The following is a 57,671-nucleotide window of genomic DNA, read 5'->3' as shown; positions in this document are numbered from 1 at the left end:
TCGAGGTTGTTCGTGGGTTCGTCGAGCAGCAGCACGGCGGGACGGCGCAGGAGCAGGGCGGCCAGCCCGAGCAGCGTGAGTTCACCGCCGGACAGTTCGCCCGCCCGCTCGTCCAGGCGGACGGCGCCCAGACCGAGCCTGTCGAGGATCGCGCGAGTGCGTTCCTCGACGTCCCAGTTGTCACCGATGGTGGCGAAGTGCTCTTCGGTGGTGTCACCACTCTCGACGGCCTTGATCGCCGAGCGGATCGCGGTGACGCCGAGCACGTCGTCGACGCGGCGGCCGGTGTCGAGGACGAGGTTCTGCGGCAGGTAACCGATTTCCCCCGGTGCGGTGATCGAACCGGACTCGGGCCGCAGGCTGCCCGCGAGCAGCCTGAGCAGCGTGGACTTGCCGGAACCGTTCGTGCCGACGAGGCCGGTGCGGCCGACACCCATGGTGAGCGAGAGGCGTTCGAAGACCGGGCCGCCGTCGGGCCAGGTGAAGGTGACGTCGGAAAGCGTCAGTGAAGTAGACATGAGACTCCCTGCGAAGGAGGTGGATTAAGGGCGCAGGTTCGTCTCAGAAGATCATCGGTCCAGGGTAGCCCGCGTGCGGCTCCGGTGCGACCGATTTAGCGGGGGCTGCCAGTCGGTGCCGGTGTCCGACGCGGTGACGGTGGACTTCGACGCGTGAGGGTGACCTGAGCGAACTGGGAGGCCGGTTGCCGTTTCGCGGCAACGGAGCGGTCAGGAATGGTGGCTGGCCCGGCGCGGCTTCACCGCCGCCGCGCAGAATGTGAAGCTAGGCGTCGCCGTTTCGCGGCGACAGGGTCAGAACGGTGGTTCACCCAACGAACCTACAACTCCCCGCCGACAGTTCTGGATCATGCGACTGCCACCACCGTCGTCGATATTCGGTAATGCTGGTCGTGGCAAGGGAAATCTGGGATGTGCGCGCTTGGCGACGTTCGCCCGGTAGTGGTAAGCAGTGCGCAGACAGGATTTCTTGAGCGCTGTCCTTGGATTCAGGGCGTCTCGTATTGCCGAATTCCGGCAACGGAGGACCTGGCACAAGCCCCACCGCCCCTGGACACGGTCTGTCACCTCGGCGACCCGCGACTGGCCGGGGCATACTGGCGGACGTGATCGAACGCCCTCACGTCCTGCTGTCCGCCGCGGTTTCGCTGGACGGGTACCTCGACGACGCGACCGACACCCGGCTGATGCTGTCCAACGAGGACGACTGGGCCAGGGTGGACGGACTGCGCGCGGCTTCGGACGCGATCCTGGTCGGCGCGAACACCGTCCGGACCGACAATCCGCGGCTGCTGGTCCGCTCGCCGGACCTGGTCGCCGAACGTGTCGCGGCGGGCCGCCCGGAACAGCCGGCCAAGGTCACGCTCACGCGGAGCGGGTCACTCGATCCGGCGGCGCAGTTCTTCACCGTCGGCGACGCGGAGAAGGTGGTCTACGCCCCGCCCGGCGTCGTCACGGGGGTCAAAGCGACGGTTGTCGAGCTGATCGGCCTGCGGGAAATGCTGGCCGACCTCCACTCCCGCGGCGTACGGCGGCTGATGGTCGAGGGCGGCGGCGCGATCCACACCCAGTTCCTCACCGAGGGACTGGTCGACGAACTGCACCTGGCGATCGCGCCGTTCTTCGTCGGCGACCCGCGAGCGCCCCGGTTCACCGGACCCGGCGCGTTCCCACGTGGGCTGACACTGACCGGCACCACGAGGCTGGGCGACATCGCCGTGCTGGAGTACCACGCCACGCCCGAACCGTCCGAAGTGGACATTCTGCGGTTGCGTGAGGCCATCGCGCTGGCGGATCTTTGCCCGCCGCGTACTTTCCGCGTCGGCGCGGTCATCACCGCCGCCGACGGCGAGGTCATCTCCACCGGCTACTCGGGCGACGGCGATCCGAACAACCACGCCGAAGAAGCCGCGCTCGCCAAGCTCGAACCGGGAGACCCGAGACTGGCGGAGGCGACGATGTACACGTCGCTGGAGCCGTGCAGCTCCCGGACCTCACATCCGAGGAGCTGCACCCAGCTCATCCTCGACGCCGGCCTGCCCCGCGTGGTGTTCGCCTGGCGCGAGCCGTCGGTGTTCGTCGACTGTGTCGGCGCCGAAACACTGGAAGCGGCCGGACGCCGGGTGATCGAGGTAACTGCCCTCGCCGCCGACGTCCGCCGCGCGAACACCCATATCCCGGGTGTCCGCCCTTGACCTACTTGCAGGCGTCGCAGCAGCCGCAACCCTGACCGGTGCACGCCGAGCAGCAACCGTGGCGAAGCACGACCTTCAACAGACGCTTGATCATCGCTGTCCTCCCGATCGTTGTCGTCCCACCGCCCCTGTCACGCTAAGTTCTGCGCATACGACAGTGGTACCGCCGGGAGGGCCAAGAGGCTGCTCCAGCGGGTGACGTCAGGATTCGAGGTCGCCCTCCAGCGAGAGGTAGACCTCGCGCAGCTGAGCCAAAAGGTCGGCGTCCGGCTCCGCCCAGAGCCCCCGGTCGGCCGCCTCGTTCAGCCGCTCGATGATGCCGCGCAGCGCCCACGGGTTGGCCTGGCGCAAGAACTCCTGGTTGACCTCGTCGAGCACGTAGGACTCGGTGAGCTTCTCGTACATCCAGTCGCCGACCACCCCGGCGGTGGCGTCGAAACCGAAGAGGTAATCGACCGTCGCCGCCAGCTCGAAAGCGCCCTTGTAGCCGTGCTTGCGCATCGCGGCCAGCCAGCGCGGGTTGACCACGCGGGCACGGAAGACACGGGCGGTCTCCTCGCCGAGGGTGCGGGTGCGGACCGCGTCCGGGGTGGTGCTGTCGCCGACGTAGGACGCCGGAGCGGTCCCGGTCAGCGCGCGGACCGTCGCGATCATGCCGCCGTGGTACTGGAAGTAGTCGTCGGAGTCGGCGATGTCATGCTCGCGGGTGTCGGTGTTCTTGGCCGCGACCACGATCCGCTTGTACGAGTTCTCCATGTCCTCGCGCGCCGGCCTGCCGTCGAGGTCGCGGCCGTAGGCGAAGCCGCCCCAGACCGCGTAGACCTCGGCGAGATCCTTGTCGTCACGCCAGTTCCCGGAGTCCATCAGCGGCAGCAGGCCCGCGCCGTACGCGCCGGGCTTGGAACCGAAGATCCTCGTGGTGGCCCGGCGTTCGTCACCGTGCGCGGCCAGATCCGCGCGAGTGTGGGCACGCACGAAGTTCTGCTCATCCGGTTCGTCCAGGTTCGCCACCAGGCGGACGGCGTCGTCCATCAGCGCGATCACATGCGGGAAGGCGTCACGGAAGAAACCGCTGATCCGCACGGTGACGTCGACGCGCGGGCGGCCGAGTTCAGCGAGCGAGATCGCCTCGATCCCGGTGACCCGCCGCGAAGCCTCGTCCCAGACGGGCTGGACACCCAGCAGGGCAAGGACTTCCGCCGCGTCGTCACCCGAAGTGCGCATGGCCGACGTACCCCAGACCGAGAGGCCAACCGAACGTGGCCAGTCGCCGGTGTCCTCTTTGTAACGGCGGAGAAGCGAGTCCGCGAGCGCCTGCCCGGTCTCCCAAGCGAGACGGCTCGGGATGGCCTTCGGGTCGACGGTGTAGAAGTTGCGGCCGGTCGGCAGCACATTGATCAAGCCACGCAACGGAGAACCACTGGGACCCGCCGGGATGTAGCCGCCGTCGAGCGCGTGGAGCACGGCGTCGATCTCGGCGCCGGTGCCCGCCAGGCGCGGCACGATCTCGGTGGCGGCGAAGGTCAGCACGCGGGCGACGTCCTGGTGTTCGGGGACGTCGGCGACGACCTCGGCGACGGCGGCGGGGGACCAGTCACGGGCCTCCATCGCCTCGACGAGCGAGCGGGCCTTCTGCTCGATCGCGTCCACTTCGGACAGTGGTGCGTCGCTGTTCTCCTTCAACCCCAAGGCGGAGCGGAGTCCCGGAACAGCACCTTGTTTGCCGCCCCACATCTGCTGGGCACGCAGCATCGCGAGCACGAGGTTGATCCGCGCCTCACCTTCCGGCGCGGCACCGAGGATGTGCAGGCCGTCGCGGATCTGGGCGTCCTTGACCTCGCACAGCCATCCGTCGATGTGCAGCAGGAAGTCGTCGAACTCCGCGTCGTGCGGGCGTTCCTCGACACCGAGGTCGTGGTCGAGCTTCGCGGCCTGGATCAGCGTCCAGATCTGCGCGCGGACCGCGGGCAGCTTCGCCGGGTCCATCGCGGCGATGTTGGCGTGCTCGTCGAGAAGCTGCTCCAGGCGGGCCATGTCGCCGTAGCTCTCGGCGCGGGCCATCGGCGGGATCAGGTGGTCGACGATCGTGGCGTGCGCACGCCGTTTCGCCTGCGCGCCCTCGCCGGGGTCGTTGATCAGGAACGGGTAGATCAGCGGCAGGTTGCCGAGGACGGCGTCCGGCGCGCAGGAATCCGAGAGGCCCGCGGTCTTGCCGGGAAGCCATTCCAGCGAACCGTGTTTGCCGAGGTGGACGACGGCGTGCGCGCCGAACTCCTGCTCCAGCCAGCGGTAGGCGGCGAGATAGTGGTGGCTCGGCGGGAGGTCCGGGTTGTGGTAGATCGCCACCGGGTTCTCGCCGAACCCGCGGGGCGGCTGGATCATCAGGATGACGTTGCCGGACTGCAGGGACGCCAGGACGATGTCGCCGTTGTCGACGTAGAGCTCACCGGGGGCGGGACCCCAGTGCTCCTCCATCCCCTCGCGCAGCTCCGCGGGCAGCTCGGCGAACCACTCGCGATACTTGTCGGCCGGGACGCGGATCGGGTTGCCGGACAGCTGTTCCTCGGTCAGCCACTCCGGATCTTGGCCGCCCGCGGCGATGAGCGCGTGGATCAGGGCGTCGCCGTCCGGCTGGTCGGTGCCGGTCGGCTCGACGCCGGGGAACGGGTCCTCGCCGAGGTCGTAGCCCCGGTCACGCATGCGGCGCAGGAGTTCGATCGCGGACGCGGGCGTGTCGAGGCCGACGGCGTTGCCGACGCGAGAGTGCTTGGTGGGGTACGCAGACAGCATCAGCGCGATCTTGCGCTCCTGAGGCGGCGTGTGCCGCAGGCGGGCGTGCGCCAGCGCGATCTTGGCGACGCGGGACGCACGCTCGGCGTCCGGCACATACTTGGGGAGGCCGTCGTCGTCGATCTCCTTGAACGAGAACGGGACGGTGATGAGGCGCCCGTCGAACTCGGGCACGGCCATCTGGTTACCCGCGTCGAGCGGGGAGAGCCCGTCGTCGTTCGCCGACCAGGTCTCGCGATCGCTGGTGAGGCACAGTGCCTGGAGAATCGGGATGTCGAGCGCGGCCATCTCGGCGACGTCCCACGCCTCGTCGTCCCCGCCCGCCCCGACCTCGGACGGCTTGGTGCCGCCGGCGGCCAGCACGGTCACGAGGAGCGCGTCGGCCTTGGCCAGCTCGGCCATCATCTCCGGCTCGCGGGTGCGCAGGGACGCGCAGTGGATCGGGAGCGCGCGGCCCCCGGCGTCCTCGATGGCGTCGGAGAGGGCGTGGACGAACTCGGTGTTCCCGGACAGGTGATGCGCTCGGTAGTAGAGGATCGCGATGACCGGGCCCTCGGTGGTCTTGGTCGTGCGCTCGAGGACTCCCCAGAGCGGCTGCACCGCGGGTGGCTCGAAACCGTCGCCGGTGAGCAGGAGCGTGTCACTCAGGAAGCGGTGCAGCTGGGTGAGGTTCTCCGGCCCGCCCTGCGCCAGGTACGCGTGAGCCTCGGCCGCCGTACCGGCCGGGACCGTCGAGAGCTTCATGAGCTGCGCGTCTGGCGTCTGCTCGCCGCCGAGGACGACCACGTGCGCGCCACTCGCGCGGACCGCGTCGAGCCCGTCGGACCAGCTGCGCTCGGACCCCAGGATCCGGACGACGACGATCTGGGCGCCGTCGAGCAGTGCGGGCAACTCGGCCAGGTCGAGCCGGGCGGGGTTCGCCAGCCGGTAATCGGCCTCGCTGGAACGGGCGCTGAGCAGGTCGGTGTCCGAAGTGGACAGAAGCAGGATCACGGCAGTCCTCACTCGGGGTGTCCGCGCCCCGGGTCGTGCGGTCGCGACGGCCGGAGTTCCTGGCTTCCCCTCTTTGGCTGGAGGGGTGACAGTGGCGGGACCGCCCCGGAGTCTCACCGGGTTCCTCCGCTTGCCGACGCGTGGGTTCCCGCTCACTCTCCGGTGCGGTCCGGCGGGAGTCAAGGTGATGTGTCCGGCAGGGGCATCTCCGCTGGTGGAGGGGTGTGACTGAGTTTCCGGATGGTTGGGCGCGCGGGGCAGGGGTGGCTCTTGGGGTTCTGGTGCCGTGATGCTGGGGCTCGGGTCTCGTGTGGGCATGCCGAGGGGCCCGTCGCCGGTGTGGCTGGCGGGCTCCTCGGGGTCAGAGTCAGGCAGGGAGGGTGTTGCGCCGGGTTCTTCGCAACGGATCCAGATACTGGGGTGGTATGAACTCCGGCAGCCCGTCGGGGGCTATGCGGACTTGCCAATCGCCATGATGAATCAGCCGATGATGGAAAGAACAGACCAGCACTAGATTCCGCAGATCGGTCGGTCCGCCATCTGCCCAGTGATGAATGTGGTGGGCGTGGCAGTTCTTGGGTCTGCGGTTGCAGCCGGGGAAGGCGCAGCCCCGGTCCCGGATGTTCAAGGCTCGGCGTTGGCCTGGGGTGACGAACCGCCTGAGCCGTCCCACATCGAGAGGTTCCCCGGCGGCGTTGAGCACGACCGGCAGCATGAGGCAGTCGCAGGCGGCCATGCGTGCTTCGCGGGCGGTCATCGTGCCGACGAAGTCGAGGCAGGCGGTCCCTAGCCCGGTTTTGAGTTCCTCCAGGCCGATGGTGACATGCACCAAGGTCCGGTAGCCATTGGTGCCGGGCTGATCAGGGCAGGCCACCGCGAGATCGACAAGGTCGACCCAGGCGTCCCCCTGGCGTTCGGCTTTGCTGCGTAGGTCGGCCTGGCCGAACTCGTCCACCGGACGCGGCTTCGCGTAAGCCTCCAATGCCGCCGCGGTCCGAGCCCCGGACTCGTCATCGAGCAGGCCCTTCAGATTCCAGAACCCGTCCTTCCGGCGTTCCAACGTCAGTTCCCGGCGGGGCTGGGCAGGTTCGGGGTCCTTGGGTTCGTTGCCGTCCGGGTCGAGCCATCCCAGCAGTTGCTCTCCGAGTTCCGACACTTGCCGAGGACCCGCCTTCCGGGCCAGGTCGGCGAGTGTCTTCTCCGCGTGCTCCCGATCCTCTGCCGCCACCTCGCCGGGGATCTGCCGCAGGATCTCCAGGATCTGTTTGATCCGTTCCTCGCCGATCGCACCGTCCGCCGCCGCCGCGCCGGTCGCGGGCGCGAACGCCGGGATCTCGGTGCCGTCGAGAGCGCGGGTGGGGTTCAGGTCGATCGCGCGATTCACATATGGCCGCGCCTCACCCACAGACAACCCGGCGATATCGGCGAACCACGAAACCGTCGTCCCATAGCCGTACAAGTCTTTCACGCCACGGGACTCGACCTCCGCCAAATACCGGCCCAATCCGGCGGACGCGACCCGCATCACCTGCAGGAACTGCTGCACGCCGTGGGCAAGCTCCAGCTTGCCAGCGCGCCACAGTTCCTGCGGCAACTCGGGAAGGATCGTCTCGGACACACCCCCACAATACCGCATTCCTGTCGAACAGGTGTTCGTAATTTTACGTTACCGCGAACCGGTGCATTTACCACTGAAGGGTGATCCGGTCGGTTCGCGTGGTTACCGCATTTAGCCGACTAATTGCTAGTCGGCGAGTCGCTTCCGCAGGATCGCGACCTGTTCCCGCAGGGAAACGACCGCCTCGGCGAGATCCACCGGATCGACGGTCACCGCCCACTCCTGGATGAGCCTGGACCGCATGCGGAGGACCTCCTTCTCCGCGTCGCGCACGATCGCCGCCTGGGGGTACTCCTGGGCGTCGACGGCCGCTTCCTTGCGTCGCCGGTGCTCGGCGATCTCGATCGGCGGGCGGCAGGGCCGCGAACGGGGGCGCCGGGCCGGGTCCGCCCCAGACGGCATTCTCGTCGAGCAGTGGCGCCCAGATCACGCACCAGCTCTTCCGTCACACCAAGTTCGTCCAGTATGGGAGCCGACCCGCCGCCTGCCGACGGCAATCCGGCGATCATCTCGATGAAGCCGTTGTGCCGTAGCACTTCGCGGACTTCGGCGGTGACCGGGAACCCCGACTCGGTGCCCGTCGCGTCCCAGGCGGACAGCGTGTGCCCGCTCCAGCAGGCTCACGCTGTCCGCTCCGAAGAGGAGTCCCCGATCCGCGGGAAAGGAGCGGTGGAGAAGATGATCTCCACCGCCACCTCGAAGAACTCCGCGATCCGCAGTGCGAGGTAGAGGCTCGGGCTGTACTCGCCGCGTTCGAGGTAGCCGATGGTCTGGTAGTGCACGCCCAGCGCATCGGCGAGTTCGCGGCGGGAGATGCCCCGTTCCGCTCGCAGCATCGCGATCCGGTTGTATACGACCTCGCTCATGAACTAGCCAATTCGCTGCATCGCCTTTTCCCGTCGTGCCGCCACCGAGGACCCGGACTCGCGCCGCGCCATACGCCGCAGGACGACCGGGGCCAGTGCCAATCCGATCACGGTCCACGCGGTCAGCACGCCGAGGGTCTCCCACGGCCGCCAAGATTGCCCGATCTCGATCATCACCGTCGAGTCCGGCAGCAACGAGGACCGCATGCCGAGGCCGAGCCAGTACATCGGGAACACCTGCGCGATGTACTGCAGCCATTCCGGCAGCGCGGTGATCGGGTAGAAGATCCCCGAGATCGCGCCGAGGCCCAGTGTCGGCAGCATGATCAGGCCGATGCTGCGCGCGTTCGTGGTCAGCGAGCCGAAGATCGCGCCGATCGGCATGGTGGCGAGCAGGCCGAGCACCAGCACCCACAGAAGGCCCAGCCACGACGCCCACCCGCCCGGCGCGATGCCGTCGAACAGGATCAAGCTGGGAATCAGGACCAGCAGCATCCCGATGACCGTGCCGATGGAGATCGTGAAGACCTTGCCGACAAGGTAGCCGACCATGCCGTTCGGGGTGGCCTTGGCGCGCAGGAGCGTGCCGTCCTCGCGTTCGACGGCGAGGACGCCTGCCATCCCGAGCATGCCGCTGAACACGATCGACGCGCCCAGCACACTGGGCACGGTGGCGGCGCCGAGCGAGAACTCCGTTCCCGGAAGTTTCGCGTTACGCATGAAGAACATGGCGACCACGAAGAGCGCCGGGAAGAGGAAGGTGTTGAACAGGTCCTCGCTGTTGGTCAGGGTCTGGCGCGACTCGAGAAGGCCACGTCTGACGCCCAGCCGGACACTGTGCTGAATCGCGTTCATCACACACCCACCTCCGAGCGGGGAGCTTCGGCCTTGCGGACCAGGGTCATGTAGGTGTCTTCCAGCGACGCCCGCCGGACCTCGAGGTCGCCGATGGCGTCCCCGTGCTGCTTGAACAGTTCGTGCACGTACTTCGTCGATTCCGTGGTCGCGTGCACGAATCGCTGGCCGTCCAGCGTCCAGCGCACCTCGGCCTCGCCGGCGATCTGCCTGCTCAGCGAGTCGGCGGAACCGTCGGCGACGATCCGCCCGTGGTTCAGGATCAGGATCCGGTCGGCCAGTTTCTCGGCCTCGTCGAGGTCGTGCGTGGTCAGCAGGATCGTCGTGTCGTCGTCATCGGTCAGCCGGTGCACGAGTTCGTGGAACTCGCGCCGGGCCTCCGGGTCCAGTCCGGCGGTCGGTTCGTCGAGGAACAGCAGTTCCGGACGCCCGACGATGCCGATCGCGACATCCAGCCTGCGCCGCTGCCCGCCCGAGAGCATCCGGACCTTCTTGTCCGCGTGCTCGGTCAGCCCGACCGCGGCGACCAGTTCGTCCGGATCCCACGGCCGCTTGATGCGGTCGGTGGAGTACGGCGCGTAGTAGCCGCCGAGGTGCTCCAGCAGCTCCCGCACGCGCCATTTCGCGTGGTCGCGCCAGGCTTGGAGGACGACTCCCAGCCGCGCCCTCCAGTTCTCGTCCGCGTGCGCCGGGTCGATGCCCAGCACGCTGACCTCGCCTTCCGAGCGCATCCGGAAGCCTTCGAGGATCTCGATCGTCGTGGTCTTGCCCGCCCCGTTCGGCCCCAGCAGGCAGATCACCTCGCCGCGGTGCGCGGTGAAGTCCACGCCGTGGAGGACGTCGTTCGTCCCGTACCGCATCCGAAGATCTTTGACGGAGATCATCAGGTCTTGTGGATCTCTCATTGGTCACCCCCATCTCAGTGCTGCGACTGAATGTAGCACACCTACTACATATGATCTGAGAGATACTCTCCTCTGAAGTGGCCATCTACAGTGAGCGCATGTCCACGAGCGCGCGTGTCCGAGCCGACGCGTGCCCCGGCGTTTTCGCCACGCACGACGCGGCCGACGGTCCGCTCGCCCGGGTCCGGCTGCCCGGCGGCGCCATCACAGGAGCCCAGCTCAGGGCACTTGCGGACGCCGCCGACGACCTCGGAGACGGCGCTCTTCACCTGACTTCCCGCGGCAACGTCCAGCTGCGCGGCGTCACCCGTCCAGGGCTCGCGGGCAGGCTCTCCGCGGCCGGGCTCCTGCCCTCGCCGTCGCATGAACGCGTCCGCAACATCCTCGCCTCGCCCCTGAGTGGCGTCGCGCAAGAACTCGCCCCGGCACTCGACAAGGCCCTGTGCGCCGTCCCTGAGCTGGCCGAACTTCCCGGACGCTTCCTCTTCGCGTTCGACGGCGGTCGCGGCGACGTCTCAGGGGAGGGCGCCGACGTCTGCTGGCGCGACGGCGCGTTGCTGCTCGACGGCGCCGACACCGGCCTGCGCGTGACCGCGGAACACGCCGTCGAGGCGCTGATCTCGGTCGCGCGCGCCTTCGTCCGCATCAGGGAAACCGCCTGGCGGGTCAGCGAACTTCCCGACACGGAACCACTTCTTCGTGACATACCGGGCGAAAAAGAAGAACCGCGGGACTTCGACACGAACCCAGGCCTGCCTATCGGGCCCCTCGGTGACGCCATCGGGGTCGCCCCGGTCTTCGGCCGCCTGACCGCCGAACAGGTGCGCGCGATCGCGAGGGCCGGGAACGCCGTGGTCACGCCGTGGCGTTCGATCCTCGTCCTCGGCACGCTGGACGGCGACTCGGGCTTGATCGTCGATCCTCAGGCGCCGTCGCTCGGGATCAGTGCCTGCATCGGACGCCCGGGTTGTGTGAAGTCGCTCGCCGACGTCCGGGCCGATGCGGCGCGGGTCGGCGAGACCCCGAGGGTCCATTTCGCCGGTTGTGCGCGGCGGTGCGGAAAGCCCGCGCGCGAGCACGTCGACGTGGTCGCGACGGAGGACGGTTATCTGGTCGACGGGGTATGGGTCCCGGTCGGCGATCTGGCCAGGACGTTGGCGCGGAAGGGCAGTGCCGAAGTGAAGGGACAGCAGTGATCGACTACATCCGGGACGGGGCCGAGATCTACCGGCATTCGTTCGCCACCATCCGCGAGGAGGCGGATCTCGCGATCCTGCCCGACGACGTGGCGGTGCTGGCCGTGCGGATGATCCACGCGTGCGGGATGGTCGACCTCGTCGACGACCTCCGCTACAGCCTGGACGTGGTGGAGTCCGGCCGTGCGGCGCTCGAAGCGGGCGCGCCGATCCTCTGCGACGCGAACATGATCGCGTCCGGGGTGACCCGCAAACGTTTGCCTTCGGCCAACGAGGTGCTGTGCACGCTGTCCGACCCGAAGGTGCCGGGGCTGGCCGAGCGGATGGGCACCACCCGTTCCGCGGCCGCGCTGGAGCTGTGGCGCGACAAGCTGCCAGGGTCCGTGGTGGCGATCGGCAACGCGCCCACCGCGTTGTTCCGCCTGCTGGAATTACTGGATGAGGGCGTCGGTGCCCCGGCCGCGATCATCGGTGTCCCGGTGGGCTTCGTCGGCGCCGCCGAGTCCAAAGTGGAGCTTGCCGAGCAGGCCCCCGCTCCGTATCTGGTGGTGCACGGACGCCGCGGCGGCAGCGCGATGGCCGTCGCCGCGATCAACGCGATGGCGAGTGAGGTCGAATGAGCGGGCTCGGGAAACTCTGGGGGGTCGGACTCGGTCCCGGCGACCCGGAACTGATGACGGTCAAGGCCGCGCGGCTGATCGGCGAGGCCGACGTCATCGCCTATCACAGCGCCCGGCACGGTCGGAGCATCGCGCGTTCGGTCGCCGAGCCGTACCTGCGGGGCAGCCAGATCGAGGAGAAGCTGGTCTACCCGGTCACCACCGAGACCACCGACCACCCGGGCGGCTACGAAGGCGCCATCGCCGACTTCTACGAGCTGAGCGCGAAACGGCTCGCCGAACACCTCGACGCCGGACGTGACGTGGTCGTGCTCTGCGAAGGCGACCCGTTCTTCTACGGCTCCTACATGTACATGCACGAACGGCTCGCCGACCGCTACGAGGCGACCGTGGTGCCCGGCGTGACGTCGGTCAGCGCGGCGTCGTCGGTGCTCGGTCGTCCGCTGGTGCAGCGTGACGAGGTCCTCACCATCCTGCCCGGCACGCTGCCCGCGCCGGAACTCGCGCGACGCCTCGCCGACACGCAGGCCGCGGCGGTGCTCAAACTCGGCCGCACGTTCGGCAACGTCCGCGAGGCGCTGGCCGAGGCCGGGAAGCTGGACGACGCCGTCTACATCGAACGCGCGACCTGGCAGGCGCAGCGTGTCGAGCCGCTCGCCGACGTCGACCCGGAGTCGGTGCCGTACTTCTCGCTGGCGCTGCTGCCCAGCCCGGCTTACGCGTCGCGTCTCGCGGGGGAACGCCCGAAGCAAACGACTCCGGAAACCCGCGCCGGTGGCGAAGTCGTGGTCGTCGGGCTCGGCCCGGCGGGACCGGACTGGCTGACCCCCGAAGCGACCGAGGAACTGGCCGCGGCGGAACACATCGTCGGCTACGGCCCGTACGTCGCGCGCGTGCCGCAGCGCGCGGGCCAGCGGCGGCACGCGTCGGGTAACCGGGTCGAGGCGGAACGCGCCGTCGAGGCGCTGGAACTGGCCGCGAACGGTGCCAAGGTCGCGGTGGTGTCGTCGGGTGATCCCGGTGTGTTCGCGATGGCGTCGGCGGTGCTGGAGCAGGTCGCCGCCGGGCACGGCACGGGGACGCGGGTGCGGATCGTGCCGGGGGTGACCGCCGCGCAGGCGGCCGCGTCCAGGGTCGGCGCCCCGCTGGGGCACGACTACTGCGTGCTGTCGCTGTCCGACCGGCTCAAGCCGTGGGAGATCATCGAGAAACGGCTCGACGCGGCGGGTGCCGCGGACCTCGTGCTCGCGCTCTACAACCCGGCGTCGCGCACGCGGACCACGCAGCTCGCGCAGGCCCGCGACGTCCTGCTCCGGCATCGCGTGCCGGAGACGCCGGTGGTCGTCGCCCGCGACGTCGGCGGCCCGGAGGAGGACATCCGCGTGGTCACCCTCGGCACCCTGGATCCGGCGACGGTGGACATGCGCTGCCTGCTGATCGTGGGTTCGTCGAAGACCCGCGCCGAGAACGGAGTCGTCTGGACGCCACGCACTTACGAGTGACGGCCCAGCCCCGCGTTGCGCGCCTGCCCGAGCAGCACCGCGCGGTCGTCCGTGCCGACCTTGGCGTGTACCGACGAGACGACGTTGCGCACGGTCTTGGGCGCGAGCCCCAGCTGTCGCGCGATGGCCGGGACCCCCAGCCCGCCGGCCAGGAGGTCGAGCACCTCGTGTTCGCGTGAGGTCAGCCGCGGGAACGCCCGCAGCGGCTGCGCCGCGGCCAGCAGACCGTAAAGCCGGTCGGCCGCGCGCTCGCCGAAGACGACCGCGCCCGCCGCCACCCCGCGGATGAACCGGACCAGATCGGCGTGACCCGCGCTCCGGGACAGGACGCCACGGGCGCCCGCGTGCATCGCGGCGACCACGAGTTCGCCGTCGCCGGGCGGGGTCAGCACGAGTACGGCGGTCTCCGGCACGCGGGACGACACCTCACGCGTCACGGCGAGTCCGTCGAGCGCGGGCGGGTGAACGGGCAGGACGAGGACGTCCGGGCGCAGCACGGTGGCGTGCCAGATCGCTTCGCGTTCGTCGGGGGTGTGGGCGACCACCTGCAGCTCCGAGGACGCGGGCGGTTCGGGGACGCCCGCGAAGACCACTGTCACCACTGGGGTTCGAATCGGCACGCCATCGGTTGTAGCGCAGAACTTTTGTACAGTGTCCGGCCGTTTTCGGTGAACAATGTCCATTCGATAACGCTTCGACGATCAGGGGGGCCTGGTGCCGAGACGCGAGCGCCCGCTGGGGCCGGGCGACGACGTCGTCGTGAGGTTCGCGGCGGACCTTCGGCTGCTTCGTGAGAAGGCCGGAGGGCCGACGTACCGCGAGCTTTCGTCCCGCGCGGGCTACTCGGCCGCCGCGCTGTCCGAGGCGGCGGGCGGGCGGAAACTGCCGGGGCTCGCGGTGACGGTCGCGTACGTCACCGCGTGCGGCGGCGACGTCCCGGCGTGGGAGGACCGCTGGCGCGCCGTCGCCGCCGGACTCGCCGCGGCCACCGGCGAACGCGAGGAGACCGAGCTTCCGTATCTCGGGCTGTCCGCGTTCCAGACGGCCGACGCCGCCCGGTTCTTCGGCCGGGAGCGACTGGTCGCCGAGCTGACCGGCAAACTCGCGGAACGACGGCTCGTCGGCGTCTTCGGCGCTTCGGGCTCGGGGAAATCTTCCGTCCTGCGGGCCGGCTTGGCGGCGGCGAGTGAACGCCCGGTCGTCCTGCGCACACCTGGAGCGCATCCGCTCGAAGAGGACCTCGACGCCGAGGGGCGGCTGCTGATCGTCGACCAGTTCGAGGAGGTCTACACCCTCTGCGGTGATCAGGACGAACGTGATCGCTTCGTCGACGCGCTACTGGCGCTCGCCCGCGACGAACACGGGACCCGGGTCGTCCTCGGTGTCCGTGCGGACTTCTACGGTCACCTCTGCCGTCACGCCGGTCTGGTCGAGGCGCTCACCGACGCGCAGGTGATGGTCGGCCCGATGACCGCCGACGAACTCCGGACCGCGATCGTCGAACCCGCCGTCCGCGCGGGCTGCCGGGTCGAGGCGGCGCTGGTCACGACCCTCGTCGCCGACGCCACCGGCCAGCCCGCGATGCTCCCGCTGGTCTCGCACGCGCTGCTGGAGACCTGGCGGCGGCGCCAGGGGATCACGCTGACCAGCGCCGCGTACGAGGCGGCCGGCGGGATCTTCAACGCGATCGCGCAGACCGCGGAGGCCGTCTACACGGATCTGGAGCCGGACGCCCACGCCGTCGTCCGGCAGATCTTCCTGCGCCTGACCGCGCTCGGCGAAGGCACCGAAGACACGAAGCGCCGTCTCAACCGACGCGAACTCGACGACGATCCGGCGACGACGGAGATCCTCGAACGCCTCGCCGACGCGCGCCTGCTCGTTCTCGACCGTGACGGCGTCGAGATCGCGCACGAAGCCTTGATCCGCAGCTGGCCGCGGCTGCGCGACTGGCTCGCGGAGGACCGCGAAGGGCATCGACTGCACCGTCAGCTGGCCGAGGCGACCGATCTGTGGGAGTCGCTGGATCGCGACAAGGGCAGCCTTTACCGGGGCACGCGGCTCGGTCTCGCGGCCGAATGGGCGGCCAGGGAGCCGGACGCGCTGAGCGCTCGGGAGCAGGCGTTCCTGCGAGCCGGACTCGACGCCGAAGCCGAGGAGACCGCCGTCGGCCGCAAGCGGACCAGAAGGCTGCGAAGACTTGTCGCGCTCCTTCACGTGCTGCTGATCCTGGCGGTCGTCGCCGGTGTGTACGCCGTCGATGCGCGGAACACCGCGACCGACCAGCGGAACGTGGCGCTCGCGCGCAAGGCCGTCGTCGAGGCGAAGGCGTTGCGGGAATCGAACCCGGCGCTGTCGACCCAGCTCAGCCTCGCCGCGCACCGGCTCGCCCCGATCCAGGAGACTCACGACGGTCTGCTCGCGTCCATGGCGGCGCCGTTCGCCACCCGGATGACCTTCGATCCCGGTGACGTCGCGGTCGTGCTGAGCGGGCAGCTCATGATCACCTCCGACGCCTACCAGGCGACCAAGGTGTGGTCCATCGCCGATTCGCGGCGTCCGGTCCTTTTGTCGACGCTGCCAGGATCGACGGAAGTCCGTGGCCCGCTGGCGTTCAGCCGGGACGGACGGGCGCTGGCGACCGTCACCCGCGGGCACCTGGTCCGGCTCTGGGATCTGACCGATCCGCGGCATCCGGTGCGGAAGGCGGACGTCACCGGGCATCGCGCCGTCCTGCTGTCCCTCGATTTCAGCCCGGACGGCCGCCGCCTCGTCACGGGTTCCGCCGACCGCACCATCCAGCTCACCGACGTCGGCGATCTCGGCACGCCGAAACCACTCGGCCGGATTCCGGCCGCCGAACTCGAACGCGCCGTGTTCAGTCCTGACGGCACGAAGCTCGCGGTCACGAACACGAACTGGACGGCGGAACTCTGGGATGTCACCACTCCATCGGCCCCGCGAAGGCGCTCCGTCCTTTCCGGACACAAGGATCTGCAGCTCACCCCATCGTGGAGTCCCGACGGACAGCGGCTGATCACCACGAGCTGGGATCGCACGGCGAGACTCTGGGACGTCGCCGATCCCACCGCGCCTCGGCCGCTTTCGACGTTGACGACCCCCGCTGTGGTCTGGGCGGCCGGGTTCAGCCCGAGCGGAAGGCTGGTGGTGACCGCGGGGGACGACCAGTCCGTGCGCGTGTGGGACGTCACGGGGCAGGCGAAGGAACTGCCGCCGCTGACCGGGCACACGAACGCCATCTGGTGGGCGGGATTCTCCCCGGACGGCAAGACCATCGTGTCCACCAGCGACGACCGGACCGTCCGGCTGCAGGACGTCGGCGAACTCGCGCTGGCTTCGAGCGCGGGCTGGAGCGCCGGCGCGTTCATCGAGCAGGGGCGGATCCTCGTCACCGCCGGGGACGACGTGCGGCTCTGGGCGATGGACGACCCCCGCGCGCCGAGACAGCTCTCGAAACTCCCTGGTCCGGCCACCGTCACCGCCATCGCGCTGAGCCAGGACGGGCGCAGTCTCGCGCTGGCCGCACACGACGGCGCCGGGGTCTCCGGGACGTTCGTGCTCCAGCGCTGGGACATCAGCGATCCGATGGCACCGGTGCTCAGGGCGTCGACCACGGCCATGCCGACCTACTCGCTCGCGTTCAGCCCGGACGGGAAGACCTTCGCCTCCGGCCACGACGACGGGCCGATCCAGCTCTGGGACATCGGCGATCCGGCTCGGTTCGCCGAGCCACGGGTCCTCCCGGTCGGCGACGGGACCGTGTGGTCGCTCGCGTTCACGCCCGACGGGCGGACGCTGGTGGCGAGCCAGGGCCTGGACTCTTCCTCGGTGACGCTGTGGGACGTCGCCGACCCGAAGCGGCCGGGTCTGGTGTCGACCCTGCGGCCCGACGCCGGAGCCCTGTTCAAGATGGCGCTCAGCCCCGACGGCCGCACCGTCGTCGCGGGTGGTGACGACCGGCACCTCTATTTCTGGGACATCGCCGACCGTGCCCACGCCGTGCGGCTGGCGAAACTGGGCGGCAGTCCCGAAGGCATCGGGCATCTCGCGTTCGGGCCGACCGGCCGGGAGCTGGCGGCGTCGGCGTTCCGGACGGTGCGCGTGCTGGATCTGACCGATCCGCGGAATCCGGTCGAAAAAGCGCGGATCAGCGGTTTCGCCGCGACGGTCAACTCGCTGGCGTACCGGCAGGACGGGCGCACGCTCGCGATCGGCAGCAGCGGCGTGCACCTGTGGCAGACGGACGCGGAGCAGGTCGGCGAGGAGATCTGCCGTCTGGCGACGCCGAGGATCACGCGGGAAGAGTGGGAGAGGTACTTTCCGGGGCTCGAATACGCGCCACCATGCGGGGAGTAACGAGGGGTCTGGCTTTGTGTCGCGAAAGCCACTTTCGAGACATCAGATGTCCCCAAAGTGGCTTTCGCGACATGGTCGTTGAGGGCCTGGGGCTGGTCGCTCCAGGATCGGGAGCGGGTCAGGTTCCCAATGTCGCAATGGAGACGCTCAGTGTCCCTGATGCGACATTGGGGACACTGAGCCGCGGTGGCGCCGAGCCGACGCCGCAAGGAACGCCACGCAAATCGCCCAAATCAGACGCTTCCATCTCGTGAAACGTCCCTTATGGGCAGTCGAGAACGCGCGCCAAGTCATGTCCGAAGAGTGACCTGTGTGGACGTATGGCCCGACCGGCCGTGAAGGCACCGAAGGGTCTGCGCGGGAGACGTTCGCACGCGCCGTCATCCGGGGAGTAACTCTCTCCGTAATAAACATATAGCGCATAGGGGGACTTGCCACAAGACCCCGGTCATGCCTCAGACTCACTCGCCGTAGCCGAAACCTGGCGAAATGGGAGTCTGTGTCAACTCAGGGTCATGAAGAAGAGCTGCTGTCCGAGCGCGAGTACGTCGCCGGGCTCTACACGCGCCTGGACGCCGAGCGCGCGCGGGTGAAGGGCGAGTACCAGGCAGCGCTGGGGGGAACCGGCGGGACGGCCATGGAACGCGACGTCGAGGTGCGGGCGCTGGCCAGGGAGTCGCGGCGGCTGGACGTCGTGGACAACGGACTGTGCTTCGGCAGGCTGGACAGCGTCGCGGGGGAGACCTCCCACCTCGGCCGCATCGGGCTTTTCGACGAGAAGAACGACTACGAACCGGTGCTGCTCGACTGGCGGGCACCGGCGGCGCGCCCGTTCTACACCGCGACCGGCGCGACGCCGGAGAAGATGCGCCGTCGCCGTCAATTCCACACGCGCGGGCGCGAGGTGCTCGGGTTCACCGACGAGGTGTTCGGCCGTCCCGGCGGCGACGCGGAGGGTGACGCGGCGCTGCTCGCGGCCGTCAACGCGCCACGCGGCGACGGTATGCGCGACATCGTCGCGACGATCCAGTCCGAACAGGACGAGATCATCCGGCACGAGCACCCCGGTGTGCTGGTGATCGAAGGCGGGCCGGGTACCGGCAAGACCGTGGTGGCGCTGCACCGCGTCGCCTACCTGCTCTACACCCAGCGCGAGCGGATGGAACGTCACGGCGTGCTCGTGGTCGGGCCGAATCCGGCGTTCCTGCACCACATCGGCCGGGTGCTGCCGTCGCTGGGCGAGACCGACGTGGTGTTCATGACCACCGGTGATTTCGTTCCCGGCAAGCACGTCACCGCCGAGGACGGTGCGGAGGCGGCGCGGCTCAAGGGTTCGCTGAAGATGCTGGACGTCCTGGCCGCGGCCGTCGCCGATCGGCAGTCGCTGCCGTCGGAGCCGCTGCCGATCGACCTCTCCGACGTCACCGTCCGGATCGACGCCGAGACCGCGGAATGGGCGAGGGAGGAGGCCCGCAAGAGCGGGCTGCCGCACAACGAAGCGCGTGCGGTGTTCACCGACATCGTGACCTACGTCCTGACCGAGCGGGCGATCGCGCGGATCGGGCGCGGCTGGCTGAGCCGGGACGACCGCGACGAATGGGAGCGGCTGCGCAAGGACCTGCTCAAGGAACTGGCGGAGAGCGAGACGTTCACCTCCGCACTCGACGCGCTCTGGCCGATCCTGACGCCGGAAAGCCTGCTGGGGTCGCTTCTTGCGTCCTCGGAACGGCTTCGCGCGGCCGGGGCCGACCAGGCGCTGCTGCGTGCGAACGGCGAGGCCTGGACGGTGTCGGACATGCCGCTGCTCGACGAACTCGTCGACCTCCTCGGCCGGGACACGGTGGCGGAGAAGGCGGCGGAGGCAGCCGTCGCGCGGGAGAAGAAGGCGGAGGCCGAGTACGCCGAAGGTGTGCTGGACACGATGAAGCTGGACCGCGAGGAGATGGACGAGGACGTCCTGCTGTCCGCCGAAAACCTGCTCTTCGCCGATGAACTCGCCGATCGTTTCGTCGAGCACGACACACGCAGCCTGGTCGAACGCGCTTCCGCGGATCGGGACTGGACGTACCGGCACGTCGTGGTCGACGAGGCGCAGGAACTGTCCGAAATGGACTGGCGGGTGCTGATGCGCCGTTGTCCCAACCGATCCTTCACCGTCGTCGGAGACCTCGCGCAACGCCGGTCCGAGGCAGGGGCGCGGTCGTGGGGCTCGATGCTGGAGCCGTACGTGCCGGGCCGCTGGGTCTACCGGTCGCTGACGGTGAACTACCGCACCCCGGCGGAGATCATGGCCGTCGCCGCCGCGGTGCTCGCCGAATTCGCGCCCGAGGTCCGGGCACCGGATTCGGTCCGCTCCAGCGGTGTCCAGCCGTGGGCGCGTCAGGTGGATTCCTGGGCAGCCGCGATCGAGGAGTTCGTCAAGGACGAAGCCGGACGAGAGGGGACCAGCGTCGTGATCGGGCCGCCGGGAGTGCCGGGTGCCGTGCCCGCCTCGGAGACGAAGGGCCTCGAGTTCGACGCCGTCCTCGTCGTGGACCCGGTGCGGATCCTCGCCGACGGGCCGCGCGGCGCGGCCGAGCTCTACGTCGCGCTCACGCGCGCTACGCAGCGGCTCGGCGTCCTGCACGACGGTGAGCTACCGCTGGCGTTGCAGGGACTGGACAGCGCCTAGACGGTTGATTCCGTGAAAATCACGTGAAGCTCAGGGCGGCGCTGTGACTGTCCATAGAGGACGCCATTCGAGTCAAATTGTCCGATTAGATACCGCATGTCCGTATCGTCAAGGTCGTGAAGGCCTCCTTACCTACCCTCAAGGTAGGCAAGGAGGCCTTCACGACCTTTGGTTCGCGCCGAAGGGGCGTCCGCGACCGACGATGAGCTACCGCTGGCGTTGCAGGGACTGGACAGCGCCTAGCGCGTCGGGTCCTTGCCGTTCGGCTGCCGTGGCCCTGGACCGGGCGACCACCAGCCGGGCACGACCTTCTCTCCGTGGATGATCGTCGGAGCGATCCCCTCGGTGAACGGTTCGACCTGCAGCAGCTGTCCCCACGACTGGCTCGGCTGGCCGATCAGGTAACTGGGCACCTCGGGTTCGGCCGCGACCTCTTCGAGCCAGCCGATCGGGCCGCCGTTGGTGCTGGACGCCCAGTTCGCCTCGTCGGCGACGGCGCCCGCGGTGATCCGGTACTCGGGCATCTTCGAGATGCCGTCGTGCGAGGTCACCGGCTGCACGCACGGGTAGACGAACGACGCGGGCCAGTCGACGTACACCGGCTTGCCCGCGATCTTCTCGGTCAGCGTGGTGAACGTCGGTACGCGGGGCGCGGACGCGGCGATCCAGCCGTCCTCGGTGAGGTCGTTGTCGATGATGTTGATCCGCACGGACGTCGTCTCGGCCGGCAGGTCACGCAGGTTGATCCGGGTGTCGTTCCAGCCGTTGGTTCCCGCGCCCGGCGGGAGCACGAACTGGCTGCGAAGCACCTTCACGCCTTCGCCGGTGTTCACGCCGTAGTCGAGGCTGACCGACGTCGGCCGCCGCGACGCCCCGGCGGTGGCGACCACGATCTGGCCGTCCGCGGGCTTTTCGGCGAGGGCGTACCAGTCGCTTCGCAGTCGCCCTGCCCGCGTTTCGGGGTCGAGGAAACTGCTCCACATCGGCACTTCGTCGGGTTTGAAACCGTGCGGCGGTTCGGCCAGCGGATCCTTGTCGTCGATCGCGCGGGTGTGGAACCCGGTCTGCACGCGGCCGTTGTCCTGCTCCGGATCGGGCAGCGGCGGCGGGGTCTGTCCGGCGGGCGGCTCCTCCTTCTTCACCGGGACCGTCCGCTGTTCGGGCTGGGCCCGCAGGATGCTGGTCGCGGCGTCCCGTTCCACCATCACGTGGTCGGAGAGGTTGCAGCTCTTACCGGACAGATGCCCGAAGTTCGCGGCGCCGAGACTGTAGGAACCGGCCTGGTTGTGGATCGCCCACGCCATGCTGACGAACTCGCCCGTCGCCATCAGGCCACAGACCACCACCAGCGAGAGCGACCCGAGCCGCAGCGACCGGCCCCGGCCTTCCTGCGGTCCCGCGGGGAGTCCCGGCCGGTGCGCGCGGACGTTCTCCACGAACGCGTAGATACCGGAGATCGCGGCCGCGACCAGCAGGATCGTCGACAGCGGGATCCCGCCGATCGACGGCGCCACCCCGGTCCACTGCACGCCGAGTTTCGAGACGAACCAGAAGGAGTTGGGCCCGGTCGCGGCCAGCGCGCCGACCACGAGCAGCCCGGCGAGGAACGCCGCCCGGTTCCGTCTCGACCGCAGCACCGTCGAACTGGTCGCCAGCGCGGTCAGCGCCGCCATGGCCGCGCCGACCGCGGCGAACGCGCCGAAGTGGTGCGTCCACTTGGTCGGCGTCAGCGCCAGCAGCAGGAAGAACAGCGCGACCGTGCCGATCAGGCGGCGGCTGGGGCCGAGCGCGGCGCCGGGGATCCGGCCGCGGCGCAGCAGCACCACCAGACAGGTCCCGGTGCACAGCAACACGAGCAGCACGGGGAACCGGCGTGGCATCGAGCCGTCCGGCAGGCTTTCGAAGAGTAATTGGTAGCGCGCGAGTTCCTGGAACCACGACAGGTTCGGGCCGACCTGGGTGCGGATCCGGGTCGCCTCCTGCACGGTGGCGAAGGTCTGGTCGGCGAACACCACGACCAGCACCAGCAGTCCGGCGGCCAGCACCGGCGCGAGCACCGGCAGCCAGCCGTTCTCGGCGCGCTGGCGGACCAGTTTGAACAGCGGGCGGGCGGCGACCAGGAACGGCGCGACCGCGATCAGCCCGGTCGGCGTCGCGGCCAGGGTGAACCCGGCCGCGGTGAGGCCGAGGGCCAGCGGGAGCAGGCGGCGCGTCACCAGCGCGCGTTCCACGGCGCAGATCGCCAGCAGCGAGCCCAGCGCGGCGACCGGTTCCGGCCGGACGCCGTTGTTGAACGGCATCCACCAGACCAGGAAGACCGCGGCGGCGGCCCAGCCGGCGGCGCGGCTCGTCCGGACCTGAGTGCCGAGGCGCGGCATGACCTCGCGGCTGATCAGCAGCCAGCTCAGCACGCCGAGCAGGAACGACGGGAGCCGGATCCACGGCGGCACCGTGCTGACGTGCGCCATCAGCTGATACACGTGGTAGACCCAGCCGAACGGCGCCTCGGCGACGCCGAACCAGCGGTGGTAGTTGGTCAGGTAGCCGGTCTCTTCGGCCACTCTCGACATCGTGAGGATGTAGCCGTCGTCGGAGGTGACCGGGCCGATGAAGACCCAGGCGCCGAGCGCGACGATCACCGTCGCGTCGCGGGCCGTCAGCCGCCACCAGCCGACCGGCGCCCAGCGCGGCGCGCGGCGGGCGAAACCGGAGTCCATCCGCCACACCGCGATCAGGCAGCCGATGAACGACAGCGCCGCGAGCACGCCGATGATCCACTTCAGCACCGTCGGCGAGGTCTGGTAGCGGGTGTCCGGGACGACCGAGACGTGCAGGCCGCCGATCGGGTCCTTGCCCGCGTTGATCGACGAGTAGATCCCGACCAGCCGCGGCCGGACGTCGCCCTCGGCGTGGAACACCACGGTCTCGGCGACGGTCAGCGTCATCTGGTTCGCGTCCGTACGGAGCTTGACGTCGCAGTTCTGAGGAGACGCTGACTGAGGAGGCAGCGGCTGCTGCACGATCTGCTGGCCCTGGCTGGACGCGAGCAGCACGCCGTTGTCGATGCGCAGTTGCAGGCCGACACCCTTGCCCGCGCGCGGGTCGGTGCGGCCGTCGGGCACGGTGGAGAACAGCAGGGCCTGGCCCTGCGAACGCGCGTCCAGCGAACGGACGGTCGTGCACGGCAGGTCGACGCGCAGGTCCTGTGCCCAGTACCCGGTCAAGGGCGCGTTGACGGAGCGGGTGTCGCCGCCCGTTGGCCAGACGACCTCCGCTGTGTCCTGCACCACCGGCAGGAAGGGGAAAGCCAACGCGCACAAGGCGGACAGCAACCCCAGCGTGACAGCGATCAGACGCATCGGCGCAACGCTAACGGGTCTGGTCCGAACGGCTTACGCAGGGCTGCCGTTGGTCACGCCGCTAATCCAGGTTAAGGCGTCCTGAACTGTCGTTACGCCGTCCGTCTCGGGTCGCCTCGGCCGCCGGACGACGACCACGGGAAGGGTGAGTTCGCGGGCCGCGGTGAGCTTCGCCGCGGTCATCGCGCCGCCGCTGTCCTTCGTGACGAGCACCTGGATGCCGTGCCGTTCCATCAGCGCGCGTTCCTTGGCGGGCTCGTACGGTCCGCGGTCCAGCAGGACCTCGTGACGGCGGGGGAGCGGCGCCTCGGGCGGATCGACGCAGCGGATCAGGAACCAAAGGTCGAGCCCGGCGAAGGCGGCGAGCCCTTGTCGTCCGCTGGTGAGGAAGACACGTTCGCTGAGGTCCGGGAGTAGCCGCGCGGCGTGGCCGAGGTCGTCGGCCCAGTGCCACGTGTCGCCGGGCTGTTCCGTCCAGCCGGGCCTGGCGAGCCTGAGCAGCGGCGTGTTCGTCGTTCGCGCTGCTTCGGCCGCGTTGGCGCCGATGCGTTCGGCGAACGGGTGCGTGGCGTCCACGACCGCGTCTATGGCGTTCTCGGTCAGCCAGCGCGCGAGACCTTCCGGGCCGCCGAAGCCGCCGACGCGGACTTCGCCGTCCGGCAGCTTCGGACGCGCGACACGGCCCGCGAGTGACGACACGACGTGCTCGCCGCGCGCCACCAGCTCCTTCGCGAGTTCTCGGGCTTCGCCGGTGCCGCCCAGGATCAGCAGCGTCATCGGGCTGGTCATCGGGCGACGGCCGCGCGCCACCGTTCCAGCGTGCGCAGGTTGGCGAGCGTCTCCGCCCAGGTGAGTTCGGGTGCCTGCCGGTCTTCGAGGTGTGTGGCGACGTGGTCGGCTTCGCGGGCGAAGAGGCCTTGCGTCGCCTCGACTTCGATCACCTCGGGCTCGCCGCCCTCGGGCGTGAGGATGATCTGCGACGTCTTCGGCCTGCGCATTTCGTGGATCCACGCCGGCTTCGGCACGTACAGCTGTCCTTGCGAGCCGTAGACGCGGATGTGGTCGTCCTGCGTGAGCTGGAAACCGCAGGCCACCTGCGCGAGGATGCCGCCGGGCAGCCGAAGGAGCCCGAATGCGACCTCGTCGACGCCGTTCTCGTCGAGCCTCGCCATCCCGAGCACCTCGTCGGGCTCGACGACGTCCTGCCCGGTCGCCGCCTGCGAGACCAGCCGAGCGAGTGACGTGCAGTAACAGCCGACGTCGAAGATCCCGCCGCCACCCAATGCGGGATCGGTGAGGCGGGGGACGGCGAAGTTGTAGCTGAAGGCGACGTCCACGGCGCGGACCTCACCGATGGCGCCGCAGGAGATCAGCTCGGCCAGCCGCCGGATCTGCGGGTGCAGCCGGTACATGAACGCCTCCATGAGGAAGACGTCGTTGACGCGGGCCGCTTCGATGACCTTCTCGGCTTCGCTGACGGACACCGTCAGGGGTTTCTCGCACAGGATGTGTTTGCCCGCCTCGGCAGCGCGGATCGCCCATTCGCCGTGCAGCGGATGTGGCGTCGAGATGTAGATCGCGTCGACGTCCGGATCGGCGAGCAGATCCTCGTAGGAGCCGTAGCACTTCGGGATCTCGAAGCGGCTCGCGAACTCGGCCGCCCGGTCGCCGGACCGCGCGGCGACGGCCTCCAACACGCCGTGCTTGCTCTCTTCGACACCCGCCGCGAACTCGGCGGCGATGGTCCCGGCGGCCAGCAGGCCCCAGCGAAGGTTCTTCACAGTGACTCCGGTTGGTTGGCGCGATCGCGGGTGGCCGAGTACAGGAAACTGTCGGGAAACCCTTCGGCGGCAAGGACTTCCCCGACGAAGATCATCGCCGCACGGCTGATCCCGGCCTCGCGGGACTGGGCCGCGATGGTGCCGAGCGTCCCGCGCAGCACCTGCTCACCGGGCTGGCTCGCCAGCGCCACCACCGCCGCCGGGCAGTCGTCCCGATAAAAGGGACGCAATTCGTCGACTACTTGCTCGATGCGGTTGATCGCCAGGTGCAGCGCGAGGGTGGTGCCGGTGCGCGCGAAGTTCGCGAGCGTTTCACCCGGTGGCATGGCGGTGGACCGGGCTTGGGCCCGCGTGATGACCAGGCTCTGGCCGACCTCGGGCACGGTCAGTTCGCGCTTGAGCAGCGCGGCCGCGGCGGCGAACGCGGGGACACCCGGCGTGACGTCATAGGGGACACCGGCCGCGTCGAGGCGGCGCATCTGCTCGGCGACCGCGCTGTAGAGCGACGGATCTCCGGAGCACAGCCGTGCGATCTCGTGGCCGTTCCGGTGGGCCTCGACCATGCGCTCGATGATCGCGGGGAGATCGAGGTTCGCGGTGTCGATGAGCACCGCCTCCGGAGGGCAGTACTCCAAGAGCGCTGTGGGCGTCATGCTGCCGGGGTACAGGCAGGTTTCGCAACGGCCGAGCAGGTCACGGCCCCGGACGGTGATGAGGTCGGCCGCGCCCGGGCCCGCTCCGATGAAATGCACTGTCACGCTTTGCTCCGATAACTCCACTGTGTGACGACCCGCGCCGGGGTCCAGCCGGTGAATCCGCCCAGCGGCACGGCCTGTTCGACACCGACGCGGATCAGCTCGCCACCGAGTTCGCCATAGGCTCGGGCCAGGGCCTGCTCGGATTCGAGGGTCACGCCGTGCGCGACCAGCCGCGCGCCGGTCGCCAGGCAGGCGTCCAGAACACCCGGAACGGTCAATCCGCCGCCGAGGAAGATCGCGTGCGGCTTGGTCAGTCCTTCGAGTGCTTCCGGCGCGGGGCCGATCACCACGTCGAGTTCCGGCACGCCGAGCGCGTCCGCGTTCCGGGTGATCCGGGCGGCTCGCTCCGGTGACCGCTCGATCGCGATCGCCCGGTTCAGCGGATGCAGCCGGGACCACTCGATACCGACGCTGCCCGCGCCCGCGCCGACGTCCCACAGCAGTTCACCGGGCGACGGCGCGAGCCTGGCCAGCGCGGACGCGCGGAGGTCGCGTTTGGTGAGCTGGCCGTCGTGGTCGAAGGCGTCGTCCGGCAAGCCGGTCAGCGGCAGCGCGGGCCCGTCGGCCTCGATGGCGAACACGGTCAGCGAACCGGGGCCGATCCGCTCGTCGGGACCGCCGAGGTCGGACAGCGCGGTGACGCGGCTTCGGTCATAACCGCGGGCTTTCAGCAGGTCAAGCAGGTCTTCGGCGTTCGCCCCGAGGACGAGGATCTTGCGGCCCGGCGCCAGCGCCCGGCTCACCCGGCCGATCGCGCGGCCGACGACGGTGACCACCTCGGTCTCCTCCGCCGCCCAGCCGAGCCTCGCGCGAGCGAGCGTCACTGAGGAGAGCGCGGGCAGTATCTCGACGTCGTAGCCGCGCCGGACGAGCGTCGTGCCGATGCCGGACAGCAGGGGATCGCCGCTGGCCAGCACGCAGACGCGGCCCTTGTCCGCCAGGAAGTCGTCCAGGGCGGGAAGGAGCGGGCTGGGCCACGGCTCGGATTTCATCCCGGCGGGCAGGTACGCGAGTTGTCTCGGCGAGCCCACGACGACATCCGCGTTCAGCACCGCTTCCCTGGCCCGCGAGGACAGACCGGGCCAGCCGTCGGCCCCGATCCCGACGACGGTCAGGGGTGATTTTTCGCGCACCTCGGTCACGCTAGACGACGGAATTCCTATGCGATGATCGCACCGGATCGTCGACGACAGGAGAACTGTGAAGCCGTACCCGTTCACCGCCGTTGTGGGGATGCCGGATCTGCGCCTGGCGCTGGTGCTTTCCTCCATCTCACCCGCCGTCGGCGGGGTGCTGGTGCGCGGGGAGAAGGGCACGGCGAAGTCGACCATGGTGCGCGCGCTGGCCGGGCTGCTGCCCGGCGTCGACGTCGTGGACGCGTGCCGGTTCTCCTGCGATCCCGTCGAGCCCGATCCGGCCTGCCCGGACGGTCCGCACGCCGAGGGCTCGCCCGCGCACCGCCGTCCCGCGCGGCTGGTGGAACTGCCGGTCGGCGCGGCCGAAGACCGCGTGATCGGCTCGTTGAACCTGGAACGCGCGCTGGCCGACGGTGTCACCGACTTCCAACCGGGCCTGCTCGCGGCCGCGCATCGCGGGCTGCTGTACGTCGACGAGGTCAACCTCCTGCACGACCACCTGGTCGACACGCTGCTCGACGCCGCGGCCATGGGGCGCGCGACCGTCGAGCGCGAAGGCGTCTCGGTGTCGCACGCCGCCCGGTTCGTCCTGATCGGCACGATGAACCCCGAGGAAGGCGAACTGCGGCCGCAGCTGCTGGACCGCTTCGGCCTCACCGTCGAGGTCGCGTCCAGCCGGGATCCCGAACTGCGCGTCGAGGTCGTCCGGCGGCGGCTCGCCTACGAGGCGGATCCCGACGGCTTCGCCGGCCAGTACGCCGCGGCCGACGCCGAACTGGCCGCGGACATCGAGGCGGCACAACGACTTCTGCCGTCGGTCAAACTTCCGGACGACGCGCTGCGGCAGATCGCCGAGGTCTGCGCGTCGTTCGAGGTCGACGGGATGCGCGCGGACATCGTGACCGCGCGGACCGCCGTCGCGCACGCCGCCTGGGCCGGGCGTACCGAGGTGACCACCGAGGACGTCCGGGTCGCGGCCCGTCTCGCGCTGCCGCACCGTCGTCGCCGGAATCCCTTCGACGCGCCCGGAATCTCCGAGGAGCAGCTGGAGCAGGCGTTGCAGGACGCCGAGCCGGAAGGCCCCGGTCCCGACGATGACGGTCCCGGCTCGGGTACTCCTCCGGAGGGCGGCGAGGCTTCTGGACCTCCTCCGTCGGAAGGCGGCCAGGAACCTTCGGGAGGCGGCAAGAGCGGCGGTGACCAGAAGCCGGTCGGCGCCGGGGAAGCCTTTCGTGCCAGGCGTTTCGAGGTGAAGGGCACCGGAGAGGGCGCTGCCGGGCGGCGGTCTCGCGCGATCACCGACAACGGACGGACCATCGGCGTCCAACCCTCCGGGACCAAGGAGGGGCATCCGCATCTGCTCGCGACCGTACGCGCCGCCGCGCCGCACCAGCGGTCCCGAGGTCGCAGCGGTGCCGGGCTCGTGGTGCGGCCCCAGGATCTGCGGTTCGCGCGACGGGAAGGGCGTGAGGGCAACCTGGTGCTGTTCTGCGTCGACGCGTCCGGCTCGATGGGTGCTCGCCAGCGGATGCGCGAGGTCAAGACCGCCGTGCTGTCGCTGCTGCTCGACGCCTATCAACGACGCGACAAGGTGGGATTGGTGACCTTCCGTGCTTCCGGCGCCGAACTGTCGCTTCCGCCGACGATCAGCGTCGACGCCGCGGCGTCCCGTTTGGACGGTCTCTCGACCGGCGGCCGGACGCCACTGGCCGAGGGACTCCTTGAAGCGGCACGGGTTCTGCGGATCGAAGCGGTCCGTGATCCGCTGCGACGTCCGCTGCTCGTCGTTGTCACCGACGGCCGCGCGACCAGCGGTGCCGACGCCGTCAAACGGGCACAGCAGGCGGCCGGGCTGCTGGCCGGGAACGTGACTTCGGTCGTGATGGACTGCGAGAGCGGGAAAATGCGCCTGGGTCTCGCCGCGGAACTGGCGGAACACCTTGGCGCGGAACACGTTCCGGTCGCCGAAGTCGCCGCCGACACGCTCGCCGGTGCCGTCCGCACCCGGATTTCCGGGAGGGCCGCGTAATGCCGCAGGGCAAACCGGAAACCGTGCCCGCCGACGGTCTCACCACCCGTCAGCGCCGCAACCGTCCTTTGCTCGCCGTGCACACCGGCGAGATGAAGGGGAAGTCCACAGCCGCGTTCGGAATGGCGTTGCGGGCGTGGAACCAGGGCTGGTCGATCGGCGTGTTCCAGTTCGTCAAGTCGGCGAAATGGCGCGTCGGCGAGGAAGCCGCGTTCCGCGCGCTCGGCAAACTGCACGAAGACACTGGCCAGGGCGGCCCGGTCGAGTGGCACAAGATGGGCGAAGGCTGGAGCTGGGCACGCAAGGCCGGGTCCGAGGAGGACCACGCCGCCAACGCCCGTGAGGGCTGGGCCGAGATCAAACGCCGTCTCGCCGCCGAAACCCACGACTTCTACGTACTCGACGAATTCAGCTACCTGCTCAAATGGGGCTGGCTCGAAATGGACGACGTCGTCTCGACGCTGACGTCGCGCCCCGGTCACCAGCATGTGGTGATCACCGGCCGCTACGCGCCGCCGGAGCTGATCGAGGCCGCGGACCTGGTCGCCGAGATGACCAAGGTGAAACATCCGATGGACGCCGGGCAAAAAGGCCAGCGAGGCATCGAATGGTGAATCGCGTGGTCATCGCCGCCCCCGGCTCCGGGCACGGCAAGACCACGATCGCCGCGGGCCTGATGGCGGCGTTGCGCGCGCGGGGACTGAATGTGTCCGGGCACAAGGTCGGCCCCGACTTCATCGACCCGAGCTATCACGCCCTCGCGACCGGGCGGCCCCCACGCAACCTCGACCCGTTCCTCCAGGGCGAGGAACAGCTGATCCCGTTGCTGCTGCACGGTTCCGCCGGTGCCGACATCGCGATCATCGAAGGCGTGATGGGCCTGTTCGACGGCGCGCTCGGCACCGAGGGCTACGCCTCGACAGCGCATGTCGCCCGGCTGCTGGACGCGCCGGTCGTGCTCGTCGTGGACGCCTCGGCCGCGTCGCGCAGTGTCGCGGCGACCGTGCTCGGCTTCGCGCAGTACGACACCCGCGTCCGGCTCGCCGGCGTGATCCTCAACAAGCTGGGCTCGCAACGGCACGCGGACGAGATCGTCACCGCGCTGGAGGCGACCGGCGTCCCGCTGCTGGGAACCTTGTACCGCAACGAAGAGATCCACGCGCCCAGCCGTCATCTCGGCCTGGTCCCGGCTTCCGAACGCGCGAGCGAGTCGGCGCGGCTGCTGCCGGAACTGGCCGGATGGATCAGCGAAGGCGTGGACCTCGGCGCTGTCGTCCAGGTCGCGCGGTCGGCTTCCCGTCTGTCGGGCGAGCCTTGGCGGCCGGCGTTGTCCCATGACGGCCCGCGCACGGTGGTCGCCGCCGCGGCCGGCCCGGCGTTCACCTTCCGCTACACCGAAGCGGTGGAACTGCTCGCCGCCGCCGGTGTCGACGTCGTCGATGTGGATCCCTTGCAGGACAAGGAACTTCCCGAGGGTTGCGCCGGACTGTACTTCGGCGGCGGCTTCCCCGAAGTGCACGCCGAGGAGTTGTCGGCGAACGTCCCGCTGCGGACGGCCGTGGCGCGGGCCGTCGGCGACGGGATGCCCGTCGTCGCCGAATGCGCCGGGCTGTTGTATCTGTGCCAGGACATCGACGGGCTGCCGATGACCGGCGTCCTCGACGCCTCGGCCAGCATGACCAAGCGCGGGAAACTCGGCTACCGCAAGGCTTTCTCGCCCGCGGACACCGTGCTGACCGTCGCCGGGCAACGCGTCACCGGCCACGAATTCCACCGCACGATCGTCGAACCCGGCAGCGGACCGACGCCCGCCTGGGGCTGGGACCGGACGCCCGACGGCTTCGCGTCGCCGTCGCTGCACGCCTCCTATCTGCACGTCCATTGGGCGGGCTACCCCGAACTCGCCGAGCGGTTCGCCGCCGCGGTCCACGCCCATGGCTGACTTCGATCTCTGGCATCACGGCGACCGCGAAGTCGGTGAGGGGCTCGTCGATCTGGCGGTCAACGTCCGGCTCCCGGCGCCGCCCGCCTGGCTGCGCGCCGAACTGGCGTCGGCCCTGGACAATCTGGCCGCGTACCCGGACGCCACCGCCGCGACCGCCGCGGTGGCTCGGCGGCACGGGGTTCCGATGTCCCAGGTGCTGGTGACCTCGGGCGCGGCCGAGGCTTTCACGTTGCTGGCCACGGCTTTGCGGCCTTCCCGCGCCGTGGTCGTGCATCCGCAGTTCACCGAGCCCGAAGCCGCCCTGCGTGCGGCAGGCCATCCGGTGCACCGTGTGCTGCTGTCGCCCGACGACGGCTTCCGCCTGCGCCCGGTTCCCGAAGACGCGGACCTGGTCTTCGTCGGCAACCCCACGAACCCGACTTCGGTGCTGCACCCGGCCGCGGATCTGCTCGCCCTGGGCCGCCCGGGTCGCCTCGTCGTCGTCGACGAGGCTTTCCTCGACTCCGTCCCCGGCGAGACCGAAAGCGTTGCGGGACAACCTGGTTTCGTCGTTCTCCGGAGCCTGACGAAAACCTGGGGGATCGCCGGACTGCGCGCCGGGTATGTGCTGGCGGAAGAGTCCGTTGTGGACAGACTGCGCGCGGTCCAGCCGCCATGGTCGGTGTCGTCGCTCGCCGCCGTCGCCGTGGTGGCGTGCTGCCGTCCGGCGGCGTTGGAGGAAGCCGAAAAGCTGGCGGTGGCGGCGGAATCCGACCGGGAGTACCTCGTGTCCGGTCTGAGCGCGCTGGGTGTCGAAGTGCTGGGGGAGCCGCGGGGTCCTTTCGTGCTCGTACGGCTGCCAGGAGCAGACGGGGTCCGGGAACGTTTGCGGGAGAACGGGTTCGCGGTCCGGCGCGGCGACACCTTCCCGGGGCTGGACGCGCGGTACCTGCGGATCGCGGTGCGGGACCGGGAGACGGTGGACGGGTTCTTGGCGGCGCTTGCCGCCGTGCGCCGCCGGGCAGAAAGTCGACCGAACAGCCTCTGACGACGCGCTCGATCATGACGACAGGCACACAGCCCCTGGTGCCGGATCGACTCCGCGATCTTTGGCCTTCAGCCGGGCAAGTGGTTGGATGGACCAGTGAACTTCGCGATCGGCGTCTTCGATCTCTTCGCCTACACCATCCCCGGCGCGCTGTACGTCGCGTTCTTCGGCTACCTCGGGACGAAGCTCCACATCCTGACAGCGGCATCCATCGGCGGCGTGCCGACCGTGGCGCTGGTCGTCGTGGTCGTGGTGCTGAGCTTCCTGCTGGGCTATCTGGCCTATCCCGTCGGCGAAGCCCTGGAACGGATCGTGCCGCGCAGACGGAGCAGGAAAGCCCCTGAGGAGTTCGTCCGCCGGATGCCCGCGGCCAAGGGGCGCGCGTTCCTCAACGAGAACACGCATCTGCTGCTGTGCGCGGTGCAACTGCACGACAAGGAGGTCGCGGCCGACGTCACACGGCTGCGCGCGTCCGGCCTCATGGTGCGCAACTGCGCGCCGCCGCTGCTGTTCGGCGCGGTCGCCGCGATCGTCGAGATCTTCGCCGGTAAGCATCCGTTCATCGCGGCCGGGTTCGCGGTGCTGCTCCTGTTCGCCTCGCTCACCCTGATTTCGCAGGGCCGCAAGTTCGGGCTCTGGGCCGGGATGAAGACTCTCGAACTGTGCTTCTGGATCCCGGAAATCGACGAAAAGCTGGCGACGGACGGCACGGCCACTGGCTCGTGAGTGGCGTTTCGTGTTCTGACTCAATCGCCACTCACGACGCACTGGCCCGGGCCGCCGTAAAGCCAACACCAGCCCCCCCGTGTCGCGAAAGCCACTTTCGGGACATCAGACGTCCCGAAAGTGGCTTTCGCGACACAGCCACCGGACATCACGGACCGAACCTGCGATCAATCGCACCCAAAACCCAGTAGGTACCTAAGACACGATTGGCCTAACCCGAATCGCCACTCACGAGAGGGCCAGCAGGACTCCCGCGACGGCGACCTCGACACAGCCTCCGAGCACGTCCCCGGTGACCCCGCCCAGCCGCTGAACGCACCGCGCCAGCAACGCCGACGCGGCCAGGTAACCGAGCACCACCGCGATCAGGCCCTGCCACCACGGGAACACCAGCACAGCCGAGCCCGCGAGCACGGCGAACACCACCGCGGCCGCCCATCGCGGCACCGAACCGGCGACGGTCGCGCCCAGTCCTTCGGGACGCGCCGAGGGGACGCCACGCGCGCAGCACAGCGAAAGCACGCCGCGTCCGGTGAGGATCGCGATCGCGGCCGCCGCGATCCCGTGCCCGGCCGAGATCGCCCCTGCCAGCGCCCCGGTCTGGACGAGCAGCACCAGCACCAGGGTCGCGACACCGGTCGGCCCGGAATCCCCGCGGCGCATGACCTCGAGTGCCCGCGCGCGGTCGTACGAAGCGCCGAGCCCGTCGGCCGTGTCCGCGAGGCCGTCCAAGTGCAGCCCGCGACTGCCCAGCGCCACCGCGCCGAGAGCCAACGCCGCCGACGCGAAAGCCGGCAGGCCGACCACTTCTCCCAAGAAGACGAGCAGGGAAGCGAAAGCCGCGAGAGGAACGGCCGCCAGGGGAGCGAGCACCATCGCGCCCCCCGCCACGCGCTTGTCGATCACGCCCGGCGCCGGAACCCGCACCGTGGTCAGGGTTCCGACGGCCATCTTCAGCGCGTCCAGGATCAAGTGAGATCCGCCAGCAGGCCCATGTCCGCGAGGATCGCCCGTGCCGCCCTCAGCGTCGGCACCGCCTGTACGGCGCCGCTGCCCTCACCGAGCCGCAGTCCGAGGTCGAGGATCGGTTCCAGCCCGAGTGACTTCAACGCGTACGCCTGCGAAGGCTCTGTCGAGCGATGTCCGGCGAGCCACCACTGCTCGGCACCCGGTGCGATCTCCCGCGCGACGAGTGCCGCGGCACCGGAGAACACGCCGTCGAGCAGCACCGGCACACCGCGAACGGCCGCCTGCACGAGAAAACCCGCCGTCGCGGCGAGACAGGCGCTGCCTAGCGCGGTCAGCAACACGAAGGGGTCCTTCACCTCGCCAGCCCGCTGGAGTGCCGCTTCGACGACCGCGACCTTCCGCGCCCGCCCGTCCTCATCGATCCCGGTGCCCGTACCGACGACGTCGTCCGCCGCCAGGCTGAGGACCGCGGCGACCACGGCCGCGCAGATCGTCGTGTTGCCGATCCCCATGTCGCCGGGGATGAGCAGATCCGCGCCGCCGTCGATCTCCTCGTCCGCGATCGCGAGCCCGTGTTCGAACGCCGTCCGCGCCTCACCCTCGGCAAGCGCGTCCTCGACGTCGATCGAGCCGGAACCCCGCCGCACCTTGTGCGCGACGACCTCGGCGGGTACGTCCGCGCCGTCCCAGTCCACCGCGATGTCCAGCGCCCGCACTTTCGCCCCGGCAAGCCCGGCCAGCACGCCGACGCCGCTCTTCCCCGCCAGGAACACCCGGACCATCGCCGCGGTGACCTCGCGCGGATACGCGGACATGCCGGAAACCCCGTGGTCCCCGGCGAACACGACCACCCGGACATCGTCGAGCGGCCGAGGCGGCACGACCCCGTGCGCGGCGCTGAGCCACGCGGCCAGGTCTTCCAGCCGACCGAGTGAGCCCAATGGCTTGACCAGGCCGTCCAGTCTGACGCGCGCGGCGGCCGAAGCGTCGGCGTCCGGGGCGGGGATGGCGAAACGCATGGCGGCTCCCTAAGGCAGGTCGAGCATCCGCCCGGCGACGACCAGCACGGTCCGGTCGGAGACGGCGGACACCCGGTTGTTCAACGCGCCCAGCACATCACGGAACACCCGGCCGGACACCGTCGCGGGTACCACACCGCTGCCGACCTCGTTGCTCACCGCGATCACCGGCACACTCGCCTGCTCCCACGCCGCCAGGAAGTCCTCGAGCCGGTCGTCGAGCCGCCGCTCCCAGCCCTTCTTCTGGTCCCAGGCGCCGACCTCGTCGAGCACGCGGGCGATCCAGGTGCCGAGGCAGTCGATGAGCAGCGGATGCGTCGCGGTGCGCAGCACGGTGGCGAGGTCGGTGGTCTCGATCGTCTTCCAGGTGCTCGGCCGCCGCGCGCGGTGCGCGGCCACCCGAGCGGCCCATTCGGGATCGTCGGCGCTCGGCGGCAGCCCGGGCGCGAGGTAGGTCAGGTGCGGGTGACGGGACGCGAGCCGCTCGGCGTGGTGTGACTTCCCAGAGCGGACGCCGCCCAGTATCAGCACCTTGCCGTCGTCGCGTGAGTAGCGGCGAAGTGCCCGCGCGAGAGTCTCCAGAACCCTCGCGAGGCGATGCGTCAGCTTGGTCATACCCCGCATTCTCGTGCACGCGCTACGGTTCGCCACGTGCCACTCCGACAAGCCGCCACCGCAGCCGGACTCGTTACCGGTTACGTCGCCGACGCCGTGTTCGGAGATCCGCGACGATGGCATCCGGTCGCCGGCTTCGGCCGCGCCGCGCAAGCCCTTGAACAGCGGGTTTGGGCCGATTCGAAGGTTTGGGGCGCGGCGTACACCGCCGTCTGCGCGGGGACCGTCACCGGAATGGGGGTCGCCGCCCAGCTTTTGACCCGGAAGCGGCCGTTCGCGCGGTTCGCGCTCACCGCGGCGTCCACCTGGGTGGTTCTGGGCGGGCGGGGGCTCGCGGCCGAGGGCACGCGCATGGCCCGGCTGCTCGACGACGGCGATCTGCCCGGCGCGCGGCAGCGGCTCTCGCACCTGTGCGCCCGTGACGCCACCGGCCTCGACGCCGGGCAACTCGCGCGCGCGACCACCGAGTCCCTCGCCGAGAACACTTCGGACGCCGTCGTCGCGCCGTTGCTGTGGGGTGCGGTCGCCGGGATCCCCGGCCTGCTGGGGTACCGCGCGCTGAACACGCTGGACGCGATGGTCGGCTACCGGTCACCGCGCTATTCCCGGTTCGGCTGGGCGTCGGCCAGGGCGGACGATCTGGCCAACCTGGTCCCGTCTCGCGTGGGCGCGGCGCTGACCGTGGCGTCGGCGCCGCTCGCGGGTGGCTTCGCCAAATCCGCGTTCCGGATCTGGCGCCGCGACGGGAAACACCACCCGAGCCCCAACGCCGGCCAGGTCGAGGCCGCCTTCGCGGGCGCGCTCGGGATCCGGCTGGGCGGGACGAACAGCTACAGCGGCCGCACCGAACGCCGCGGCGTGCTCGGCGATGGCCGCGAACCGGAACCGGTGGACGTGCGTCGCGCGGTCCGGCTGTCGAGAGCGGTCGGTCTCGCCGCGCTCGCCGTCGCGGTGGCGGTCACGCGGTGAGCGGCCTGCTCGTCGCGGGGACGACGTCGGACGCGGGCAAGAGCCTGGTCACCGCCGCGTTGTGCCGCTGGCTCGCGCGCCGGGGTGTGCGGGTCGCGCCGTTCAAGTCCCAGAACATGTCGAACAACTCGATGGTGTGCGCGGACGGCGCCGAGATCGGCCGCGCGCAGTGGTTGCAAGCGCGTGCGGCCCGCGTCGAGCCCGAAGCCGCGATGAACCCGGTGCTGCTGAAACCCGGGAGCGACCGCCGCAGCCACGTCGTCGCGCTCGGGAAACCGTTCGGCACGCTGGAAGCGGGGGAGTACGCGACCGGCCGGGCGGGGCTCGCCGAGATCGCCTTCGACACCTTCGCCGCACTGCGACGGCGATTCGACGTCGTGCTCTGTGAAGGCGCGGGCAGCCCGGCCGAGATCAACCTGCGCGAGGGCGACTACGTCAACATGGGGCTGGCGCGGCGGTTCGGCCTGCCCGTGGTGGTCGTCGGCGACATCGACCGCGGCGGTGTCATGGCCGCGATGTTCGGCACCCTCGCTCTCCTGTCCGCCGAAGACCAGGCGCTGGTTTCGGGTTGGCTGGTCAACAAGTTCCGCGGTGACGTCGGCCTGCTGCGACCGGGGCTGGAAACGCTGGAGAAGCTCACCGGCCGGGCGGTCTTCGGCGTGCTGCCCTGGCTCGACCAGGTGTGGATCGACTCGGAGGACGCGCTGGCCGCCGCGGGCTGGGGCGCGACCGGCGGATCCCTGCGCATCGCCGTCGTGCGGTTCCCCCGCGCCTCCAACGCGACCGACGTGGACGCGCTCGCCGCCGAGCCCGGTGTCTCGGTCGCTTTGACAGCTGACCCGGACACGGTTCTTTCCGCCGACGTGGTGATCCTGCCGGGTTCCCGCGCCACCGTGGACGACCTGGCGTGGCTACGCGCTCGCGGTCTGGCGGACGCTGTGCGGGCGCGGGCCACGGACGGTCGTCCGGTGCTGGGGATCTGCGGCGGCTACCAGATGCTGGCCGCCGAGATCGAGGACGATGTCGAGTCCGGCGCCGGAACCGTCCCCGGCCTCGGACTGCTGCCGACTCGTGTCTCCTTCAGCGCCGACAAGGTGCTGGCCCGGCCGTCGGGTGAATGGCGCGGTCAACCCGTCGAGGCGTACGAAATCCACCACGGTGCCGTGACGGCCACCGGTCCCGCCGAGTCCTTTTTGGACGGATATCGGCAGGGGGCGGTATGGGGCACGATGTGGCACGGCGCCTTCGAGAACGACGGCTTCCGTCGTGCTTGGCTGGGCGAAGTGGCGGATTGGTCACCTACCCCCGGGGCGCAGGGGTTCGGCATGCTCCGGGAGGGCATGCTCGACCGGCTCGCCGACGCCGTCGAGGAGCACGTCGACACCGCCCGTCTCCTGCGCCTGATCGAAACGGGCGTCGATGTCGACCTTCCTTTCGTCCCGCCCGGTGTCTGAGCCCGGCCGCAGCGCGCGCAGCATCAGCCGGACCACCGAGTCGCCGAACTGCTCGCTGAGCGGTCCGGTCCGCAGCAGCCACCGGTAATAGACGGATCCGTAGAGCAGATCCACCGCGGTGTCTATGTCCGCGCCGTCGATCTGACCGGCTTCCGAAGCGCGGTGGAAGCGTGCCCTGGTCGCCTCCAGCCACGGCCGCATCAGCCGCTCGTCGAGTTCCGCCGACAGTTTCACGTCACCCTGGATCGCCGTCAGGAGCGCGCGGTAGAACGCCTCGTAATCCTTGTCCGCCAAGGGGTTCACCGTGGACCGGAGCACGGTGCGCAGGTCCGCGCCGAGGTCGCCGGTGTCCGGGAAGGTCAGCTCGCCCGCACCCTGGACGAGCGTCAGGTACGCGTCCAGCACCAACGCGCCCTTGTCCGGCCACCACCGGTAGATCGTCTGCTTGCCCACTCCCGCCCGCGACGCGATCGCCTCCACCGCCAGCTTCGGGTAGCCGACCTCGCCGAGCAATTCGGTCGTCGCGGTCAGGATCGCCTGCCGTGAGCGTTCGCTGCGCCGAGTCGGATCCGGGGACTTGACGTTATCATGGAACCGCACCAGAGCCGCGTCGCGGAATGGTGCTCGTGGGAGTCGGTCAGCCGGGCTGCGGGCTAGTGACTTCCTTACGCGCCAGCACCTTCTCGGACAAGGCGCCGAAGGTCAGGCCGAGCACGGTCCACAGCACCAGCTGGGTGCCGACAGAGGCCAGCCGGAAGCTCCACAGCGTGGAACCGGGGAACTCGGCGGGGACCTCGTCGATCGACGGCAGCAGTGCCGCCGCCACCGCGATCAGCACGACATACCCGCCCGCGGCGATCAGCCCGCCACGCCAGGCGCCGAGCTTGTCGGCCAGCTTCCGGCCGAACGCCGCGGCGAGGATGCCGATCAGCAGCGAAAGCGCGACGAAGCCGAAATACAGCGAAGTCCGGCTTCCGATCGTGCCCGCCTGCCCGACGGCCGGCGGGTTCGCCGGGTATTTCAGGAACGGCACCAGGAACACGACCACGAAGGCGCTCGCGGTGAGCAGAACGGCGGTCACCCGGGGCCGGAGGGTGCCGATCCGTCCGTAGACGAAGGCGAACGCCAGCGAGAACAGGCCACCGACGGCGACGCCGTAGAGCCCGACACCGGTCAGCAGGCCGACAGTGCTCTGCACACCACGGGTGACCAGCTCTTCCTCCTCGGCCTCAGCACCGGCAGGAGGGTGCTCGTGGGCGTCGGGAGCGGCGCCGGGAGCACTGTGCGAATGCGCGGCGCCGCCTTCGAGACCGATGGCGGTCTCGACCGAAGGCTCACCGAAGAAATACGCGAAAAGGGTCGCCAGGACACCGGCGATCAGGCCCGCGAGCATGCCGCGGACCAGCAAGGACCTCATCATGGGGCGCGTGCCGCCTAGTGGCAGGGGAAGGCCAGCAGGTGCCGGCCGTCGTGGACGAACTCATGGACGTACGAGTTCGCGAACACCGACACCGCACCCTGCTCGGCGCTGATGAAGTACAGCGTGATCAACGAAAGGAGGATGACGAGCACCGCCCAGGGCAGGATCTCGCGGACGGGGATCCGGATCGGGACGGGTACTGCTGCTACCGCTTCGGACGACATGGCGGTGGGACCTCCTCGGGCTAGCGCGGCCTCTTCAGGGGTGGTACGACGGCTCCGGGTCTGGCTTCCCCGAACCGGATGGTTCGAGGTCACAGTGGCGCGACCGCGCGGAATCTCACCGCGTTCCGGGTGCCGACGTCTGGCCGGTCGAGCGTAGGTCTCCGCGAAGCGTCCGGTCAATGTGACAATCCAGCTATGACACCTGCGGTGGCGGCACTCGATGTCGGCGGCACGTCCATCAAGGCGGCCTTGTACGACGCGGACCTGAAGGACTTGGCCAGCTTGCGCGAGCCGACGGCGCGCGGAGCGGATGGCGAGGCGCTGGCGGATCAGGTCGCACGGATCGTGGAAACACTGGGCAAGCAGGCGGGCACCGGCACGCCGGACGCCGTCGGCGTGGTCATCCCCGGCATCGTCGACGACGTCGAGCGAGTGGCGCGGTTCTCGGCGAACCTCGACTTCCGGAACGTCCCGTTCGGCGAGATGCTCGACAGCAGGCTGGGGCTGCCGTTCGCGTTCGGGCACGACGTCCGCGCGGGCGGGCTCGCGGAGTTCCGCGTCGGCGCGGGCAAGGGCTGCACCGACGCCGCCTTCATCCCGGTCGGTACCGGGATCGCGGCCGCGCTCCAGCTCGACGGGAAGCTGTACGCCGCGGGTGGGCTGGGTGGCGAGATCGGGCACATCGACGTCGGCCACCGGCTGCCGTGCGGCTGCGGCGCGACCGGATGTCTCGAGGCGATCTCCTCGGCGTCGGCCATCGCCCGCCGCTACAGCGAGCACACCGGGCGTCCCGCCGAAGGCGCCGAGAAGGTCGTCGACGCCGCTCGGCACGGCGACGAGGCCGCGATCTCGGTGGTCAACGACGCCCTCGACGGACTCGGTCACGGCATCAAGACCCTGGTCACCTTGCTCGCGCCGGAGGTCGTCGTACTCGGCGGCGGCTTGTTCACCGCCGGCGACTACGTGCTCGAACCGGTCCGTGCCTGGCTGGCCGCGAACCTGCAGTTCCAGCGGATGCCGGAACTGCGGATCGCGCAACTCGGCGACGAGGCGGGCAGGCTCGGCGCGGCCCTGCTGGCCCTGGACCTGCTCAAGCCTTGACCACCCGCACGCCTTCCTCCTCGAAGGCGTGCACTCGCTCGGGATCCGCGCGGCCGTCGGTGACGAGAACGTCGACATCGGCGGTCGCGCAGATCTTCGCGAAGGCGTGACCGCCGAGCTTCCCGCTGTCGGCGAGTACGACGACCTGTCGCGCGCGGGCCGCCATCAGCCGGTTCGTGCTCGCGTCGCCTTCGTGATGTGCCTGCGCGCCGTGCACCGGGTCGAACGCGTCCACCCCGAGGAACACCAGATCCAGCGAGATCTGGTCGAGGAACAGATGGGACAGCGGCCCGGACAGGTCGAACGACTGCTGCCGCGCGACCCCGCCGGTCACCACGATCTTGATGTTCGGCCGGACGGCGAGTTCGTGCGCGATGTTGAGCGCGTTCGTCACCACGGTGAGCAAGGGGCCCCCGCTCGGCTCGCCCATATCCGGCCGGGTGGCGAGTGCCCTGCCCACTTCGGTGCTCGTGGTCCCGCCGTTGAGGCCGACCACCATGCCGGGATCGACCATCCTCGCCGCGGCCGCCGAGATCCGTTGCTGCTCCGGTGCGTTGCGCGCGGCCTTGTGGCGCAACGGAAGGTCGTAGGCGACGTTGCTCGCGACGGCGCCGCCGCGGGTGCGGACCACGAGATTGCGGCCGGCGAGGTGATCGAGATCCCGGCGGATCGTCGCGGGGGAGACGCCGAGTTCGCCCGCGGAGACTTCGACGTCGACTTTTTCCCGCTCTCCCACCATGTCCAATAAGGCCGTCAGCCGTTCATGCCGATTCATCTCCAGCTCCCTCCCCGAAGCGCGATAAGTCGCTTACCGCATCGGACAAAGTACTACGCGTCGCGATACGGGCGGAGGGAAGAGGCAGGTTTGGGACGTCAGGGAGAAAAGGGAAGGGCGGGCGCCGGCCACCCCCAGTGTGACCGGCGCCCATCCGGTGGCCGGCCCGCCCAGGGCCGGCCGGTCTCGCAGGCCATCGGCGTCGACTCCGAATCGATATCCGCTTTGCGTCCGTTCCGGTGACGTTCAGCGGACAACCCGCTGTTCGATCACCGGAAACGACCACAGTGCGTGAGGAGTCAGCGCTTCCCGCCCAGTCCGCGCAGGAAGGCGAGTGACGGCATGAAGAAGTAGTCGCCGCCCTTCAGCGTCACCGCCTGCGGGAACGGATCCGCGGTCACCGTCTGGGTGCCCGCCCATTCCTTGGCGTAGACGGATTCCGGGCGCGGCCCCTGGCCGATGACCGGATCGAGGCCGGGCGGCTTGACCCCGGCGTCCGGAATCGGGAACGACGGGTTGTTCGCCCAGACCGCCTGGGTGAACTCGAACTGGTTGTCCAGCGCCGAATTGAACGCCATGAACAGCAGGCCGACCCCGCCGCTCGGCCGGGCCGACGGCGGCAGGTCGGCGTTCGGGTCGTCGGCCCGTTCGCCGTAGGGCACACCCCGCCGCGCCATCAGGTGCAGGCGCTCCTGCGGGGGCTCCTCGGCGCCGCCGCTGCCCCGCGGGTTCGTCTTCCGGATATGGGCCTGGAAGGGGCATTTCGCCCCGGCGTCGTCACTTTCGTAGTCGAAGTTGTTCGGTACCGGGCTTTCCGCCCCGTCTTCCCGTTGCACGGTCAGCGGTGTGCCGTCCTCGAACCGGCCGACGATCATCGCACCCGCGCGTTCCCGATCTTCACCGGTGAGGCCCAGTTGATCCGCCAAAGCCTCCTCGGCCTGCTTGAATCGCCGCACATTCTGTTCCAGTTTGCGGAAAACGAAGTAGCTGCCGAAATGCACGGCAGGATCGGGTGCCGCGGAATCCGGGACGAGTACCTGGTTCAGTGGAGCGGTCGGATCCCAGGTGGTGATCCCATCCGTTCCGGACTTTTCCGCGAGGACGTCTTCGATCAGGAAGATCGGCTGGCTCCGGCCGTCGACGTACCCGAAATGTTCGATCCCCTCACCCTGGGCGTTCACCCGGCCGAGTCCGGTTTCCTCCGCGACTACGGAAACCGTCGGCGGAATCAGCGCGAGAACCTCGTTCCGGCGCGCGGTCATCGGAGCATCCGCACCGTCACCGATGATGACGACGGCGTGGATGTCGTGGTGGTATCCGCCGTCGAACGTGGAACGAGGCGGGTCGTTCAGCTTCTCGCGGGTCTCCTGGTCGCGCATGCCGCGGAGGAAGGATTCATCCTGCGGCGCCTCGATTTTCAGGAACCGGTAGCCCGCCGCGGTCAGCCCGGTGCCGACGTAGGGCGATCCCTTCACGCCCTCGGCCTTGAAGCGGTCGACCTCGGTCAGATGCGTTTTCGCGGACTTCATCAGCGGGACGAGTGACGCGAGGAACTTTTTCGCGCCCGCCGCCTCCGAAAAACGTAGGAAAAGCGCGGAGAAATGATCGCGAGCGTGAGCTTTGAGGATGTTCGGCTGAAGTTGGTCGAGCATCTTCGCGGCGTCGCCGGTCGCCTTCTTCCATTCCAAAGGCGCGTTCAAATCAATGGTCATAGCAAGGAACCCCCTCATCGGGACCCGCTCGACGGCTCCGGCAGGTCTTGCCGGTCCCCGCCGCCGCGTGGGTCTTACCCCTTGATACAACCGATACCGAAAGCCCGGCGTCTTCACCCGCAAGTACTCTCTTTCGGCGGTTTTATCACCCGAAAGAACCAACGATGTGATTACACCGCGCAATTAGTCCTCTACTTGCGATAGTCGCACGCGCAACCAACGCAAGAAGGCACCTACTTGCGGTGGTTCGCCGTTGAACTACCGCAAGTAGGTGCCGAGTCGCGAGGGGATCGCTAGGTGAGGGGGCGGTCGGTGGGGGCGATGGGGGCGGGCAGGACGTCACGTCCGGTGAGGAACGCGTCGACCCCGGCCGCGGCGGAGCGCCCTTCGGCGATCGCCCACACGATGAGCGACTGGCCGCGGCCCATGTCCCCGGCCACGAACACGTTGTCGACACTGGTCTTGAACGCCTTGTCGCGGGCGACGTTGCCGCGCTGGTCCAGCTCGACGTCGAGCGCCTCCAGCAGGCCCTCCCGCTCCGGGCCGACGAAGCCCATCGCGAGCAGCACCAGCTGTGCGGGCAGTTCGCGTTCCGTTCCGGGCACCGGGACGAACTTGCCGCCCTCGTTGCGCACCTCGACCAGCTTCAACGCGCGAACACGCCCGTCGGCGTCGGCCGCGAACTCCTGGGTGTTGACCGAGTACAGCCGCTCGCCACCCTCTTCGTGCGCGGACGAGACGCGGTAGATCATCGGATACGTCGGCCAGGGATGCGCGTCGGACCGCGAAAGCGGCGGCTTCGGCATGATCTCCAGCTGCGTCACCGACTTCGCGCCCTGACGGTGCGAGGTCCCGACGCAGTCCGCGCCGGTGTCGCCGCCGCCGATGACGACGACGTCGAGGCCCTCAGCGCTGATCGGCGAGACGTCCAGTTCGCCGGCCGCGACGCGGTTCGCGTGCGGCAGGAACTCCATCGCCTGGTAGATGCCCTGGTGCTCGCGACCGTCGATCGGCAGGTCGCGCCACGCCGTCGCGCCACCGGCGAGGACCACGGCGTCGTAGGACGACTTGAGTTCCTCGACGGTGAGGTCGACGCCGACGTTCACCGAAGTCCGGAATTCCGTGCCCTCCGCCCGCATCTGGTCCAGGCGGCGGTCGAGCCGGTGCTTCTCCATCTTGAATTCGGGGATGCCGTAGCGCAGCAGCCCGCCGATCTTGTCGGCCCGCTCGAAGACCACGACACTGTGGCCCGCGCGCGTGAGCTGCTGCGCCGCGGCGAGTCCCGACGGGCCGGACCCGACCACCGCCACCTTCTTGCCGGTCTTGACGACCGGCAACTCCGGCGTGACCCAGCCTTCTGCGAAGGCCCGGTCGATGATCGAGATTTCGACCCGCTTGATGGTGACGGGATCATCGTTGATCCCGAGCACACACGCCGTCTCGCACGGCGCCGGGCAGAGGGTCCCGGTGAACTCCGGGAAATTGTTGGTCGCGTGCAGCCGCTCGGCCGCCTCGCGCCAATCGTCGCGCCAGGTCAGCGTGTTCCACTCGGGGATGAGGTTCCCGAGCGGGCAGCCCTGGTGACAGAACGGGATGCCGCAGTCCATGCAGCGCCCGGCCTGCTTTTGCAGCTTCGTCGTCGCGAAGTCCTCGTACACCTCGCGCCAGTCCATCAAGCGCAGGTCGACGGGACGGCTCTTCGGCGTCTCGCGAGTGGTGGTCAGAAAGCCCTTGGGGTCAGCCATGTGCGGCCTCCATGATCGCCTCGTTCACATCGCGCCCATCGCGCTCGGCATCCGCCTGCGCCGCGAGCACACGCTTGTAGTCCTTCGGCATGACCTTGCCGAACCGGTCGACGGCGGCGTCCCAGTCGGCGAGCAGCGCACGCGCGACCGCGGACTCCGTTTCGTCGTAATGCTTTTCGAGCGCTTCACGCAGGAAGTCCACATCGGACGAATCCAGCGGGTCGACGTCGACCATCTCCGGGTTGATCCGGTGCGCCGGAAGGTCCAGCACGTAGGCGATCCCGCCCGACATCCCGGCCGCGAAGTTGCGGCCCACACCGCCGAGCACGACCACCTTGCCGCCGGTCATGTACTCGCATCCGTGGTCGCCGACGCCTTCGACGACGGCCAGCGCGCCCGAGTTACGCACGCAGAACCGCTCGCCGACCTTGCCGCGGATGAAGATCTCGCCGCTGGTCGCGCCGTAGCCGATCACGTTGCCCGCGATGATGTGCTCTTCGGCGTTGTACCGCGCCACCTCGGGCGGCCGCACGATGAGCCGCCCACCGGACAGGCCCTTGCCGACGTAGTCGTTGCCGTCACCGTAGAGCCGCAGGGTGATGCCCTTCGGCACGAACGCGCCGAACGACTGACCCGCGGTCCCGGTGAAGGTGACGTCGATCGTGTTGTCCGGCAGGCCTTCGCCACCCCACCGCTTGGTGAGCTCGTGGCCGAGCATGGTGCCGACGGTCCGGTTCACGTTGCGGACCGGCAGCTCCAGCCGCACCTTGTCCCCGGACGACAGCGCGCCCTCGGCCAGCTGGATCAGCGTGTTGTCGAGCGCCTTCTCCAGCCCGTGGTCCTGCACCGTCTGCTGGTGACGCAGACCGGCCGGAGCCATCTCGGGCACGTGGAAGATCGGCGACAGGTCGAGTCCGGCGGCCTTCCAGTGATCGATCGCCTTGCGCTTGTCGAGCATCTCCGCGTGGCCGACGGCCTCGGCGATGGACCGGAAACCCAGCTCCGCCAGGTACTCCCGGACCTCCTGCGCGATGAACTCGAAGAAGTTCACCACGTACTCTGCCTTGCCGCTGAACTTCTCGCGCAGCTTGGGGTTCTGCGTCGCGACGCCGACCGGGCAGGTGTCGAGGTGACACACGCGCATCATGATGCAGCCGGACACCACCAGCGGCGCCGTCGCGAACCCGAATTCCTCGGCTCCGAGCAGTGCGGCGATGACGACGTCGCGGCCGGTCTTGAGCTGGCCGTCGGTCTGCACCACGATCCGGTCGCGCAACCGGTTGGCCAGCAACGTCTGCTGCGTCTCCGCGAGGCCGAGTTCCCACGGTCCACCGGCGTGCTTGATGGAAGACAGCGGCGAGGCACCGGTGCCGCCGTCGTGCCCGGAGATGAGCACGACGTCCGCGTGCGCCTTGGAAACGCCCGCCGCGACCGTGCCGACGCCGACCTCGGACACGAGCTTCACGTGGATGCGCGCGGCCGGGTTGGCGTTCTTGAGGTCGTGGATCAGCTGGGCGAGATCCTCGATCGAGTAGATGTCGTGGTGCGGCGGCGGGGAAATGAGACCGACGCCGGGCGTGGAGTGCCGTGTCTTCGCGATCCACGGGTACACCTTCGCGCCGGGCAGCTGGCCGCCCTCGCCGGGCTTCGCGCCCTGCGCCATCTTGATCTGGATGTCGTCGGCGTTGACCAGGTATTCGCTGGTGACGCCGAACCGTCCACTCGCGACCTGCTTGACCGCGCTGCGGCGCTCGGGATCGTAAAGACGCGCGGCGTCTTCTCCGCCCTCACCCGTGTTCGACTTGCCGCCGAGGCGGTTCATCGCGATGGCCAGGGTCTCGTGCATCTCCGAGGAGATCGACCCGTACGAGATCGCGCCGGTGGCGAACCGCTTGACGATCTCGGAGACCGGTTCGACCTCGTCGATCGGCACCGCGGGCCGCTGGCCGATCTTGAAGTCGAACAGCCCGCGCAGCGTGTACAGCTTCTGCGCCTGGTCGTCGACGGACTTCGTGTACTCCTTGAAGACCTCGTACTTCCCGGCGCGGGTGGAGTGCTGGAGCTTGAACACCGTCTGCGGGTTGAACAGGTGCGGTTCGCCCTCGCGGCGCCACTGGTAGTCCGCGCCGGTCTCCAGCTCGCGGTGGTTCGCGCGGAACCCGTCGCGGGGGAAGGCCCGCTGGTGCCGTCCGGCGACTTCCAGCGCGAGCGTGTCGAAGCCGACGCCGCCGAGGCGGGAAGTGGTGCCGGTGAAGCAGTTCTGGATGACCTCGTCGCCGAGGCCGACCGCTTCGAAGATCTGCGCGCCGGTGTAGGAGGCCACTGTGGACACTCCCATTTTCGACATCGTCTTCCGGACGCCCTTGCCCAGCGCCTTGATCAGGTTCGTGGTCGCCTGCTTGGCGGTGGCACCGGCGATCAGGCCCTGGTCGGCCATCTCCTCGACGGTCGCCATCGCCAGGTACGGGTTGACCGCGGCGACGCCGTAGCCGATCAACAGCGCGATGTGGTGGACCTCGCGCGCGTCGCCCGCCTCGACGATGAGGCCGACCTGGGTGCGGGTCTTCTCGCGCACTAGATGGTGGTGCACCGCGCCGGTGAGCAGCAGCGACGGGATGCCGGCGTGGTCCTCGTCGATCCCGCGGTCGGACAGCACGATCAGCCGCGCGCCCTCGGCGATGGCCGCGGACACCTCGGCGCGGATCTCGTCGAGCCGCCGCACGAGCGCCTCGCCGCCACCGTGGACGTCGTAGGTGCCCTGCACGGTGACCGACTGGAACTCGGGCAGGTCACCGTCGTCGTTGGCGTGCACCAGTTTCGCGAACTCGTCGTTGTCCAGCACCGGGAACGGCAGCACGATCCGGCGGCACGACGACGCGTCGGCCTCCAGGAGGTTCGGCTCCGCGCCCAGCTGGGTGCCGAGCGAGGTGACCAGTTCCTCGCGGATCGCGTCCAGCGGCGGATTGGTCACCTGGGCGAAGAGCTGGATGAAGTAGTCGAAGATCAGCCGCGGGCGGCTCGACAGCGACGCGATGGGGGAGTCGTTGCCCATCGAGCCGATCGGTTCCGCGCCGGTGCGGGCCATCGGCTCGAGCAGGACGTCGAGTTCCTCTTCGGTGTAGCCGAAAGCCTGCTGGCGGCGCACGAGCGCGGCGTGCGGCGGGATCTCGCGTTCGCGATCGGGGAGCCCTGCCAGCGGCAGCAGCCCGTCCTCGACCCATTCGTCGTACGGGTGCTCGGTGGCAAGCTGGTTCTTGATCTCCTCGTCCTCGACGATCCGGCCGGCCTCGGTGTCCACGAGGAACATACGGCCCGGCTCCAACCGTCCTTTCCGGACGATCGTGGACTGGTCCAGCTCCAGCACGCCGACCTCACTGGCGAGGACGACGAGGCCGTCTTCGGTGACCCAGTACCGGGCAGGGCGCAGGCCGTTGCGGTCGAGCACCGCGCCGATCTGGGTGCCGTCGGTGAACGAGACCAGCGCGGGGCCGTCCCACGGCTCCATCAGCGTCGAGTGGAACTCGTAGAACGCACGGCGCGCGGGATCCATCTCCTGATGGTTCTCCCAGGCCTCCGGGATCATCATCAGCACCGCGTGCGGCAGTGACCGGCCGCCGAGGTGGAGCAGCTCCAGCACCTCGTCGAAGGACGCCGAGTCGCTCGCGCCACGTGTGATGACGGGGTAGATCCGCTTGAGGTCACCCGGGATCAGGTCGGATTCGAGCAGTGCCTCGCGGGCGTCCATCCAGTTGCGGTTGCCGCGCAGGGTGTTGATCTCGCCGTTGTGGGCGACGTACCGGTACGGGTGCGCCAGCGGCCACGACGGGAAGGTGTTGGTGGAGAACCGGGAGTGCACCAGGCCGATGGCGCTGGTGACGCGTTCGTCGGTGAGGTCGGCGAAGAACTTCTCGACCTGCGGCTCGGTGAGCATTCCCTTGTAGACGATCGTCCGTGACGACAGGCTCGGGAAGTAGACGTCGTCCTCGACCAGTTCGTGCTCGGCGCGTTTGCGCACCACGAACGCGGCGCGCTCCAGCGCCAGACCCGCCAGCCCGTCTCGCAGCCCGGCGAGGAACAGCTGGCTGAAGTGCGGCATCGTCTCGGCCGCGCCGGTGCCGACGTGTTCGGTGTGGACGGGCAGATCGCGCCAGCCGAGTACACGCATGCCTTCTTCGGCGGCGATGCGCTCGATGGTGGTCATCGCCCGGCCGCGCGGCTTTTCGTCCTGGGGAAGGAAAGCCGTGCCGACGGCGTACGCGCCGGGTTCGGGCAGTTCGAAGCCGACGACGTCGCGATAGAACTCGTCGGGGACCTGGATCAGGATCCCGGCGCCGTCGCCGGTTTCCGGGTCGGCGCCGCGGGCCCCGCGATGTTCCAGGTTCCGCAGCGCGATCAGTGCTTTGGCGACGATGCCGTGATCGCGTTTTCCGGAGAGATCGGCGACGAACGCGACACCACAGGCGTCATGTTCGAACTCCGGGTCATACAGGCCTTCGGGGGCCTTGCTGCCCTTGTTGCTGGCATGGTGGGTCACGGCTGGCCGCCTCCCAAGGCGTCGGCGCGACCGGTAGCACTCCGTTCGGGTGGTTCGGAAGTGAACCAGCTAACGGAGTGGTCCGGGACCGCGATGGTCAGTCGAGAGGGAACGAATCCGCCCCGCGAAACGGGGGCAGGGTTCGTAGAGCCGCACTGCATTGGGCGGCCGATGCGCTTATCGGTACTGCGGTGCGCCGCATGCCGCCAGACCGTTGTGGTGGATGGCAGGCGGGGCGCACGTGTTACTCCCGGGTTCGCCGGTCTTATGACGATAGTGTGAAATCGCTGTTATCGACATACGTCGCTTGGTCGGGGTGGGAAATGCCACGCGGGCGTTGACTTCAAACATCATCTGCCCACTGGCTGGAACGACATGTCCACTGAGTGGAGCATTAGGGCGCTGACCTGCGTGAACGATCGCTCACGTGCCTCGACAGTGTGACCTGGATCGCGCATTGGAGTGGGTTTCACCGGTGTTGCGGTGACCCGAGGTGACCATCGAATCGCCCGAACGGCAGAGCGTCCCGTCCGGTTTGAGAGGCTTGGCCGATGGCGGATCGTTATCTCACCGTGGCGGGCACCGGGGTCCACGAGATCGAAATCCGGCGTTCGCGGTTCCTGTGCGCGCTCGCCCCGGTGACCTCGGAAGAGGCCGCCCGCGAGGTGATCGCCGCCCGGAAGAAGGCCGATCCGGCCGCCCGGCACCACTGCCACGCGTTCGTCTTGGGCGCCGACGGTCGCGCGCAGCGGTCGAGTGACGACGGCGAGCCCGCCGGGACCGCGGGCACCCCGATGCTCGAGGTGCTCCGCCGCCGGGAGCTGACCGACACGGTCGCGGTGGTGACCCGCTACTTCGGCGGGGTCCTGCTCGGGGCGGGCGGCCTGATCCGCGCCTACGGTCAGGCGGTCTCCGAGGCCGTCGACGCCGTCGGGGTGCGGGAGTACCGGCGGCTGCGGCTGGTGGAGGTCGTCGTCGACTACGACCGGGCCGGACGCCTGGAGAACGACATCCGCTCGTCGCCGTACCTACTGCACGCGACGCGGTTCGAAGACGTCGCGCACTTCGACGTCGGGCTCGCGCCGGACCAGGGGGACGCGTTCCACGCGTGGCTCGCCGACCTGACCGGCGGCGAAGCCCTCACCGACGAAATCGGCGAAACCTGGCTCCCCACCCCGTGATCAGGCGGAGATCTCGCGTGATCGCCGTCTGATCACGCGAGTTCGCCGCTCAATCACGCGTGTTCGCCGTCTGATCACGTGAGGGTGCGGGAGCGCCACTCCTCCAGGGTGATGGCGTACTCGACCTCGCCCTCCTCCGTGCCGGGGATCGGGTCGTCGAAGTCCTCGTGAAAGGTCCGGATGTGCCGCATCCCGATCTTCTCCATCACCCGGCGTGACCCCAGGTTCACCGCCATGGTGCCCGCCCAGATCCGCCGCGCCCCGAATTCGGTGAAGCCCTTCTCCAGCAGCGCGAGCGAACCTTCGGTGGCGTATCCCTTGCCCCAGGACGATCGGTTCAGCCGGTAACCCAGCTCCGGGTCGTCCGTGTGATGGCCGCGCAGCGGCCGGAAATGGAACCACCCCAGGAAAGCCCCGCTGGATTTCACGATCGCCGCCCAGAATCCGTAACCGGGGAAACGCTCGTAGTAACCGAGAAAAGCGGGAAGGTCGATTCTTTCGATTTCCGCCCGGTCGGCGGGTTTGCCCCCATTGAGGTACCGCATGACTTCGGGGTCGTCGTAGAGCGCGAACAGGTCGTCGACGTCGGCGTCGGTGAACTGCCGCAGCAGGAGCCGTTCGGTCTCCAGAAAGACACGCATCAGCAGATCGTGGCGCCCTTCGCGCACTCCGGCAAACGCTTTTAGGCGGCGGCCAGCGGTGGTAGGGCGAGCGCCGGCGCGGCGGCCCCCAATGCTTCCGCCCCGGCCTCGGTGAGCCGGGCGGGGACGCGTTCGCCCCATCGGCCGCCGTGGGCGGGTGCCACCAGGCCGAGGTGCGCCAGGCGGTGCGCGGTGTGCTGGTCACAGCAGGCGAGACCGTCGACGAACAGGTCCGGTTCGCAACTGCAACTGATCTCGGCGTGGCCATCGGCCACGGCTCTCAGGGTGGCCCGCTCACGATGGTTCAGTTCTGTCCGAACGTCCATGTCGTGCCTCCTTTCTGTTCCGCTGTGCCCAGTCAAACCCATACCCCCGACAGTTTCCGTCTTCTCCGATGCGAAGTCTTGGATTTCGGGCGTACTTAGGGGTGGCGTGTCGGGTATTCCAGGGTGAAGACCTAGGGGTTGTCACCTGGTATTCGCAGCCCGAACTCGCCGAAACTGACGATCTCTTTGCGCTTCGACAAGCGATCCACCAGGAATGAGTGGAGCTGTTCGATGTCCTGTGCGGCGACGTGGATCAGGAAAGCGGCCGCATCTGCGCCGAGACCATCGCCTGGGCGCCGCGGTCGAGGCAGCACAGTGCACTCCCGCACGCTCGGCCCGGCCGTCGCTGGCCGAAGCGAGACTCACTTCTGGTGCGGAGCCACGTACTCCTTCGCCTCGGGAGCCTCGAACAGCGGCTTGACGTAGCGAACGCCGCCCTCGGCAGACGCGTCCGGTGTCGCCGCGTACACCTGGCGCGTCGCCGGGGTGCCCGCCTTCGAGAAGTCCAGTGCCGCCACCAGATCCCCCGTGCTCGCCGACGTCGTCTGCTTCAGCGCCGCGGCGATGCCGTCCCGGGTGAGGTCCTTGTTCTCGCAAGCCTTCTTGAGCACCGCGCCCCACACTTCGCCGACCGCGTAGCCGTAGGGGATGCCACCGTTCGGGGTCTCCTTGTACGCGGCCTTGTACTTCGCCGCGACGTCCTTCGCCTTGGGGAGATCGGCGGAGAACGGGACGCTGCTGGCGACGATCGTCAGCTTGTCCAGCGCGTTCGCCGCCGGGCTCTTGAGCAGCACGGGGTCAAACACCGGGTTGTTGCCGAGCACGGGCACGTTCAGCCCGAGTGCCTTGTTCGTCGCGAGCGCGGAACCGGTCTGCGCCGGGGACGTGGTCAGGACGATGGCCTTGACGCCATCGCCCTTGAGCCCGGTGACGATATTGGTGAGGTCGTTGTCGGTGGAGGTGATCTTGACTTCCTTCACCGTCAGATTGTGCTTCTTGGCGTAGAACTGCGAGCCGCGCAGGCCGTTCTTGCCGTACTCGCCATCGATGTAGACGTGCCCGATCGTGTCGCCATCCTTCACCAGACCTTGTTCCTGGAAGTACGAAAGGCCGTCGATGATCTCCAGGTCGTACGTCGTCCCGACGATCATCACGTACGGGTTGTCGAGCAGTTCCGAAGACCACGACGCGGGCGCGGCGACGGTCTTGTCCGAGGCGATGTTCTGTTTCAGCGCGGCGACGATCGGCGAACCCAGCAATTGCACGAACCCGAGCACCTTCGGCTCGATCTGCGGGTACAGCGTCTTCGCCGTGTCCGCTTTGTACCCGTGGTCGATGGTCTCCAGTTTGACCTGACGTCCGCATGCCCCGCCGGCGGCGTTGAAGTCCTTGGCCCACAACTCGTTCCCCTGTGTGACGCCGAGGCCGAGGTTCTTGAACACGCCCGTCTTGTCGGTCATCACGCCGAGGGTGATCTCCGACGCGGTCACCCCTTTGTCGGTCTTGACGCCCGAGTCGTCCGCCCCCGAGGACCCCGAGTCGCCCGCTTTCGTACTGCACGCCGAGAGGACGAGGACCGCCGCCAGCGCGACGGCCGGAAATGTGCGCTTCATATGCCTTGCTCCTCCGGGAGATGACGTTTCTTCGAGGGGGTGATCCGGCGACCGATCGCGGCGAGCCCGCCCGGTTCGAAGAGCACCACGAGGATGATCGCGGCGCCGTAGACGAACGAGCTGACCAGGATCGGGGTCAAGGCGCCGTCCCCGGTTCCGGAGAACCAGCCGAGATCGGCGGAATACAGCGAAAGCACCTGCGGCAGCCCGTTGACGATCAGCGCGCCCACCAGCGCGCCGGGCACCGAGCCTAGTCCCCCGATGATCACCATGGCCAGGAAGGCGATGGAGATGTTGATGCCGTACGTACCGAATTCGCTCTCGTCGGGTTTGAGGATGTCGAACCACAGCACGGTCATCGCGCCCGCGAGTCCCGCGTATGCCGAGGAGACGGCGAACGCGCCCGCCTTGGCCCTGGTGACGCTGACCCCCATCACCGAGGCAGCGGCCTCGTTGTCCCGCACGGCCCGCCACGAACGGCCGACCCGGCTGTGGACCGCGGCGCGGGCGACCACGTACGCGAGCACGGTCAGGAAGAGGAACAGGTACCAGAGTCGTTCCGCCTGCCGGATCGGCACGCCCATCAGCTCGATTTCGGGACCGCCGTTGGTGAACGGGAAGCCGAACAGGGAGAACGGTTCGGGAGCGCGTCCGGTCGACGTCCCGCCGGTCAGCGTTTCGGCGGACTGTCCTAAGTAGAGTCCGAGGAACACTAGTGACAGTGACGCGACACCGAGGTAGATCCCGCGCAACCGTCCGGAAACCGGTGCGAACGCCAGCCCGAGCAGTGCCGCGATGACCACCGCCCCGACCAGTGACAGGCCGGGGTCGAGGCCGAGGCCGAACACGCGCTCGTCGTCCGTCGGTCCGGAAAGGACGGTGTACCCGGTCGCGCCCGCCATCAGGAAGAACGCGTGCGCCAACGACAATTGCCCGGCCTGGCCGACCAGGAGCGTCAGCCCGATGGCGCCGACCCCGCCGATCATCATGTACTGCCCGGCTTTCAGCCAGGCGGCGTCGAGATACAGCGGGATGGCGAGCAGGACGACCAGCAGCGCGATCCAGGCCAGCGCTTTGAGCAGCCGCCCGTTGTCGCGTTTGGCGGGCGGTGTCGGCGGGGCCGCGGCAGGGGTTTTCACAGCGGTGTCAGACACGAGTGCTCTCCCTCGTCCCGAACAACCCCGACGGCCGCACCACCAATACCACCAGCATCACCAGGAAGACCGCGCTCTTGGAGAAGTCGAACGACACGTACTGCGCCGAAAGCGCCTCGACGAGCCCGACGACCAGCCCGCCCACCACCGCGCCCGCCGTCGAGTCCAGCCCGCCGAGAATGGCCGCGGGGAACGCCGCGAGCGCGATGGAGTGCGTGCCGCGGGACAGCCCCGCGCCGGAAAAGTCCTGGGTGGCGATGAACAGCACCGCGACCCCGGCGAGTACGCCGGCGACCACCCACGCCGTCGCCGTCACGCGGGAACTGCGGATCCCCATCAGCGCGGCGGCCTCGCGGTTCTCCGCCTGCGCCCGCATCGCGATACCCCAGTTCGAGTACTTGAACGCGACGGTGAACGCGGTGATCAGCACCGCCGCGACGACCAGCGCGACCAGATGCGTGCGGAACAACGTGATCCCGCCGATCTGGAACGGCTGCGCGTCCCAGGCGTCGCCGAGGAACGGCAAGGTGACGCCGAGCCGCCGCACGATCTCTTCGGTGATGATCACGTCGACGCCGATGGTCAGCAACGCCAGGCTGTTCGCGTCCGCGTGCCGCGAGCGGGAGAGCAGGAGGCGTTCCAGCAGCAGCGCGAGCAGACCCGCCGAGGCGATGCCGACCAGCGAAGCGCCCGCCCAGCCGAGTGATTCCCGGGTCACGACGACCAGGTAGCCGCCGAAGAGCACGAGCGAGCCGTGCGCGAAGTTGACCACCTCGGTGGCCTTGAAGATGATCACGAAACCCAGCGCCAGCAACGCGAACACCGCGCCCTTGCCGAGTCCGTTCACCGCGAGTTGCAGGAAAGTGTTCACGCCGTGGCCTCCGTGCCGAGGTATGCCCTGATCACGTCCGGATCCGACTGGACCTCGGCCGGGGTGCCGTCGGCGATCCGCCTGCCGAAATCCAGGACGGTGACCCGGTCCGCGATACCCATCACCAGCCCCATGTCGTGTTCCACCAGCAGGATCGAGATGCCGAGCGCGTCGCGGACGTCCCGGATCGTCCCGGCCAGCTCGGCGGTCTCGGTCGCGTTCATCCCGGCCGCGGGTTCGTCGAGCAGCAACAGGACCGGTTCGACGGCGAGCGCGCGGGCGAGGTCGACGCGTTTCACCGCGCCGTACGGGAGCGCCCCGACCGGAAGGTCCACCAGTGCGCCGATGCCGAGGAAGTCGCAGATCTCCTTGGCGCGCGCGGAATGCCGTCGTTCGGCGCGGGTGGTCCACGGCAGCCGGAGACCGCAGGCGAGGAAGCCACCGGTGGTCAGCGCGTGGCGTCCGAGCATGACGTTGTCGAGCACGGTCGAGCCGGGGGAGAGGGCCGCGTTCTGGAACGACCGGCCGACGCCGAGCCCGGCGAGCCGATGCGGCGCGAGTCCGGAAAGGACGGTGTCGCCGAGCCGGACGCTGCCGGAGTCCGCCCGGTAGAGCCCGCTGATCACGTTGAAGCAACTGGACTTCCCGGCGCCGTTCGGCCCGATGAGCGCGTGCAGCGAACCGGAGCCGACGCTGAAGGAGACGTCGTCCAGCGCCCGGATCCCGCCGAAGCGCAGGGTCAAGTTGTCGATGTGCAACTCCGGCGGCGTCATCCGGCCCACCTCGACAGCGTCCGGCCCTCGCGGTGCTTGCGGGCGTCTTCGGCCTCGGCGTCGGCGGTGGCCTGCGATTCGGCGTGTCCGCCGAGGTAGAGCCGCTGGACGTCTTCGCTCGCCGCGAGTTCGGCCGTCGTCCCGGCCAGCGCGACCCGGCCGACTTCGAGGACGATCGCGTGATCGGCCACGCGCAACGCCATCACGGCGTTCTGCTCGACCAGCACCACGGCCGTGCCCTGATCGTGGATCTCACGGATGATGGCGCCGGTCCGCTCGACGATCTTCGGCGCGAGGCCAAGTGACGGTTCGTCGAGCAGCAGCAGCCGAGGGCCGGACATCAGCGCGCGGCCGATCGCGAGCATCTGCTGCTCACCGCCGGACAGCAGGCCGGCGCGCTGTTTGGCGCGTTCGGACAGGACCGGGAAGAGTTCGTCGACGCGTTTCCTCGCGGCGGTGCGGTCTCCGGGGGAGCGGGCGCCGATCCCGCCCGCGCGGAGGTTCTCCTCGACCGTCATCCGCGCGAAGACCTGGCGGCCTTCAGGGACGCCGACCACGCCGAGACCGACGATGCGGGCCGGGTCGAGCTTGGTCAGCGGTTTGCCGTCGTAGCGGACCTCACCGGCGGAAACGGACCCTCGGTGCATGCGCAGGGTGCCGGAGATGGTCCGCAGCAGAGTCGATTTCCCGGCGCCGTTGCTGCCAAGGACGGCCAGTACTCCATCGGGGGAAACGTCGAGGTCGACCCCGTGCAGTGCGGCCACCGATCGGCCGTACCGCACCTGAAGATCACGGACACTCAGCAAGCCGCCTCCTCCATCCGTGTGACGCGAGTCACGATCGGTGGCGGTCATCCTGCGTGGGCACCCTCCGCGGCGTTACCCCCACCTGGAGACTGTGTTGAATTGTCACGCGCTGACGGAAACGTTTCGCAGGGCGCTGGATTTGTTGGAAACTCACGTTCTCGGAGAGGGTGCCCTACAAAACGTTTCCGTGGGCCTCCGGCCCAAAAGAGGGCGCGCGACGGTGAAGTCTCCGTCGGGCGCAGGGCGCCCTTGGGGAGACCGCGATTCGTCCTCTAGCCTGCGTCTTTCACGCAGTGTGATGTAGATCTGGTCGTGAAATGGAGGAAGTGCCTGTCCTGTAAGGGAAACTTGGGCTTGCGAAGGTCCAGGGTTCTCTCACGGGAAGGCACTTCCTTGGTGCACG

General features: G+C 69.2%; 44 protein-coding genes, 1 pseudogene and 1 riboswitch (1 of these 46 running past the window's edge). Of the genes and pseudogenes, 15 read left to right on the top strand and 30 right to left on the bottom strand.

The window, feature by feature from the left end; all coding sequences use genetic code 11:
- A protein-coding gene (locus ACLARN_RS38230; RefSeq protein ID WP_409496360.1) for an ABC-F family ATP-binding cassette domain-containing protein crosses the window boundary here: on the bottom strand, positions 1-518 show its 5' end (the start). The gene continues 1,051 nt to the left of window position 1, outside the view; 518 of the gene's 1,569 nt are visible here — the first part of the coding sequence; it begins with the start codon at positions 516-518; its stop codon lies off the left edge, out of view.
- A gap of 605 nt (positions 519-1,123) precedes the next feature.
- Between ACLARN_RS38230 and ACLARN_RS38225 the strand changes: the two genes are divergently transcribed.
- Complete coding sequence (locus ACLARN_RS38225; RefSeq protein WP_409496359.1) at positions 1,124-2,212, top strand: dihydrofolate reductase family protein; 1,089 nt, start codon at positions 1,124-1,126, stop codon at positions 2,210-2,212.
- 201 nt (positions 2,213-2,413) lie between these two features.
- Here ACLARN_RS38225 and cobN read toward each other — a convergent pair whose 3' ends face one another.
- The 6 genes from cobN to ACLARN_RS38195 all read right to left on the bottom strand — a co-directional run bounded on the left by cobN (position 2,414) and on the right by ACLARN_RS38195 (position 10,239).
- On the bottom strand, positions 2,414-5,995 hold the full coding sequence (cobN, locus tag ACLARN_RS38220; RefSeq protein WP_409496358.1) for a cobaltochelatase subunit CobN: 3,582 nt from the start codon (positions 5,993-5,995) through the stop codon (positions 2,414-2,416).
- Between the two features lie 53 nt (positions 5,996-6,048).
- A riboswitch (cobalamin riboswitch) is annotated at positions 6,049-6,122 on the bottom strand.
- A gap of 240 nt (positions 6,123-6,362) precedes the next feature.
- Complete coding sequence (locus ACLARN_RS38215; RefSeq protein WP_409496357.1) at positions 6,363-7,613, bottom strand: DUF222 domain-containing protein; 1,251 nt, start codon at positions 7,611-7,613, stop codon at positions 6,363-6,365.
- A gap of 126 nt (positions 7,614-7,739) precedes the next feature.
- A complete protein-coding gene (locus ACLARN_RS38210; protein WP_409496356.1) occupies positions 7,740-8,015 on the bottom strand; it encodes a hypothetical protein in 276 nt (91 codons plus the stop codon).
- Positions 8,016-8,233: 218 nt separating this feature from the next.
- On the bottom strand, positions 8,234-8,479 hold the full coding sequence (locus ACLARN_RS38205; protein ID WP_409496355.1) for a helix-turn-helix transcriptional regulator: 246 nt from the start codon (positions 8,477-8,479) through the stop codon (positions 8,234-8,236).
- A 3-nt stretch (positions 8,480-8,482) separates the two neighbouring features.
- The gene (locus tag ACLARN_RS38200) at positions 8,483-9,334 is read right to left on the bottom strand and encodes an ABC transporter permease (RefSeq protein ID WP_409496354.1); all 852 of its coding nucleotides are present in this window, start codon (positions 9,332-9,334) and stop codon (positions 8,483-8,485) included.
- Entirely contained in the window at positions 9,334-10,239 is a 906-nt protein-coding gene (locus ACLARN_RS38195; RefSeq protein WP_409496353.1) for an ABC transporter ATP-binding protein, read from the bottom strand. Before ACLARN_RS38195 ends, ACLARN_RS38200 begins: the two co-directional genes overlap by 1 nt.
- A gap of 98 nt (positions 10,240-10,337) precedes the next feature.
- Here ACLARN_RS38195 and ACLARN_RS38190 point away from each other — a divergent pair, with 98 nt between their 5' ends.
- From ACLARN_RS38190 to ACLARN_RS38180, 3 genes are read left to right on the top strand one after another with little or no spacing between them, the layout of a single operon-like run.
- A complete protein-coding gene (locus ACLARN_RS38190) occupies positions 10,338-11,435 on the top strand; it encodes a precorrin-3B synthase (protein WP_409496352.1) in 1,098 nt (365 codons plus the stop codon).
- The gene (locus tag ACLARN_RS38185; protein WP_409496351.1) at positions 11,432-12,055 is read left to right on the top strand and encodes a precorrin-8X methylmutase; all 624 of its coding nucleotides are present in this window, start codon (positions 11,432-11,434) and stop codon (positions 12,053-12,055) included. The genes ACLARN_RS38190 and ACLARN_RS38185 overlap by 4 nt, the downstream gene beginning before the upstream one ends.
- The gene (locus ACLARN_RS38180) at positions 12,052-13,557 is read left to right on the top strand and encodes a precorrin-2 C(20)-methyltransferase (RefSeq protein ID WP_409496350.1); all 1,506 of its coding nucleotides are present in this window, start codon (positions 12,052-12,054) and stop codon (positions 13,555-13,557) included. Before ACLARN_RS38185 ends, ACLARN_RS38180 begins: the two co-directional genes overlap by 4 nt.
- On the opposite strand, the gene ACLARN_RS38175 is transcribed toward ACLARN_RS38180, so the two are convergent.
- Positions 13,548-14,177: a LuxR C-terminal-related transcriptional regulator gene (locus ACLARN_RS38175; protein WP_409496349.1), complete on the bottom strand. Its 630-nt coding sequence runs from the start codon at positions 14,175-14,177 to the stop codon at positions 13,548-13,550. The genes ACLARN_RS38180 and ACLARN_RS38175 overlap by 10 nt on opposite strands.
- Before the next feature lie 94 nt (positions 14,178-14,271).
- Here ACLARN_RS38175 and ACLARN_RS38170 point away from each other — a divergent pair, with 94 nt between their 5' ends.
- Both ACLARN_RS38170 and helR read left to right on the top strand, forming a co-directional pair.
- Positions 14,272-17,934 carry a hypothetical protein gene (locus ACLARN_RS38170; protein ID WP_409496348.1) on the top strand — a complete coding sequence of 1,221 codons (3,663 nt, stop codon included), beginning with the start codon at positions 14,272-14,274 and terminating at the stop codon, positions 17,932-17,934.
- 499 nt (positions 17,935-18,433) lie between these two features.
- Positions 18,434-20,605 carry an RNA polymerase recycling motor ATPase HelR gene (gene helR / locus ACLARN_RS38165; protein WP_409496347.1) on the top strand — a complete coding sequence of 724 codons (2,172 nt, stop codon included), beginning with the start codon at positions 18,434-18,436 and terminating at the stop codon, positions 20,603-20,605.
- A gap of 239 nt (positions 20,606-20,844) precedes the next feature.
- On the opposite strand, the gene ACLARN_RS38160 is transcribed toward helR, so the two are convergent.
- The 5 genes from ACLARN_RS38160 to cbiE are packed head-to-tail and all read right to left on the bottom strand — an operon-like array spanning position 20,845 to position 27,645.
- Entirely contained in the window at positions 20,845-23,964 is a 3,120-nt protein-coding gene (locus tag ACLARN_RS38160) for an arabinosyltransferase domain-containing protein (protein ID WP_409496346.1), read from the bottom strand.
- Positions 23,965-23,997: 33 nt separating this feature from the next.
- The gene (locus tag ACLARN_RS38155; protein WP_409496377.1) at positions 23,998-24,741 is read right to left on the bottom strand and encodes a cobalt-precorrin-6A reductase; all 744 of its coding nucleotides are present in this window, start codon (positions 24,739-24,741) and stop codon (positions 23,998-24,000) included.
- A gap of 8 nt (positions 24,742-24,749) precedes the next feature.
- Positions 24,750-25,745, bottom strand: a complete 996-nt coding sequence (locus ACLARN_RS38150) for a Gfo/Idh/MocA family protein (protein WP_409496345.1) — start codon at positions 25,743-25,745, stop codon at positions 24,750-24,752.
- Entirely contained in the window at positions 25,742-26,503 is a 762-nt protein-coding gene (gene cobM, locus ACLARN_RS38145; protein WP_409496344.1) for a precorrin-4 C(11)-methyltransferase, read from the bottom strand. The genes ACLARN_RS38150 and cobM overlap by 4 nt, the downstream gene beginning before the upstream one ends.
- On the bottom strand, positions 26,500-27,645 hold the full coding sequence (gene cbiE, locus ACLARN_RS38140; RefSeq protein ID WP_409496343.1) for a precorrin-6y C5,15-methyltransferase (decarboxylating) subunit CbiE: 1,146 nt from the start codon (positions 27,643-27,645) through the stop codon (positions 26,500-26,502). Before cbiE ends, cobM begins: the two co-directional genes overlap by 4 nt.
- Positions 27,646-27,703: 58 nt before the next feature.
- Between cbiE and ACLARN_RS38135 the strand changes: the two genes are divergently transcribed.
- From ACLARN_RS38135 to ACLARN_RS38115, 5 genes are all read left to right on the top strand, one after another.
- A complete protein-coding gene (locus ACLARN_RS38135; protein WP_409496342.1) occupies positions 27,704-29,668 on the top strand; it encodes a putative cobaltochelatase in 1,965 nt (654 codons plus the stop codon).
- Entirely contained in the window at positions 29,668-30,282 is a 615-nt protein-coding gene (gene cobO, locus ACLARN_RS38130; RefSeq protein ID WP_409496341.1) for a cob(I)yrinic acid a,c-diamide adenosyltransferase, read from the top strand. The genes ACLARN_RS38135 and cobO overlap by 1 nt, the downstream gene beginning before the upstream one ends.
- The gene (locus tag ACLARN_RS38125; RefSeq protein WP_409496340.1) at positions 30,276-31,610 is read left to right on the top strand and encodes a cobyrinate a,c-diamide synthase; all 1,335 of its coding nucleotides are present in this window, start codon (positions 30,276-30,278) and stop codon (positions 31,608-31,610) included. Before cobO ends, ACLARN_RS38125 begins: the two co-directional genes overlap by 7 nt.
- Complete coding sequence (cobC, locus tag ACLARN_RS38120) at positions 31,603-32,640, top strand: Rv2231c family pyridoxal phosphate-dependent protein CobC (protein ID WP_409496339.1); 1,038 nt, start codon at positions 31,603-31,605, stop codon at positions 32,638-32,640. Before ACLARN_RS38125 ends, cobC begins: the two co-directional genes overlap by 8 nt.
- A 96-nt stretch (positions 32,641-32,736) precedes the next feature.
- Complete coding sequence (locus ACLARN_RS38115; protein ID WP_409496338.1) at positions 32,737-33,366, top strand: hypothetical protein; 630 nt, start codon at positions 32,737-32,739, stop codon at positions 33,364-33,366.
- A 228-nt stretch (positions 33,367-33,594) separates the two neighbouring features.
- Here ACLARN_RS38115 and ACLARN_RS38110 read toward each other — a convergent pair whose 3' ends face one another.
- The 3 genes from ACLARN_RS38110 to ACLARN_RS38100 are packed head-to-tail and all read right to left on the bottom strand — an operon-like array spanning position 33,595 to position 35,969.
- Complete coding sequence (locus tag ACLARN_RS38110) at positions 33,595-34,338, bottom strand: adenosylcobinamide-GDP ribazoletransferase (RefSeq protein ID WP_409496337.1); 744 nt, start codon at positions 34,336-34,338, stop codon at positions 33,595-33,597.
- Positions 34,335-35,354 (bottom strand): nicotinate-nucleotide--dimethylbenzimidazole phosphoribosyltransferase, encoded by a 1,020-nt coding sequence (cobT, locus tag ACLARN_RS38105; protein WP_409496336.1) that lies wholly within the window; start codon positions 35,352-35,354, stop codon positions 34,335-34,337. The genes ACLARN_RS38110 and cobT overlap by 4 nt, the downstream gene beginning before the upstream one ends.
- Before the next feature lie 9 nt (positions 35,355-35,363).
- Positions 35,364-35,969, bottom strand: a complete 606-nt coding sequence (locus tag ACLARN_RS38100) for a bifunctional adenosylcobinamide kinase/adenosylcobinamide-phosphate guanylyltransferase (RefSeq protein ID WP_409496335.1) — start codon at positions 35,967-35,969, stop codon at positions 35,364-35,366.
- 36 nt (positions 35,970-36,005) lie between these two features.
- Here ACLARN_RS38100 and ACLARN_RS38095 point away from each other — a divergent pair, with 36 nt between their 5' ends.
- Both ACLARN_RS38095 and ACLARN_RS38090 read left to right on the top strand, forming a co-directional pair.
- Positions 36,006-36,938, top strand: a complete 933-nt coding sequence (locus ACLARN_RS38095; protein ID WP_409496334.1) for a cobalamin biosynthesis protein — start codon at positions 36,006-36,008, stop codon at positions 36,936-36,938.
- On the top strand, positions 36,935-38,392 hold the full coding sequence (locus ACLARN_RS38090) for a cobyric acid synthase (RefSeq protein WP_409496333.1): 1,458 nt from the start codon (positions 36,935-36,937) through the stop codon (positions 38,390-38,392). Before ACLARN_RS38095 ends, ACLARN_RS38090 begins: the two co-directional genes overlap by 4 nt.
- 39 nt (positions 38,393-38,431) lie before the next feature.
- On the opposite strand, the pseudogene ACLARN_RS38085 reads toward ACLARN_RS38090, so the two are convergent.
- The 3 genes and pseudogenes from ACLARN_RS38085 to ACLARN_RS38075 all read right to left on the bottom strand — a co-directional run.
- Positions 38,432-38,992 (bottom strand): annotated as a pseudogene (locus ACLARN_RS38085) (TetR/AcrR family transcriptional regulator); the annotation flags it as partial.
- A gap of 37 nt (positions 38,993-39,029) precedes the next feature.
- Complete coding sequence (locus tag ACLARN_RS38080) at positions 39,030-39,812, bottom strand: CbtA family protein (protein ID WP_409496332.1); 783 nt, start codon at positions 39,810-39,812, stop codon at positions 39,030-39,032.
- A gap of 14 nt (positions 39,813-39,826) precedes the next feature.
- Positions 39,827-40,036, bottom strand: a complete 210-nt coding sequence (locus ACLARN_RS38075) for a CbtB-domain containing protein (protein ID WP_409496331.1) — start codon at positions 40,034-40,036, stop codon at positions 39,827-39,829.
- A 207-nt stretch (positions 40,037-40,243) separates the two neighbouring features.
- On the opposite strand from ACLARN_RS38075, the gene ACLARN_RS38070 reads away from it, so the two are divergent.
- Complete coding sequence (locus ACLARN_RS38070; protein ID WP_409496376.1) at positions 40,244-41,137, top strand: ROK family protein; 894 nt, start codon at positions 40,244-40,246, stop codon at positions 41,135-41,137.
- Here the strand turns inward: ACLARN_RS38070 and ACLARN_RS38065 are convergent.
- The 4 genes from ACLARN_RS38065 to gltB all read right to left on the bottom strand — a co-directional run bounded on the left by ACLARN_RS38065 (position 41,127) and on the right by gltB (position 49,903).
- On the bottom strand, positions 41,127-41,912 hold the full coding sequence (locus ACLARN_RS38065; protein WP_076164772.1) for a DeoR/GlpR family DNA-binding transcription regulator: 786 nt from the start codon (positions 41,910-41,912) through the stop codon (positions 41,127-41,129). The genes ACLARN_RS38070 and ACLARN_RS38065 overlap by 11 nt on opposite strands.
- Before the next feature lie 299 nt (positions 41,913-42,211).
- On the bottom strand, positions 42,212-43,624 hold the full coding sequence (locus tag ACLARN_RS38060) for a Dyp-type peroxidase (protein WP_409496330.1): 1,413 nt from the start codon (positions 43,622-43,624) through the stop codon (positions 42,212-42,214).
- Between the two features lie 293 nt (positions 43,625-43,917).
- On the bottom strand, positions 43,918-45,369 hold the full coding sequence (locus ACLARN_RS38055) for a glutamate synthase subunit beta (RefSeq protein ID WP_409496329.1): 1,452 nt from the start codon (positions 45,367-45,369) through the stop codon (positions 43,918-43,920).
- On the bottom strand, positions 45,362-49,903 hold the full coding sequence (gene gltB, locus ACLARN_RS38050) for a glutamate synthase large subunit (RefSeq protein ID WP_409496328.1): 4,542 nt from the start codon (positions 49,901-49,903) through the stop codon (positions 45,362-45,364). Before gltB ends, ACLARN_RS38055 begins: the two co-directional genes overlap by 8 nt.
- Positions 49,904-50,454: 551 nt before the next feature.
- On the opposite strand from gltB, the gene ACLARN_RS38045 reads away from it, so the two are divergent.
- Positions 50,455-51,084 carry a YigZ family protein gene (locus tag ACLARN_RS38045; RefSeq protein ID WP_409496327.1) on the top strand — a complete coding sequence of 210 codons (630 nt, stop codon included), beginning with the start codon at positions 50,455-50,457 and terminating at the stop codon, positions 51,082-51,084.
- Positions 51,085-51,158: 74 nt separating this feature from the next.
- Here ACLARN_RS38045 and ACLARN_RS38040 read toward each other — a convergent pair whose 3' ends face one another.
- The 7 genes from ACLARN_RS38040 to ACLARN_RS38010 all read right to left on the bottom strand — a co-directional run bounded on the left by ACLARN_RS38040 (position 51,159) and on the right by ACLARN_RS38010 (position 57,268).
- Complete coding sequence (locus ACLARN_RS38040) at positions 51,159-51,725, bottom strand: GNAT family N-acetyltransferase (RefSeq protein ID WP_409496326.1); 567 nt, start codon at positions 51,723-51,725, stop codon at positions 51,159-51,161.
- A gap of 41 nt (positions 51,726-51,766) precedes the next feature.
- Complete coding sequence (locus ACLARN_RS38035; RefSeq protein WP_409496325.1) at positions 51,767-52,051, bottom strand: hypothetical protein; 285 nt, start codon at positions 52,049-52,051, stop codon at positions 51,767-51,769.
- 362 nt (positions 52,052-52,413) lie between these two features.
- On the bottom strand, positions 52,414-53,664 hold the full coding sequence (locus tag ACLARN_RS38030) for an ABC transporter substrate-binding protein (protein WP_409496324.1): 1,251 nt from the start codon (positions 53,662-53,664) through the stop codon (positions 52,414-52,416).
- Positions 53,661-54,818 (bottom strand): branched-chain amino acid ABC transporter permease, encoded by a 1,158-nt coding sequence (locus ACLARN_RS38025; protein ID WP_409496323.1) that lies wholly within the window; start codon positions 54,816-54,818, stop codon positions 53,661-53,663. The genes ACLARN_RS38030 and ACLARN_RS38025 overlap by 4 nt, the downstream gene beginning before the upstream one ends.
- Positions 54,811-55,689, bottom strand: coding sequence for a branched-chain amino acid ABC transporter permease (locus ACLARN_RS38020; protein ID WP_409496322.1), 879 nt, complete (start codon positions 55,687-55,689; stop codon positions 54,811-54,813). The genes ACLARN_RS38025 and ACLARN_RS38020 overlap by 8 nt, the downstream gene beginning before the upstream one ends.
- Positions 55,686-56,462 carry an ABC transporter ATP-binding protein gene (locus tag ACLARN_RS38015; protein WP_409496321.1) on the bottom strand — a complete coding sequence of 259 codons (777 nt, stop codon included), beginning with the start codon at positions 56,460-56,462 and terminating at the stop codon, positions 55,686-55,688. The genes ACLARN_RS38020 and ACLARN_RS38015 overlap by 4 nt, the downstream gene beginning before the upstream one ends.
- The gene (locus tag ACLARN_RS38010) at positions 56,459-57,268 is read right to left on the bottom strand and encodes an ABC transporter ATP-binding protein (protein ID WP_409496320.1); all 810 of its coding nucleotides are present in this window, start codon (positions 57,266-57,268) and stop codon (positions 56,459-56,461) included. Before ACLARN_RS38010 ends, ACLARN_RS38015 begins: the two co-directional genes overlap by 4 nt.
- Positions 57,269-57,671 lie beyond the last annotated feature (403 nt).

This window comes from Amycolatopsis sp. cmx-11-12, from assembly GCF_046269425.1.
Classification (GTDB): domain Bacteria; phylum Actinomycetota; class Actinomycetes; order Mycobacteriales; family Pseudonocardiaceae; genus Amycolatopsis.
This window is presented reverse-complemented; position numbering and strand designations above follow the sequence as displayed.

Excerpts from the sequence above, each read along its gene's own strand:
- ACLARN_RS38080 (WP_409496332.1), bottom strand. The coding sequence starts at position 39,812 with ATGATGAGGTCCTTGCTGGTCCGCGGCATGCTCGCGGGCCTGATCGCC.
- cobT (WP_409496336.1), bottom strand. The coding sequence starts at position 35,354 with ATGCGTTTCGCCATCCCCGCCCCGGACGCCGACGCTTCGGCCGCCGCG.
- ACLARN_RS38200 (WP_409496354.1), bottom strand. The coding sequence starts at position 9,334 with ATGAACGCGATTCAGCACAGTGTCCGGCTGGGCGTCAGACGTGGCCTT.
- ACLARN_RS38075 (WP_409496331.1), bottom strand. The coding sequence starts at position 40,036 with ATGTCGTCCGAAGCGGTAGCAGCAGTACCCGTCCCGATCCGGATCCCC.
- cobO (WP_409496341.1), top strand. The coding sequence starts at position 29,668 with ATGCCGCAGGGCAAACCGGAAACCGTGCCCGCCGACGGTCTCACCACC.
- ACLARN_RS38190 (WP_409496352.1), top strand. The coding sequence starts at position 10,338 with ATGTCCACGAGCGCGCGTGTCCGAGCCGACGCGTGCCCCGGCGTTTTC.
- ACLARN_RS38065 (WP_076164772.1), bottom strand. The coding sequence starts at position 41,912 with ATGAATCGGCATGAACGGCTGACGGCCTTATTGGACATGGTGGGAGAG.
- ACLARN_RS38125 (WP_409496340.1), top strand. The coding sequence starts at position 30,276 with ATGGTGAATCGCGTGGTCATCGCCGCCCCCGGCTCCGGGCACGGCAAG.
- ACLARN_RS38030 (WP_409496324.1), bottom strand. The coding sequence starts at position 53,664 with ATGAAGCGCACATTTCCGGCCGTCGCGCTGGCGGCGGTCCTCGTCCTC.
- ACLARN_RS38035 (WP_409496325.1), bottom strand. The coding sequence starts at position 52,051 with ATGGACGTTCGGACAGAACTGAACCATCGTGAGCGGGCCACCCTGAGA.
- ACLARN_RS38155 (WP_409496377.1), bottom strand. The coding sequence starts at position 24,741 with ATGACGCTGCTGATCCTGGGCGGCACCGGCGAAGCCCGAGAACTCGCG.
- cobC (WP_409496339.1), top strand. The coding sequence starts at position 31,603 with ATGGCTGACTTCGATCTCTGGCATCACGGCGACCGCGAAGTCGGTGAG.
- ACLARN_RS38210 (WP_409496356.1), bottom strand. The coding sequence starts at position 8,015 with ATGCCGTCTGGGGCGGACCCGGCCCGGCGCCCCCGTTCGCGGCCCTGC.
- ACLARN_RS38045 (WP_409496327.1), top strand. The coding sequence starts at position 50,455 with ATGGCGGATCGTTATCTCACCGTGGCGGGCACCGGGGTCCACGAGATC.
- ACLARN_RS38195 (WP_409496353.1), bottom strand. The coding sequence starts at position 10,239 with ATGAGAGATCCACAAGACCTGATGATCTCCGTCAAAGATCTTCGGATG.
- ACLARN_RS38205 (WP_409496355.1), bottom strand. The coding sequence starts at position 8,479 with ATGAGCGAGGTCGTATACAACCGGATCGCGATGCTGCGAGCGGAACGG.
- ACLARN_RS38015 (WP_409496321.1), bottom strand. The coding sequence starts at position 56,462 with ATGACGCCGCCGGAGTTGCACATCGACAACTTGACCCTGCGCTTCGGC.
- ACLARN_RS38180 (WP_409496350.1), top strand. The coding sequence starts at position 12,052 with ATGAGCGGGCTCGGGAAACTCTGGGGGGTCGGACTCGGTCCCGGCGAC.
- ACLARN_RS38060 (WP_409496330.1), bottom strand. The coding sequence starts at position 43,624 with ATGACCATTGATTTGAACGCGCCTTTGGAATGGAAGAAGGCGACCGGC.
- ACLARN_RS38100 (WP_409496335.1), bottom strand. The coding sequence starts at position 35,969 with ATGACCAAGCTGACGCATCGCCTCGCGAGGGTTCTGGAGACTCTCGCG.
- ACLARN_RS38160 (WP_409496346.1), bottom strand. The coding sequence starts at position 23,964 with ATGCGTCTGATCGCTGTCACGCTGGGGTTGCTGTCCGCCTTGTGCGCG.
- ACLARN_RS38040 (WP_409496326.1), bottom strand. The coding sequence starts at position 51,725 with ATGCGTGTCTTTCTGGAGACCGAACGGCTCCTGCTGCGGCAGTTCACC.
- ACLARN_RS38055 (WP_409496329.1), bottom strand. The coding sequence starts at position 45,369 with ATGGCTGACCCCAAGGGCTTTCTGACCACCACTCGCGAGACGCCGAAG.